The organism is Lysinibacillus cavernae, assembly GCF_009724685.1.
Lineage (GTDB): Bacteria > Bacillota > Bacilli > Bacillales_A > Planococcaceae > Lysinibacillus > Lysinibacillus cavernae.
Genome location: NZ_WMEF01000009.1, coordinates 1 through 56,664, shown reverse-complemented (window position 1 = coordinate 56,664; position 56,664 = coordinate 1). Strand labels below are relative to the sequence as shown.

The 56,664-nt window shown below is 38.7% G+C and carries 69 protein-coding genes, 2 pseudogenes and 2 other annotated features (1 of these 73 only partly in view); of the genes and pseudogenes, 67 read left to right on the top strand and 4 right to left on the bottom strand.

Features of this window, described 5'->3' with window-relative positions; translation table 11 throughout:
- From gltX to rpsI, 63 genes and pseudogenes are all read left to right on the top strand, one after another.
- On the top strand, positions 1–1,376 hold the 3' portion of the coding sequence (gene gltX, locus GJU32_RS16625; RefSeq protein ID WP_155593051.1) for a glutamate--tRNA ligase. The gene continues 85 nt to the left of window position 1, outside the view; 1,376 of the gene's 1,461 nt are visible here — the last part of the coding sequence; the start codon falls outside the window, past its left edge; the stop codon is at positions 1,374–1,376.
- 50 nt (positions 1,377–1,426) lie between these two features.
- Positions 1,427–1,645: a binding site (T-box leader), on the top strand.
- A gap of 224 nt (positions 1,646–1,869) precedes the next feature.
- Positions 1,870–2,520 carry a serine O-acetyltransferase EpsC gene (epsC, locus tag GJU32_RS16620; RefSeq protein WP_155593050.1) on the top strand — a complete coding sequence of 217 codons (651 nt, stop codon included), beginning with the start codon at positions 1,870–1,872 and terminating at the stop codon, positions 2,518–2,520.
- Positions 2,517–3,917 carry a cysteine--tRNA ligase gene (gene cysS, locus GJU32_RS16615; RefSeq protein WP_155593049.1) on the top strand — a complete coding sequence of 467 codons (1,401 nt, stop codon included), beginning with the start codon at positions 2,517–2,519 and terminating at the stop codon, positions 3,915–3,917. The genes epsC and cysS overlap by 4 nt, the downstream gene beginning before the upstream one ends.
- A complete protein-coding gene (locus tag GJU32_RS16610; protein WP_170829858.1) occupies positions 3,902–4,342 on the top strand; it encodes a Mini-ribonuclease 3 in 441 nt (146 codons plus the stop codon). Before cysS ends, GJU32_RS16610 begins: the two co-directional genes overlap by 16 nt.
- A complete protein-coding gene (rlmB, locus tag GJU32_RS16605; RefSeq protein ID WP_155593048.1) occupies positions 4,342–5,094 on the top strand; it encodes a 23S rRNA (guanosine(2251)-2'-O)-methyltransferase RlmB in 753 nt (250 codons plus the stop codon). The genes GJU32_RS16610 and rlmB overlap by 1 nt, the downstream gene beginning before the upstream one ends.
- A 2-nt stretch (positions 5,095–5,096) precedes the next feature.
- Positions 5,097–5,609, top strand: coding sequence for an NYN domain-containing protein (locus GJU32_RS16600; protein WP_155593047.1), 513 nt, complete (start codon positions 5,097–5,099; stop codon positions 5,607–5,609).
- 68 nt (positions 5,610–5,677) lie between these two features.
- Complete coding sequence (gene sigH, locus GJU32_RS16595) at positions 5,678–6,325, top strand: RNA polymerase sporulation sigma factor SigH (RefSeq protein ID WP_004233587.1); 648 nt, start codon at positions 5,678–5,680, stop codon at positions 6,323–6,325.
- Positions 6,326–6,401: 76 nt separating this feature from the next.
- The gene (gene rpmG / locus GJU32_RS16590; RefSeq protein WP_004233588.1) at positions 6,402–6,548 is read left to right on the top strand and encodes a 50S ribosomal protein L33; all 147 of its coding nucleotides are present in this window, start codon (positions 6,402–6,404) and stop codon (positions 6,546–6,548) included.
- 48 nt (positions 6,549–6,596) lie between these two features.
- Positions 6,597–6,782, top strand: coding sequence for a preprotein translocase subunit SecE (gene secE, locus GJU32_RS16585; protein WP_004233589.1), 186 nt, complete (start codon positions 6,597–6,599; stop codon positions 6,780–6,782).
- Positions 6,783–7,134: 352 nt separating this feature from the next.
- Positions 7,135–7,668 carry a transcription termination/antitermination protein NusG gene (gene nusG / locus GJU32_RS16580; RefSeq protein ID WP_155593046.1) on the top strand — a complete coding sequence of 178 codons (534 nt, stop codon included), beginning with the start codon at positions 7,135–7,137 and terminating at the stop codon, positions 7,666–7,668.
- A 230-nt stretch (positions 7,669–7,898) separates the two neighbouring features.
- Complete coding sequence (rplK, locus tag GJU32_RS16575) at positions 7,899–8,324, top strand: 50S ribosomal protein L11 (RefSeq protein WP_004233593.1); 426 nt, start codon at positions 7,899–7,901, stop codon at positions 8,322–8,324.
- A 116-nt stretch (positions 8,325–8,440) separates the two neighbouring features.
- Positions 8,441–9,139, top strand: coding sequence for a 50S ribosomal protein L1 (gene rplA, locus GJU32_RS16570; protein WP_155593045.1), 699 nt, complete (start codon positions 8,441–8,443; stop codon positions 9,137–9,139).
- 49 nt (positions 9,140–9,188) lie between these two features.
- Positions 9,189–9,336, top strand: a sequence feature (ribosomal protein L10 leader region).
- Positions 9,337–9,368: 32 nt separating this feature from the next.
- Complete coding sequence (rplJ, locus tag GJU32_RS16565) at positions 9,369–9,869, top strand: 50S ribosomal protein L10 (protein ID WP_155593044.1); 501 nt, start codon at positions 9,369–9,371, stop codon at positions 9,867–9,869.
- Between the two features lie 75 nt (positions 9,870–9,944).
- Positions 9,945–10,304: a 50S ribosomal protein L7/L12 gene (rplL, locus tag GJU32_RS16560; RefSeq protein WP_010860618.1), complete on the top strand. Its 360-nt coding sequence runs from the start codon at positions 9,945–9,947 to the stop codon at positions 10,302–10,304.
- 76 nt (positions 10,305–10,380) lie between these two features.
- Positions 10,381–10,983, top strand: coding sequence for a class I SAM-dependent methyltransferase (locus GJU32_RS16555; protein WP_155593043.1), 603 nt, complete (start codon positions 10,381–10,383; stop codon positions 10,981–10,983).
- 242 nt (positions 10,984–11,225) lie between these two features.
- A complete protein-coding gene (gene rpoB / locus GJU32_RS16550) occupies positions 11,226–14,801 on the top strand; it encodes a DNA-directed RNA polymerase subunit beta (protein ID WP_196426726.1) in 3,576 nt (1,191 codons plus the stop codon).
- Positions 14,802–15,004: 203 nt separating this feature from the next.
- A complete protein-coding gene (gene rpoC, locus GJU32_RS16545; protein WP_155593041.1) occupies positions 15,005–18,688 on the top strand; it encodes a DNA-directed RNA polymerase subunit beta' in 3,684 nt (1,227 codons plus the stop codon).
- A 137-nt stretch (positions 18,689–18,825) separates the two neighbouring features.
- Entirely contained in the window at positions 18,826–19,074 is a 249-nt protein-coding gene (locus GJU32_RS16540) for a ribosomal L7Ae/L30e/S12e/Gadd45 family protein (protein WP_155593040.1), read from the top strand.
- Positions 19,075–19,172: 98 nt separating this feature from the next.
- Positions 19,173–19,592: a 30S ribosomal protein S12 gene (gene rpsL / locus GJU32_RS16535; protein WP_010860613.1), complete on the top strand. Its 420-nt coding sequence runs from the start codon at positions 19,173–19,175 to the stop codon at positions 19,590–19,592.
- A gap of 149 nt (positions 19,593–19,741) precedes the next feature.
- The gene (rpsG, locus tag GJU32_RS16530) at positions 19,742–20,212 is read left to right on the top strand and encodes a 30S ribosomal protein S7 (RefSeq protein WP_155593039.1); all 471 of its coding nucleotides are present in this window, start codon (positions 19,742–19,744) and stop codon (positions 20,210–20,212) included.
- A gap of 80 nt (positions 20,213–20,292) precedes the next feature.
- Positions 20,293–22,371: an elongation factor G gene (gene fusA / locus GJU32_RS16525; RefSeq protein ID WP_155593038.1), complete on the top strand. Its 2,079-nt coding sequence runs from the start codon at positions 20,293–20,295 to the stop codon at positions 22,369–22,371.
- Positions 22,372–22,507: 136 nt separating this feature from the next.
- Positions 22,508–23,695, top strand: coding sequence for an elongation factor Tu (gene tuf / locus GJU32_RS16520; protein ID WP_155593037.1), 1,188 nt, complete (start codon positions 22,508–22,510; stop codon positions 23,693–23,695).
- Between the two features lie 159 nt (positions 23,696–23,854).
- On the top strand, positions 23,855–24,544 hold the full coding sequence (locus tag GJU32_RS16515) for a response regulator transcription factor (protein WP_155593036.1): 690 nt from the start codon (positions 23,855–23,857) through the stop codon (positions 24,542–24,544).
- Positions 24,545–25,567, top strand: coding sequence for a sensor histidine kinase (locus GJU32_RS16510; protein WP_230875071.1), 1,023 nt, complete (start codon positions 24,545–24,547; stop codon positions 25,565–25,567).
- A 96-nt stretch (positions 25,568–25,663) separates the two neighbouring features.
- Positions 25,664–26,425, top strand: coding sequence for an ABC transporter ATP-binding protein (locus tag GJU32_RS16505; RefSeq protein WP_155593181.1), 762 nt, complete (start codon positions 25,664–25,666; stop codon positions 26,423–26,425).
- Positions 26,415–28,394, top strand: a complete 1,980-nt coding sequence (locus GJU32_RS16500; protein ID WP_155593035.1) for an FtsX-like permease family protein — start codon at positions 26,415–26,417, stop codon at positions 28,392–28,394. Before GJU32_RS16505 ends, GJU32_RS16500 begins: the two co-directional genes overlap by 11 nt.
- Before the next feature lie 165 nt (positions 28,395–28,559).
- Complete coding sequence (locus tag GJU32_RS16495) at positions 28,560–29,870, top strand: Na+/H+ antiporter family protein (protein ID WP_155593034.1); 1,311 nt, start codon at positions 28,560–28,562, stop codon at positions 29,868–29,870.
- Positions 29,871–30,222: 352 nt separating this feature from the next.
- Positions 30,223–30,531, top strand: coding sequence for a 30S ribosomal protein S10 (gene rpsJ, locus GJU32_RS16490; RefSeq protein WP_004233624.1), 309 nt, complete (start codon positions 30,223–30,225; stop codon positions 30,529–30,531).
- A 46-nt stretch (positions 30,532–30,577) separates the two neighbouring features.
- Positions 30,578–31,207 (top strand): 50S ribosomal protein L3, encoded by a 630-nt coding sequence (rplC, locus tag GJU32_RS16485; RefSeq protein ID WP_155593033.1) that lies wholly within the window; start codon positions 30,578–30,580, stop codon positions 31,205–31,207.
- Positions 31,208–31,233: 26 nt separating this feature from the next.
- Complete coding sequence (gene rplD, locus GJU32_RS16480) at positions 31,234–31,857, top strand: 50S ribosomal protein L4 (protein ID WP_010860604.1); 624 nt, start codon at positions 31,234–31,236, stop codon at positions 31,855–31,857.
- Positions 31,857–32,141, top strand: a complete 285-nt coding sequence (gene rplW / locus GJU32_RS16475) for a 50S ribosomal protein L23 (protein WP_036124663.1) — start codon at positions 31,857–31,859, stop codon at positions 32,139–32,141. The genes rplD and rplW overlap by 1 nt, the downstream gene beginning before the upstream one ends.
- Before the next feature lie 47 nt (positions 32,142–32,188).
- Entirely contained in the window at positions 32,189–33,019 is an 831-nt protein-coding gene (rplB, locus tag GJU32_RS16470; RefSeq protein WP_155593032.1) for a 50S ribosomal protein L2, read from the top strand.
- Positions 33,020–33,079: 60 nt separating this feature from the next.
- Positions 33,080–33,358, top strand: a complete 279-nt coding sequence (gene rpsS / locus GJU32_RS16465; RefSeq protein ID WP_008181911.1) for a 30S ribosomal protein S19 — start codon at positions 33,080–33,082, stop codon at positions 33,356–33,358.
- Between the two features lie 22 nt (positions 33,359–33,380).
- Positions 33,381–33,725, top strand: a complete 345-nt coding sequence (rplV, locus tag GJU32_RS16460; protein ID WP_004233639.1) for a 50S ribosomal protein L22 — start codon at positions 33,381–33,383, stop codon at positions 33,723–33,725.
- A 3-nt stretch (positions 33,726–33,728) separates the two neighbouring features.
- Positions 33,729–34,382: a 30S ribosomal protein S3 gene (rpsC, locus tag GJU32_RS16455; protein ID WP_004233642.1), complete on the top strand. Its 654-nt coding sequence runs from the start codon at positions 33,729–33,731 to the stop codon at positions 34,380–34,382.
- A gap of 1 nt (position 34,383) precedes the next feature.
- Entirely contained in the window at positions 34,384–34,818 is a 435-nt protein-coding gene (gene rplP, locus GJU32_RS16450; RefSeq protein ID WP_025116437.1) for a 50S ribosomal protein L16, read from the top strand.
- Positions 34,808–35,008, top strand: a complete 201-nt coding sequence (rpmC, locus tag GJU32_RS16445; protein WP_004233646.1) for a 50S ribosomal protein L29 — start codon at positions 34,808–34,810, stop codon at positions 35,006–35,008. The genes rplP and rpmC overlap by 11 nt, the downstream gene beginning before the upstream one ends.
- Before the next feature lie 18 nt (positions 35,009–35,026).
- On the top strand, positions 35,027–35,290 hold the full coding sequence (gene rpsQ, locus GJU32_RS16440) for a 30S ribosomal protein S17 (protein ID WP_155593031.1): 264 nt from the start codon (positions 35,027–35,029) through the stop codon (positions 35,288–35,290).
- A 42-nt stretch (positions 35,291–35,332) separates the two neighbouring features.
- Positions 35,333–35,701, top strand: a complete 369-nt coding sequence (gene rplN / locus GJU32_RS16435; protein ID WP_004233650.1) for a 50S ribosomal protein L14 — start codon at positions 35,333–35,335, stop codon at positions 35,699–35,701.
- Between the two features lie 35 nt (positions 35,702–35,736).
- Positions 35,737–36,045, top strand: coding sequence for a 50S ribosomal protein L24 (rplX, locus tag GJU32_RS16430; protein ID WP_004233652.1), 309 nt, complete (start codon positions 35,737–35,739; stop codon positions 36,043–36,045).
- A 29-nt stretch (positions 36,046–36,074) separates the two neighbouring features.
- A complete protein-coding gene (gene rplE, locus GJU32_RS16425) occupies positions 36,075–36,614 on the top strand; it encodes a 50S ribosomal protein L5 (RefSeq protein WP_008181719.1) in 540 nt (179 codons plus the stop codon).
- A gap of 21 nt (positions 36,615–36,635) precedes the next feature.
- Complete coding sequence (locus tag GJU32_RS16420) at positions 36,636–36,821, top strand: type Z 30S ribosomal protein S14 (protein ID WP_004233656.1); 186 nt, start codon at positions 36,636–36,638, stop codon at positions 36,819–36,821.
- 29 nt (positions 36,822–36,850) lie between these two features.
- Positions 36,851–37,249 carry a 30S ribosomal protein S8 gene (rpsH, locus tag GJU32_RS16415; RefSeq protein ID WP_008181717.1) on the top strand — a complete coding sequence of 133 codons (399 nt, stop codon included), beginning with the start codon at positions 36,851–36,853 and terminating at the stop codon, positions 37,247–37,249.
- A 30-nt stretch (positions 37,250–37,279) separates the two neighbouring features.
- Entirely contained in the window at positions 37,280–37,819 is a 540-nt protein-coding gene (rplF, locus tag GJU32_RS16410; RefSeq protein ID WP_024364364.1) for a 50S ribosomal protein L6, read from the top strand.
- Positions 37,820–37,851: 32 nt separating this feature from the next.
- Entirely contained in the window at positions 37,852–38,211 is a 360-nt protein-coding gene (rplR, locus tag GJU32_RS16405) for a 50S ribosomal protein L18 (RefSeq protein WP_155593030.1), read from the top strand.
- Between the two features lie 21 nt (positions 38,212–38,232).
- A complete protein-coding gene (gene rpsE / locus GJU32_RS16400; protein ID WP_008181711.1) occupies positions 38,233–38,736 on the top strand; it encodes a 30S ribosomal protein S5 in 504 nt (167 codons plus the stop codon).
- Positions 38,737–38,749: 13 nt separating this feature from the next.
- Entirely contained in the window at positions 38,750–38,932 is a 183-nt protein-coding gene (rpmD, locus tag GJU32_RS16395) for a 50S ribosomal protein L30 (RefSeq protein WP_049662869.1), read from the top strand.
- Between the two features lie 34 nt (positions 38,933–38,966).
- Positions 38,967–39,407 (top strand): 50S ribosomal protein L15, encoded by a 441-nt coding sequence (gene rplO / locus GJU32_RS16390; protein WP_010860592.1) that lies wholly within the window; start codon positions 38,967–38,969, stop codon positions 39,405–39,407.
- Complete coding sequence (gene secY / locus GJU32_RS16385; RefSeq protein ID WP_155593029.1) at positions 39,407–40,702, top strand: preprotein translocase subunit SecY; 1,296 nt, start codon at positions 39,407–39,409, stop codon at positions 40,700–40,702. Before rplO ends, secY begins: the two co-directional genes overlap by 1 nt.
- A 70-nt stretch (positions 40,703–40,772) precedes the next feature.
- Positions 40,773–41,426, top strand: coding sequence for an adenylate kinase (locus tag GJU32_RS16380; protein WP_155593028.1), 654 nt, complete (start codon positions 40,773–40,775; stop codon positions 41,424–41,426).
- 248 nt (positions 41,427–41,674) lie between these two features.
- Positions 41,675–41,752, top strand: a pseudogene (locus GJU32_RS16375) (type I methionyl aminopeptidase); the annotation flags it as partial.
- Positions 41,753–41,838: 86 nt separating this feature from the next.
- On the top strand, positions 41,839–42,057 hold the full coding sequence (infA, locus tag GJU32_RS16370; RefSeq protein ID WP_004233690.1) for a translation initiation factor IF-1: 219 nt from the start codon (positions 41,839–41,841) through the stop codon (positions 42,055–42,057).
- Positions 42,058–42,094: 37 nt separating this feature from the next.
- On the top strand, positions 42,095–42,208 hold the full coding sequence (gene rpmJ / locus GJU32_RS16365) for a 50S ribosomal protein L36 (protein ID WP_000868344.1): 114 nt from the start codon (positions 42,095–42,097) through the stop codon (positions 42,206–42,208).
- A gap of 24 nt (positions 42,209–42,232) precedes the next feature.
- Entirely contained in the window at positions 42,233–42,598 is a 366-nt protein-coding gene (gene rpsM, locus GJU32_RS16360) for a 30S ribosomal protein S13 (protein WP_155593027.1), read from the top strand.
- A 25-nt stretch (positions 42,599–42,623) separates the two neighbouring features.
- Entirely contained in the window at positions 42,624–43,013 is a 390-nt protein-coding gene (gene rpsK / locus GJU32_RS16355) for a 30S ribosomal protein S11 (RefSeq protein WP_004233731.1), read from the top strand.
- Between the two features lie 139 nt (positions 43,014–43,152).
- The gene (locus GJU32_RS16350; RefSeq protein ID WP_004233733.1) at positions 43,153–44,097 is read left to right on the top strand and encodes a DNA-directed RNA polymerase subunit alpha; all 945 of its coding nucleotides are present in this window, start codon (positions 43,153–43,155) and stop codon (positions 44,095–44,097) included.
- 57 nt (positions 44,098–44,154) lie between these two features.
- Entirely contained in the window at positions 44,155–44,535 is a 381-nt protein-coding gene (gene rplQ / locus GJU32_RS16345) for a 50S ribosomal protein L17 (RefSeq protein WP_008181938.1), read from the top strand.
- Positions 44,536–44,962: 427 nt separating this feature from the next.
- A complete protein-coding gene (locus GJU32_RS16340) occupies positions 44,963–45,808 on the top strand; it encodes an energy-coupling factor ABC transporter ATP-binding protein (RefSeq protein ID WP_155593026.1) in 846 nt (281 codons plus the stop codon).
- Entirely contained in the window at positions 45,784–46,656 is an 873-nt protein-coding gene (locus GJU32_RS16335; RefSeq protein ID WP_155593025.1) for an energy-coupling factor ABC transporter ATP-binding protein, read from the top strand. Before GJU32_RS16340 ends, GJU32_RS16335 begins: the two co-directional genes overlap by 25 nt.
- The gene (locus tag GJU32_RS16330) at positions 46,653–47,450 is read left to right on the top strand and encodes an energy-coupling factor transporter transmembrane component T family protein (protein WP_155593024.1); all 798 of its coding nucleotides are present in this window, start codon (positions 46,653–46,655) and stop codon (positions 47,448–47,450) included. The genes GJU32_RS16335 and GJU32_RS16330 overlap by 4 nt, the downstream gene beginning before the upstream one ends.
- Positions 47,451–47,464: 14 nt before the next feature.
- Positions 47,465–48,205, top strand: a complete 741-nt coding sequence (gene truA, locus GJU32_RS16325) for a tRNA pseudouridine(38-40) synthase TruA (RefSeq protein WP_155593023.1) — start codon at positions 47,465–47,467, stop codon at positions 48,203–48,205.
- Between the two features lie 178 nt (positions 48,206–48,383).
- Entirely contained in the window at positions 48,384–48,821 is a 438-nt protein-coding gene (gene rplM, locus GJU32_RS16320) for a 50S ribosomal protein L13 (RefSeq protein WP_004233742.1), read from the top strand.
- A gap of 25 nt (positions 48,822–48,846) precedes the next feature.
- Positions 48,847–49,239 (top strand): 30S ribosomal protein S9, encoded by a 393-nt coding sequence (rpsI, locus tag GJU32_RS16315; RefSeq protein ID WP_004233744.1) that lies wholly within the window; start codon positions 48,847–48,849, stop codon positions 49,237–49,239.
- A 249-nt stretch (positions 49,240–49,488) separates the two neighbouring features.
- On the opposite strand, the gene GJU32_RS16310 is transcribed toward rpsI, so the two are convergent.
- Together GJU32_RS16310 and GJU32_RS16305 are read right to left on the bottom strand one after the other, a co-directional pair.
- The gene (locus GJU32_RS16310) at positions 49,489–49,824 is read right to left on the bottom strand and encodes a DUF4288 domain-containing protein (RefSeq protein ID WP_155593022.1); all 336 of its coding nucleotides are present in this window, start codon (positions 49,822–49,824) and stop codon (positions 49,489–49,491) included.
- 487 nt (positions 49,825–50,311) lie between these two features.
- Positions 50,312–50,920, bottom strand: coding sequence for an ankyrin repeat domain-containing protein (locus GJU32_RS16305; protein WP_155593021.1), 609 nt, complete (start codon positions 50,918–50,920; stop codon positions 50,312–50,314).
- 570 nt (positions 50,921–51,490) lie between these two features.
- On the opposite strand from GJU32_RS16305, the pseudogene GJU32_RS16300 reads away from it, so the two are divergent.
- The 3 genes and pseudogenes from GJU32_RS16300 to GJU32_RS16290 form a co-directional block, all read left to right on the top strand.
- Positions 51,491–52,318, top strand: a pseudogene (locus tag GJU32_RS16300) (DUF4822 domain-containing protein); the annotation flags it as partial.
- Positions 52,319–52,450: 132 nt separating this feature from the next.
- Positions 52,451–53,164, top strand: coding sequence for an N-acetylmuramoyl-L-alanine amidase (locus GJU32_RS16295; protein ID WP_155593019.1), 714 nt, complete (start codon positions 52,451–52,453; stop codon positions 53,162–53,164).
- Between the two features lie 72 nt (positions 53,165–53,236).
- The gene (locus tag GJU32_RS16290; protein WP_155593018.1) at positions 53,237–54,292 is read left to right on the top strand and encodes a P-loop NTPase; all 1,056 of its coding nucleotides are present in this window, start codon (positions 53,237–53,239) and stop codon (positions 54,290–54,292) included.
- A 54-nt stretch (positions 54,293–54,346) separates the two neighbouring features.
- Here GJU32_RS16290 and gerD read toward each other — a convergent pair whose 3' ends face one another.
- A complete protein-coding gene (gene gerD / locus GJU32_RS16285) occupies positions 54,347–54,955 on the bottom strand; it encodes a spore germination lipoprotein GerD (protein ID WP_155593017.1) in 609 nt (202 codons plus the stop codon).
- Positions 54,956–55,106: 151 nt separating this feature from the next.
- On the opposite strand from gerD, the gene GJU32_RS16280 reads away from it, so the two are divergent.
- Entirely contained in the window at positions 55,107–55,781 is a 675-nt protein-coding gene (locus GJU32_RS16280; RefSeq protein WP_155593016.1) for a KinB-signaling pathway activation protein, read from the top strand.
- Between the two features lie 36 nt (positions 55,782–55,817).
- Here the strand turns inward: GJU32_RS16280 and GJU32_RS16275 are convergent, their stop codons facing one another.
- Positions 55,818–56,474, bottom strand: coding sequence for a hypothetical protein (locus tag GJU32_RS16275; RefSeq protein ID WP_155593015.1), 657 nt, complete (start codon positions 56,472–56,474; stop codon positions 55,818–55,820).
- Positions 56,475–56,664: the final 190 nt, after the last annotated feature.

The window sequence follows — 56,664 nt, the reverse complement described above, 5'->3', positions numbered from 1 at the left end:
ATTTATATGCAAAACATCATAACGGTAAATTCATTGTGCGTATTGAAGATACGGATATTGAACGTAATGTAGAGGGCGGAGAAGCATCTCAGCTGGATAACCTAAAATGGTTAGGCATTGAATATGATGAGTCCATTGATATTGGTGGACCTTATGCGCCTTATCGTCAAATGGAACGTCTTGATATTTATAAAGAGCACGCAGAAAATCTATTAGAGCAAGGTGTGGCTTACAAGTGTTTTTGTTCATCGGAAAAACTTGAAGCATCTCGTGAAGAACAAAAAGCAAGAGGCGTAGCGGCTCCTACTTATGACGGTACTTGCCGTCACTTGTCTGCTGAGGAAATCGCTGCTAAAGAAGCAGCAGGTGAGCAATATACAATCCGTATGCGTGTGCCAGCCAATGTAACATACGAATTTGAAGATTTAGTTCGTGGACAAGTTACGTTTGAATCTAAAGACATTGGTGACTGGGTACTTGTAAAAGCAAATGGTATTCCAACATACAATTATGCTGTTGTTCTAGATGATCATTTTATGGAAATTTCTCATGTTTTCCGTGGCGAAGAGCATCTCTCTAATACACCAAAACAAATGATGATTTTTGACGCATTTGGCTGGGAATATCCACGCTTTGGTCATATGACATTAATTATTAATGAAAACCGTAAGAAGCTATCAAAACGGGATGAATCGATTATTCAATTTGTCACTCAATATAAAGATTTAGGCTATCTTCCTGAAGCAATGTTCAACTTCTTTGCACTACTTGGTTGGTCTCCAGAAGGGGAAGAAGAGATTTTCTCAAAAGAAGAGTTTATCAAAATCTTTGATGAAAAACGTCTTTCTAAATCACCATCTATGTTCGATAAGCAAAAACTTACTTGGATGAATAATCAATATATTAAAAAGCTCTCTTTAGAAGAAGTGGTAGCATTATCTTTACCGCACTTGCAAAAAGCGGGTCTTTTGCCTGAAGAACTTACTGCAGAACAACGTGCTTGGGCGACAGATTTAATCGCACTTTATCATGATCAAATGAGCTTTGGTGCAGAGATTGTGGAATTATCTAGCCTATTCTTTAACGATCATCTTGAATATGATGAAGAAGCAAAAGAGGTTTTAGCAGGAGAGCAAGTACCTGAAGTAATGGCTGCATTTAAAGCACAGCTTGAGGAATTAGTGGAGTTTACACCAGATACAGTAAAAGGTGCTATTAAAGCTGTGCAAAAAGCAACAGGTCATAAAGGTAAAAATCTATTTATGCCAATCCGCGTTGTAACAACAGGTGAAACACATGGACCAGAGTTACCAAATGCGATTTGTTTAATTGGTAAAGAAAAAACAATTGACCGCGTAGAAAAATTTGCACAATAAAGAGAAATTTATTGACAATTCACTCTTTCGTTGTAAAATATATTTACATTGAAAAAGCGTTGATAAGGAGAAGTAAGTGGCGCACGCTCCCAAGAGAGGACCATCACCGGCTGAAAGTGGTCTGAGCCAAGGCAAAACTGAAATGCACCTTTGAGCATAAAGCTGAACTATAGTAGGCTTTATCGAGTCGTTCCCGTTAAAGAACGTCCAAAGTGGAAGGCATTTTGCCTTCAATCAGAGTGGAACCACGCAATTTAAGCGTCTCTGTCATTCCTTTTAGGGGATGATAGGGGCGCTTTTTATTTTTTTATATGTGTTGCATTGAAACATAGTGGGAGCAGCAATTATGCCAAGGCTTAATTGACTAACAAGGAGGCGTCAATACCACATCATCTACGCAGGGAATCTGAAGGAAATTGACAATCGTTATCGTTTTTTGTGTGTAGGATTTCAAAGGATTTGAGCAAGATCAACATGAAAAGGGGGAGTTTTTGTGTTTAAAAGAATGAAAGAAGATGTGGAAACAATTTTTGAGAATGATCCAGCCGCGCGTAGTGTATTTGAAGTGGTGTTAACCTATTCAGGTCTGCATGCTACGTGGGCGCATCGAGTGGCGCATTGGTTCTTTAAAAGACGTTTTTATTTTATTGCCCGTGCCATTTCGCAAATTAGCCGCTTCTTTACTGGCATTGAAATTCATCCTGGTGCGAAAATTGGTCGTCGTTTCTTTATAGACCACGGTATGGGTGTTGTTATTGGTGAAACATGTGAGATTGGCGATAATGTTACCTTGTATCAAGGTGTAACTTTAGGTGGTACAGGGAAAGAAAAAGGAAAACGTCACCCTACTTTAGAGGACAATGTGCTTGTGGCAACAGGTGCTAAAGTATTAGGCTCTATCACAATTGGCGAGAATAGTAAAATTGGTGCAGGATCAGTTGTTTTAAAAGAAGTACCTCCAAACGCTACAGTTGTCGGTATTCCTGGTAAAATAGTGATTAAGGATGGAGTTCGTCTAGAGAAAAAACTAGATCACCAAAATATACCTGATCCTGTAGAAGAACGTTGTCAAGTTTTCGAGAAGCAGATCACCGAATTGCAACATGAAATCGAACGCTTACAAAAGGAGAGAGAAACACAATGAGTATTCAAATTTTCAACTCATTAACGCGACAAAAGGAACCCTTCGTACCGCTAGAAGAAGGCAAAGTAAAAATGTATGTCTGCGGTCCGACTGTTTATAATTACATCCATATTGGAAATTCACGCCCTGTCATTGTTTATGATACAGTACGCCGTTATTTTCAATACAAAGGCTATGATGTAAAGTTTGTATCAAATTTTACGGATGTAGACGATAAAATTATTAAGGCAGCAAATGAGCTGGGTGAAGAAGTACATGAATTAACAGAGCGCTTTATTGCTGCGTACTTTGAAGACGTTACAGCACTAGGATGCAAAAAAGCGGATGTTCATCCACGAGTGACAGAGCATATGAATGATATCATTCAATTTATTCAAGTGTTAATTGATAAAGGCTATGCTTATGAATCTGCTGGGGATGTGTATTACCGTACTCGTAAATTTGATGGCTATGGTAAATTATCGCATCAATCAGTAGATGATTTAAAAATCGGTGCTCGTATTGAAGCTGGTGAGAAAAAAGATGATGCATTAGATTTTGCCTTATGGAAAGCCGCTAAACCAGGTGAGATTTTCTGGGAGAGCCCATGGGGAGATGGACGACCAGGCTGGCACATTGAATGTTCTGTAATGGCTCGTGAACATTTAGGGGATACTATTGATATTCATGCTGGTGGGCAAGATTTAACTTTCCCACACCACGAAAATGAAATTGCTCAATCAGAAGCACATAATAATAAAACATTTGCACGTTATTGGATGCATAATGGGTACATTAATATTGATAATGAAAAGATGTCAAAATCTCTTGGGAATTTCATTCTTGTTAATGATATTCGTAAACAAATTGACCCACAGATACTACGCTTCTTTATGTTATCTGTCCATTATCGCCACCCAATTAACTTTGCGAAGGATTTAGTAGAAGCTGCTGCAACAGGCTTAGAGCGCATTCGTACAGCCTATAACAATGTGAAGCATCGACTTACTACTACGGCAAGCTTAGGCGATCAATCAGAAGAATGGTTTAGCAAAATTGCCGAACAGAAAGCAAATTTTGAAGAGGCAATGGATGATGACTTTAATACAGCTAACGCTATATCTGTATTATTTGAGGTAGCTCGTATTGCTAATATTTATTTAAATGAAGCCAATACTTGCAAGAAGGTATTAGAGACCTTTATTGAAACCTTTGAGGTATTCGGTGACGTCTTAGGTATTAAATTTGCAAAAGAAGAAGAATTATTAGACGAAGAAATTGAAACATTACTACAAGAACGCGTAGATGCACGTAAAAATCGTGATTTTGCTCGTTCTGACGAGATCCGTGACCATTTGCAAGCCCAAGGTATCATTTTAGAAGATACACGACAAGGAACTAGATGGAAACGAGGGTAATTAAGTTGGATAAACTTCGCAATGAAGATGTTAAGCAATTAAATGCGCTGGCGTTAGCCTATATGGGTGACGCAGTATTGGAACAAAAAATACGAGAGCATTTGCTGCGTTCTGGTCGTGTTAAACCAAATACACTACATCGTGAGGCAACTCGCTACGTTTCAGCAAAAGCGCAATCTATGATCGTCCATCGTATGATGGATGAAAACTATTTAACAGAGGAGGAGTTGGCTGTGTTCCGTCGTGGACGCAATGCCAAATCCGGCTCTGTACCTAAAAATACAGATGTCCAGACCTATCGTAATAGCTCAGGCTTTGAAGCAGTACTTGGTAGTTTATATTTATTAAATGAACTAGAACGCGTATATGAAATCATTGCATATGCTATTCAAATAATCGAGGAATCAAAAGGAGTGTCTAAATAATGGCAGAACAAAATGGTGAAATTATTGCCGGTAAAAACCCAGTGTTAGAAGCACTTCGTTCAGGCCGCGATATGAATAAAGTATGGATTGCAGAAGGTGTGAAAAAATCTGGTGTCAATGAATTACTAGATTTAGCACGAGAACGTGGTGTTATAGTTCAGTTTGTCCCAAAAAAGAAAATCGAACAATTATCGAGTGCAAATCACCAAGGAATTGTTGCTTCTGTTGCCGCATATAAGTATGCTGAACTTGAGGATTTATTTGCAGCAGCGGCAAATAAACAGGAAGATCCTTTTTTCTTAATCTTAGATGAGCTAGAGGATCCCCACAACCTAGGGTCTATAATGAGAACAGCTGATGCTATAGGAGTACATGGTATTATTATTCCAAAGCGTCGATCTGTGAGTTTAACGGCTGTAGTGGCAAAGGCATCCACAGGTGCTATTGAACATGTTCCAGTTGTACGTGTGAACAATCTTGCTCAAACAATTGATGAATTAAAAGAACGAGGCATATGGATTGCTGGTACAGATGCAAAGGGTTCTGTAGATTATCGAAAAATGGATGCAACATTACCATTGGCTATCATTATTGGTAGTGAGGGCAAGGGGATGGGCCGTTTATTAAAAGAAAAATGCGATTTTTTATATCATTTACCAATGATAGGGCACGTCACATCTTTAAATGCATCAGTAGCTGCAGCGCTATTAATGTACGAAGTGTATCGTAAACGTCAAGAAGCGAATGATTAACAATGAAAAACATTTTGCTTGTTGATGGCTATAATATGATTGGGTCTTGGAAAGAGTTGCGGCCATTGCGTGATACAAATTTTGAGGATGCGCGCAAAAGGTTGATAGAACTTATGGCTGAGTATAAAGCAGCTATGGGTTGGCGCGTAATTATTGTTTATGACGCACACCTTGTACCAGGAGTAGAGCAATCTTATATAGAAAATGATGTAGAAATCATTTACACTCGGAAAAATGAAACAGCAGATGAACGCATTGAAAAAATGACCCATGAACTTAAGGCTAGAAATGTACAAATACATGTAGCAACCTCTGATATGGCAGAGCAAAGTGTTATATTTGGTAATGGCGCTCTAAGGAAATCAGCTAGGGAGCTAGAAATTGATACAAGCATTATTCAACATAAAATTTCACATGATGTGAAGCGGAAACAAGAAAGCAAGCCGCCTTCTCGTATAGAATTAAAGCCAGATGTTGCACTTGCCTTTGAAAAATGGAGACGAGGCTTGAAATGATTGATTGACGCATATTTTCCAATTCCGTTATACTGTTCCTAATTATCTGTTGTGGCTGAGGTGATACCATGTTTAAAAATAGCATTGTACAAGTGACACAAGATTTTGAACGATTCAATGATGAAGAACTTATTGAAATGGTGCATCAAGGTAATACAGATGCGTTGGATTATTTAATTACGAAATACCGTTTGTTAGTAAGAGCGAAGGCAAGATCCTATTTCTTAATTGGAGCAGACAAGGAAGACATTGTGCAAGAGGGAATGATCGGTTTATATAAAGCAATCCGCGATTTTAAAGGTGATAAACTTGCATCTTTCAGAGCTTTTGCAGAGTTATGTATTACAAGGCAGATTATTACGGCTATTAAAACAGCAACTAGGCAAAAGCATATACCGCTAAATTCCTATATCTCTTTGGACAAGCCAATATTTGATGAAGAGTCCGACCGAACGCTCATGGATGTGCTAACAGGTGCTATTATGGATGATCCAGAAGAATTGATGATTCATAGAGAAGAGTTTGGCTATTTAGAAGAAAAGATGAGTGAGATTTTAAGTGAATTAGAGTTACAAGTTTTGGCCTTATATCTAGATGGCCAGTCTTATCATGAAATTTCTGCAAAATTAAACCGTCATGTGAAATCTATTGATAATGCATTGCAGCGGGTAAAGCGTAAATTAGAGCGACATTTAGTCCTTGAGGAAATGTCTTAGCCATATAGGCCTTTATTGACATTGACAAATATAGGTGTTAGTCTTAAAAAGACAAAGTGCCGAAAAAGGTGATTATATGGCAAAAAAAGTCGTGCTAAATTGCGAGAAATGTGGTTCGAGAAATTACACGTTCCCAGCTAAAGAAGGTTCCACTGTACGTCTGGAATTAAAGAAATTTTGCTCGCATTGCAATGAACATACAATGCATAAACAAACGCTATAGAATGATATGTAAATAGACAGATATGATTGATTCGGAGGTTAAGCTAGAATGGGCAAGATCAAAAGCTTTTTCAGCGACGTAATGTCGGAAATGCGCAAAACAAGCTGGCCAAAAAGTAAAGAACTGACGAAATATACAGTCGTTGTAATTTCAACTGTTGTCATTATGGCTTTATTTTTTGTGTTAGTTGATTTAGGTATTTCATCATTATTCCGCTGGTACTTAGATTTATAATTTAATAAATAGCATATTTTTGAAATAGCCCGTCCATTGCAATAACGGGTTTTTTCGTTTGTTTTATCTTCATTCAGCATGAAGTTCCATCTCAGAGGATGGATGAAATGGGTGAAGTGAATAGCAGTAAAATACTCTCATTATGGTAAGGATGCTACTAGGAGAGTATGATAGTAGTGATAGATGACTATGCTAGTTTCGGTATATATCATCGAGCTTTCGCTGGCTATTAGCGAAAGCTATGTTTTTCTAATGAGATGTTTGTGGAAAGAGTAAAGAGTGCGTATAGCATATCGCGATTCATTTTCACTTTTATTTGTAAGGGAGGGACGGACGAGGAGTCCTAGTAGTTATGGAGAAAAATTGGTATGTTGTTCATACGTATTCAGGGTATGAAAACCGTGTAAAAGCAAACCTAGAGAAACGTGTAGAAACGATGGGAATGCAAGATAAAATCTTCCGTGTAATTGTTCCTGAACATGAGGAGACAGAAATGAAAGATGGGAAAAAGCGCACAATGATGCGTAAAGTTTTCCCTGGTTATGTGTTAGTAGAATTAATTATGACTGATGATTCTTGGTATGTAGTACGAAATACGCCAGGTGTTACTGGCTTTATCGGCTCATCTGGCGGAGGTGCAAAACCAACGCCGTTACTACCAGAAGAAGCAGATCGTTTACTGCAACAAATGGGCATGACTGATAAGGTTGTGGAAGTTGATTTAACTGTTGGTGAAGCGGTGGAAGTACTAGAAGGACCGTTTGCTCATTTCCAAGGACGTGTTGAAGAAATTGACGCAGAAAAAGGAAAAATAAAAGTGAGCGTTGATATGTTTGGTCGCGAAACGATTATGGAACTAAATTTCGAACAAATTCAAAAATTATAGTTCCGGTAATAGAACTGTGACATGCCAATTGGTAGATGTTTCGCAGATTTTGCTAATTACTACTTGCTTAAAAAAATTAAAAGTGGTATCATTTCATAGGTCAGACTGTCATACTTTTGTTTGACGTCTGTAATGATAATTTTAATGTTATCGGCACTTAGCTGACAGACAGATATTGAGTGGGAGGGGCAACCCAATTACCACATCACGGACTTAAGGAGGTGTGTCTCGTGGCTAAAAAAGTTATTAAAGTTGTAAAACTTCAAATCCCTGCTGGTAAAGCTAACCCAGCTCCGCCGGTTGGTCCTGCATTAGGTCAAGCGGGTGTGAACATCATGGGATTCTGTAAAGAATTCAATGCGCGTACTGCTGATCAAGCTGGTCTTATTATTCCAGTTGAAATTTCAGTATTCGAAGATCGTTCTTTCACTTTCATTACAAAAACTCCACCTGCAGCAGTATTACTTAAAGTAGCAGCTGGTATCCAATCTGGATCAGGTGAACCAAACCGTAAAAAAGTGGCAACGGTTAAACGTGATAAAGTTCGCGAAATCGCTGAAACTAAAATGCCAGACCTTAACGCTGCTTCAGTTGAAGCTGCTATGTTAATGGTTGAAGGTACTGCACGAAGCATGGGTATTGTTATCGAAGACTAATCCCAGTTACTTGATGTATTGTTTTTTGGAAGGTTGCGAAGTTTCTTTGTGAACACGCAACCTTTATTCGTGGGAGGTAAAATCCGCTATAACCACAATCAAGGAGGAAATATATAATGGCTAAAAAAGGTAAAAAACTGCAAGATGCAGCAAAATTAATTGATCGTAACTCACTATACAACGCGCAAGAAGCAATCGAACTTGCTCAAAAAACTAGCACTGTAAACTTCGACGCTACTGTAGAAGTTGCTTTCCGTTTAGGTATTGATACTCGTAAAAACGACCAACAAATCCGTGGTGCAGTAGTGCTTCCAAACGGTACTGGTAAAACTCAACGCGTATTAGTATTCGCTAAAGGTGAGAAACTTAAAGAAGCTGAAGCAGCTGGTGCTGACTATGTAGGCGATGCAGAGTACATCCAAAAAATCCAACAAGGTTGGTTTGATTTCGATGTAATCGTAGCAACTCCTGACATGATGGGCGAAGTTGGTAAACTTGGTCGCGTATTAGGACCTAAAGGTTTAATGCCAAACCCTAAAACTGGTACAGTTACTTTTGATGTAACAAAAGCTATCGAAGAAATCAAAGCTGGTAAAGTTGAATACCGTGCTGATAAAGCTGGTATCATCCATGCTCCTATCGGTAAAGTTTCTTTCTCTGCAGAAAAACTAGTAGAGAACTTCTTAACTGTATTTGATGTAGTTCAAAAAGCAAAACCTGCTGCAGCTAAAGGTACTTACATGAAGTCTGTAAATGTTACAACTACAATGGGTCCGTCTATTAAAATTGACGCTTCAAACGTAGTAGTAAAATAATATATATATGTTGACAACAGTAATTATACATGATATCATGATTGCTGTTGTGAATTATCCATTTGTACCGTAGACAGTAGGAGTGACTTGTCACTTAATGTTCCTACCGAGGACATCGGAATTCAGATTCTTATTTAAAGATGATGACTTTCAGCCTCTGCGTCTATATTTGACCCAGAGGCTTTTCTTTTGTCGGTATAAATGACCCATTCTAATAGGAGGTGTCATCATGAGCAAAGCAATCGAAAACAAACAAGTACAAGTTCAAGAGATTACTGAAAAGTTCCAAAGCGCTTCTTCTGTAGTAGTTGTGGATTACCGTGGTCTTAATGTTGCACAAGTAACTGAACTTCGTAAACAACTTCGTGAGGCTGGCGTTGAGTTCAAAGTTTACAAAAACACTTTAACTCGTCGTGCTGCTGAAGCTGCTGGTCTTGAAGGAATCAACGACGTATTAGTTGGTCCTAACGCAATTGCGTTCTCAACTGAAGATGTTGTAGCGCCTGCTAAAATCATCAATGAGTTCGCTAAGAAAAACGAAGCTTTAGAAATTAAAGCCGGTATTATTGAAGGTACAATTTCTTCTGTTGAAGATGTTAAAGCACTTGCAGAACTTCCATCACGCGAAGGTCTACTTTCTATGCTTTTATCTGTACTTCAAGCTCCAGTGCGCAACTTCGCACTTGCAACAAAAGCTGTTGCAGAACAAAAAGAAGAACAAGGCGCGTAATTTCTTACGTTGCATAACTTCCGCGGCTTGACCGCAAAAAAAACTAAAACATTATCCAATTAGGAGGAAATTATAATGAACAAAGAGCAAATCTTAGAAGCTATCAAAGCTATGACAGTTCTTGAATTAAACGATTTAGTAAAAGCTATCGAAGAAGAATTCGGTGTAACAGCTGCTGCTCCTGTAGCAGTAGTTGCTGGTGGTGCTGCTGCAGCTGAAGAAAAAACAGAATTTGACGTAGTATTAGCATCTGCTGGTGCAGAAAAAATCAAAGTAATCAAAGTGGTTCGTGAAATCACTGGTTTAGGTCTTAAAGAAGCTAAAGAAGTAGTAGATAACGCTCCTAAAGCTCTTAAAGAAGGCGTTTCTAAAGATGAAGCTGAACAAATCAAAGCTAAACTTGAAGAAGTTGGCGCATCTGTAGAAGTTAAGTAATCTCGCGTTACTTTTTAACAAAAGGAAAGCTCGTCATTTTGGCGAGCTTTTTTCTTCATTCTGAGGAGGCGTGAAAATGTCTGATCATTATTATACAAGTAAGCCTCAAACTGAGAGTAAACCACGTCACTGGACATTCAAGTTACTAGGGCATTCGTTTTCTTTTGAAACGGATGCAGGTGTATTTAGTAAAAGCGAAGTAGATTTTGGATCCCGTGTTTTAATAGACGCTTTTCAAATGCCTGATATTGATGGTGCGATTTTTGATGTAGGTTGTGGATATGGACCGATAGGGTTATCGATTGCCAAAACGAATCCGGACCGTACCGTTTTTATGATGGATATAAATGAACGTGCAGTTGCGCTTTCGCAAAAAAATGCGCAAGTAAACGGTGTTCAAAATGTGCGAATATTTATGAGTGACGGCCTATCGATGGTTGATAAAGATATAGAAGCAGCAGCTATCTTAACGAATCCACCAATTCGTGCGGGGAAGGAAACGATTTTCCGCTTTTACGATGGAGCTTATGACCGACTAGTGCCTTCAGGTGAGCTTTGGGTAGTCATTCAGAAGAAACAAGGAGCACCATCGACAGTAAGTTACTTAGAAGAAAAATTTTCTGAAGTCGATATTGTGGAGAAGAAAAAAGGGTACTGGATTGTACGTGCAAAAAAATAAATGAAATATGTATAATTTATTGACTTGACAAATCGGCTATGATAATATGATACAATGCAAAAATATTATTTTGAGGTCGTATGCCCTTTTTGTATAGAAGTGTTTTCATATGGGTATACTTGCCAAGATAAGTTTAGTTAACCGAAAATGAGATCTTTTTGAAGACTCGTTTTCTTTTTGTCTTTCGAAATCATACACTATTTGTAGGATTTTGCAAAGACCTAATATCGCTTTATTGAGGGGTGAATGAGTTGACAGGTCAACTAGTTCAGTACGGACAACACCGCCAGCGTAGAAGCTTTGCGCGTATTAAAGAGGTGCTTGAGCTTCCAAATCTGATTGAGATTCAAACGGCGTCTTACGAGTGGTTCCTTGAAGAAGGTTTACGTGAAATGTTCCGTGACATTTCGCCGATCGAGGACTTTACAGGTAATCTTTCATTAGAATTCATCGATTATTCATTAGGTGATCCTAAATATGATGTTGATGAATGTAAAGAGCGAGATGTTACTTACGCAGCTCCATTACGTGTGAAAGTACGTCTTTACAACAAAGAAACAGACGAAGTGAAAGAACAAGATGTCTTCATGGGTGATTTCCCATTAATGACAGAAACAGGTACGTTCATTATCAACGGTGCTGAACGTGTTATCGTTTCACAATTAGTTCGTTCACCAAGTGTGTATTTCCATGATAAAACTGATAAAAACGGTAAAAAAGGTTTCGGCGCTACAGTTATACCGAACCGTGGTGCATGGTTAGAATATGAAACTGACGCAAAAGATGTAGTATATGTACGTATTGATCGTACACGTAAGCTACCTGTAACGGTGTTACTTCGTGCGTTAGGCTTCGGTTCAGACCAAGAGATTATCGATATTATCGGTGATAACGAGTATTTACGTAATACGCTAGAAAAAGATAACTCTGAAAGTACAGAAAAAGCACTTTTAGAAATCTATGAACGTTTACGTCCAGGTGAACCACCAACAGTTGAGAGCGCGAAGAGTTTATTATACTCTCGTTTCTTCGATGCAAAACGTTATGATTTAGCGAATGTTGGTCGCTACAAAATGAATAAAAAGCTTCATATTAAAAATCGTTTATTCAACCAAACGATTGCTGAAACGCTTGTGGATCCAGAAACAGGCGAAATCTTAGTTGAAAAAGGTACAGTACTTGATCGTCGTACTTTAGATAAAATTCTACCTTACCTAGAAGATTCATCGAAAGGTATCGGTTACCGCACTTTATCACAAGTTGGTGGAGTACTTGAGGATGATGTAACAATCCAATCTATTAAGATTTATGCACCAAAAGATGAAGCGCAAAAAGAAATTAATATCATTAGTAATGCGTACATTGATGAAGAAGTGAAGAATATTACACCTGCTGACGTTTTAGCTTCAGTAAGCTATTTCTTCAACTTGCTTTACCAAGTAGGAGCAACAGATGATATTGACCATTTAGGTAACCGTCGTCTGCGTTCTGTTGGTGAGTTACTACAAAACCAATTCCGCATCGGTTTATCTCGTATGGAACGTGTAGTACGTGAGCGTATGTCAATTAACGACACAGCTGCTATCGTACCACAGCAATTAATTAATATTCGTCCAGTAATTGCGTCTATTAAAGAGTTCTTCGGAAGCTCTCAATTATCACAATTCATGGACCAAACAAACCCACTAGCAGAGTTAACACACAAACGTCGTTTATCTGCATTAGGACCTGGTGGTTTAACACGTGAGCGTGCTGGCTTCGAAGTTCGTGACGTTCACTACTCTCACTATGGTCGTATGTGTCCAATCGAGACACCAGAGGGTCCAAACATTGGTTTAATCAACTCTTTATCTTCATTTGCCAAAGTAAACAAATTTGGTTTCATTGAAACACCTTATCGTCGTATTGATCACGAAACAGGTCAAGTAACGGATCAAATTGATTATTTAACAGCTGATGAAGAAGATAACTACTACGTAGCACAAGCGAACTCACTGTTAAATCCAGATGGTACTTTTGTCAAAGAAGAAGTAGTAGGTCGTTTCCGTGGAGATAACACAGTATTCAATAAAGCTCAAATGGACTACATGGACGTATCTCCTAAACAAGTAGTTTCAGCAGCGACTGCATGTATCCCATTCTTAGAAAACGATGACTCTAACCGTGCACTTATGGGTGCCAACATGCAACGTCAAGCAGTTCCTCTTCTTAACCCAGAAGCACCGTTTGTTGGTACTGGTATGGAACATGTTGATGCGCGTGATTCAGGTGCAGCTGTAGTAGCGAAATATGATGGTATTGTTGAGCACGTTGAAGCTCGCTCTATTCATGTTCGCCGTATTGAAGTTGTAGACGGTAAAGAGGTTAAAGGTGATTTAACTAAATATAAATTACAAAAGTTCATTCGTTCAAACCAAGGTACTTCATATAACCAACGTCCACTTGTGAAAGTTGGGGAACGTGTGAAGCCTCGTGACATTTTAGCAGATGGTCCATCAATGGAAAGAGGCGAACTAGCTCTTGGACGTAACGTACTAGTTGCATTCATGACTTGGAACGGCTTTAACTATGAGGATGCTGTTATTATGAGTGAGCGCCTTGTAAAAGACGATGTCTATACATCTGTTCATATTGAAGAATATGAATCAGAGTCTCGTGATACAAAGCTTGGACCTGAAGAGATCACTCGCGATATTCCTAACGTTGGGGAAGATGCACTTCGTAACCTAGACGAACGTGGTATCATCCGTATCGGTGCAGAAGTACGTGACGGTGATATTCTTGTAGGGAAAGTAACGCCTAAAGGGGTTACAGAATTAACTGCTGAAGAGCGCTTATTACATGCAATCTTCGGTGAAAAGGCTCGTGAGGTTCGTGATACTTCATTACGTGTACCACATGGTGCTGGCGGTATCATTCTTGACGTTAAAGTATTTAACCGTGAAGATGGTGATGAATTACCACCAGGTGTTAACCAATTAGTTCGTGCTTACATTGTACAAAAACGTAAAATCCGCGTTGGGGACAAAATGGCCGGACGCCACGGTAACAAAGGGGTTATCTCGCGTATCTTACCAGAAGAAGATATGCCATTCATGCCAGATGGCACGCCTGTTGATATCATGTTAAATCCACTTGGTGTACCTTCTCGTATGAATATCGGACAAGTTTTAGAGTTACACTTAGGTATGGCTTCTCGTTATCTAGGCGTTCATATGGCAACACCAGTATTTGATGGTGCTAATGAAGAAGACGTTTGGGAAACGATGGAAGAAGCAGGTATGAACCGTGACGGTAAAACAATCCTGTATGATGGACGTTCTGGTGAACCATTCGATAACCGTGTATCAGTTGGTATCATGTATATGATCAAACTTGCCCACATGGTTGACGATAAACTTCATGCACGTTCAACTGGTCCTTACTCACTAGTTACGCAACAACCACTTGGTGGTAAAGCGCAATTTGGTGGACAACGTTTTGGTGAGATGGAGGTATGGGCACTTGAAGCATACGGTGCTGCATATACACTTCAAGAAATCTTAACAGTTAAATCTGATGACGTTGTTGGTCGTGTGAAAACATATGAAGCCATCGTTAAGGGTGAAAGTGTACCAGAGCCAGGTGTTCCTGAGTCATTCAAAGTATTGATTAAAGAACTTCAATCTCTTGGTATGGATGTTAAGATGTTAACAGTTAATGATGAAGAAGTAGAACTTCGCGATTTAGACGAAGAAGAAGATCTTCAACCAGCTGATGCACTTAACATTGCACCACAGCCAGATACAGAAGAAGAGCCAGTAGAGTCTTTTGAATAATGGAAAACCAAATTCACAGTTGTGAATAAGGTCAAACTTATTTTTCAAATTAGCCGGGCAGGATTTAACGCCCTGCCTGGCTTTTTCTTTTAATAAATCATTCTATTTCTAATCCTTTGCCAAAGAGGCAATTCTTTGCAAACGATTATCGAGCTGCGTAAAAGAGTCTTTATAAAGACCTATACTAGAGGGAGGTAGGCTCCTTGATAGACGTTAATGAATTTGAATATATGAAAATCGGTTTAGCATCCCCTGACAAGATTCGTTCTTGGTCATATGGTGAGGTTAAAAAGCCTGAAACAATTAACTACCGTACATTAAAACCAGAAAAAGATGGTTTATTCTGTGAGCGTATTTTTGGTCCAACTAAGGATTGGGAATGTCATTGTGGTAAGTATAAACGTGTACGTTATAAAGGTGTAGTTTGTGACCGTTGTGGTGTTGAAGTAACACGTGCAAAAGTTCGACGTGAACGTATGGGACACATCGAATTAGCAGCACCAGTTTCTCATATCTGGTACTTCAAAGGTATTCCTAGCCGTATGGGTCTAATTCTAGATATGTCACCACGTGCCTTAGAAGAAGTGATTTATTTTGCTTCATACGTTGTGATTGATTCAGGTGCTACTAATTTAGAAAGCAAACAATTACTTTCTGAAAAAGAGTACCGTGCATACCGCGAAAAATTCGGAAATACATTCGAAGCTTCAATGGGTGCGGAAGCAATTAAGAAATTATTGGCTAAAATTGACCTAGAAGATGAAACACATTCTCTAAAAGAAGAGTTAAAATCTGCACAAGGTCAAAGACGTACTCGTGCCATCAAACGTCTAGAAGTTGTTGAATCTTTCCGTAACTCAGGTAACTCACCTGAATGGATGATTCTAGATGTACTACCTGTTATTCCACCAGAGCTTCGTCCGATGGTGCAATTAGATGGTGGTCGTTTTGCAACTTCAGATTTAAACGATTTATACCGTCGTGTAATCAACCGTAACAACCGTTTAAAACGTTTATTAGATTTAGGTGCTCCAAGCATCATCGTACAAAACGAAAAACGTATGTTACAAGAAGCCGTTGACGCGTTAATCGATAATGGTCGTCGCGGACGTCCGGTAACAGGTCCTGGTAACCGTCCACTAAAATCACTTTCACATATGCTGAAAGGTAAACAAGGTCGTTTCCGTCAAAATCTACTTGGTAAACGTGTTGACTATTCAGGTCGTTCCGTTATCGTAGTAGGTCCAAACTTAAAAATGTACCAATGTGGCTTACCGAAAGAAATGGCTATCGAATTATTCAAGCCATTCGTAATGAAAGAGTTAGTAGAACGTGGTCTTGCTCATAACATTAAATCGGCTAAGCGTAAAATAGAACGTTTAAACAACGACGTATGGGACGTTTTAGAAGATGTTATTCGTGAGCACCCAGTATTACTAAACCGTGCACCAACGCTTCACCGTCTTGGTATTCAAGCATTTGAACCAACACTAGTTGAAGGTCGTGCTATTCGCCTTCACCCATTAGTATGTACAGCGTATAATGCTGACTTCGATGGTGACCAAATGGCGGTTCACGTACCATTATCAGCGGAAGCCCAAGCAGAAGCTCGTCTTCTAATGCTTGCTGCACAAAACATCCTGAACCCAAAAGACGGTAAACCTGTTGTAACACCTTCTCAAGACATGGTATTAGGAAACTACTACTTAACACTTGAACGTGAAGGCGCTCGTGGTGAAGGCACTGTTTTCTATGGTCCTAATGAAGTTTTAATTGCATATGATACAGGCCATGTTCATTTGCATACACGTATTGCTATCAAAGCAAGTTCGTTAAATAATCCAACATTCACAGAAGAACAAAATAATATGTTCCTATTAACAACTGTTGGTAAAGTAATTTTCAACGAAATCTTGCCAAAATCATTCCCGTACATTAATGAGCCATCTGATTTCAACTTAGAGCAAGTAACACCAGAAAAATACTTCGCTAAATTAACAATTGATGAAGAAACGCTGAAAGAGCTTGAGTCAGATAATGCTTATAGCACTTTAGATGAAAAAGGGAAAATTGATGCACAACGTACAGCTGTATTGCGCAAATATTTTGCATCAGTACCAGTTGTAAATCCATTCCGTAAAAAATTCTTAGGAAATATCATTGCTGAAGTATTCAAACGTTTCCACATTACTGAAACATCTAAGATGCTTGATCGTATGAAAAACCTAGGATTTAAATATTCTACTAAAGCTGGTATTACGGTTGGTGTATCTGACATTGTGGTTTTACCGGATAAAGGTGATATTTTAGCAATAGCACAAGATAAAGTAGATAAAGTGCAAGCACAATTCCGTCGTGGTTTCATCACAGAGGAAGAGCGTTATGACCGTGTTATCTCTAGTTGGAGTGCTGCTAAAGATGAAATTCAAGCGAAACTGATGAAGTCACTTGAGAAAACAAACCCAATCTTCATGATGTCTGACTCAGGTGCCCGTGGTAACGCATCTAACTTTACACAGTTAGCTGGTATGCGTGGTCTGATGGCCAACCCGGCTGGTCGTATCATCGAACTTCCAATCAAATCTTCATTCCGTGAAGGTTTAACAGTATTGGAATACTTCATCTCTACGCATGGTGCTCGTAAAGGTCTAGCCGATACAGCCCTAAAAACTGCCGATTCAGGTTACTTAACTCGTCGTCTAGTAGACGTAGCACAAGATGTTATCGTTCGTGAAGATGATTGTGGAACTGACCGTGGTTTAACAATTGGTGCGTTAATGGAAGGTACAGAGTTAATTGAAGCGTTAGACGAACGTATTGTTGGCCGTCATACGAAGAAAACAATCTATCATCCGGAAACAGGTGAAGTGATTTTAGCAAAAGATGGATTAATCGACCAAGATATCGCTCGTATCATTACTGAGTTAGGTCTTGAAGAAGTAACAATTCGTTCTGCATTTACATGTAATACAAAACATGGCGTATGTAAAAAATGTTACGGCATGAACTTAGCAACAGGTGAAGAGGTTGAAGTTGGGGAAGCAGTAGGTATTATTGCAGCTCAATCAATCGGTGAACCAGGTACACAGTTAACAATGCGTACCTTCCATACAGGTGGGGTTGCCGGAGATGATATTACACAAGGTCTTCCACGTATTCAAGAGATTTTTGAAGCACGTAATCCTAAAGGTCAATCAGTTATTTCTGATATCGCAGGTACAGTTTCAGACATCACTGAAATCCGTGAAGGTCTAAAAGAAATTACAATTGAAGGTGATGTAGAAACACGTAAATACGCAGCACCTTACAATGCTCGTCTGAAAGTACAAGAAGGCGACTTTGTAGAACGCGGTCAAGTATTGACAGAAGGTTCTATTGATCCAAAACAATTATTAAAAGTAAAAGACGTTTCAACAGTGCAAGAATATCTGTTAAAAGAAGTACAAAAAGTATACCGTATGCAAGGGGTAGAAATTGGAGATAAACATATCGAGGTAATGGTTCGCCAAATGCTTCGTAAAGTACGTGTAATTGAAGCTGGGGATACAGACTTATTACCAGGTTCATTACTAGATATCCACCAATTTGCAGAGGCAAACGTAGATGCTGTTATGAATGGCAAAAATCCTGCAACTTGTCGTCCTGTTATCCTGGGTATTACAAAAGCTTCTCTTGAAACAGAATCATTCTTATCTGCAGCATCATTCCAAGAAACAACACGTGTGTTAACAGATGCAGCAATTAAGGGTAAACGTGACGAGCTTCTTGGATTAAAAGAGAACGTAATTATCGGTAAACTTGTTCCTGCAGGTACTGGTATGCAACGTTACCGTCAAATCCGCATCGAAAAAGATGAGCTTGACACAGAAGTCGTTTCTGCTGAATAGATATTAAAATAAGACCGGAGAGATGGAATTTTACCGTCTCTTCGGACTTTTTAAAGATATTAGTTGACAGTGTAAATTGGTAATGATAATATATTGAAGGTTGATAGTTAACTGTCTGTACTTCGGAGGATATGAAAATGTCTTATGATAAAGTAAGGGCTAGTCAAACAATCATAGGTACAAAGCAAGCAGTAAAAGCAATGCAAGCCGGTTCAGTGAAAGAACTCTTTGTGGCACTTGATGCAGACAAATGGGTAACCGATTTGGCCATATCTTTCGCGAGAGAAATCGGAATACCAGTTATTCTTGTTGAGTCCAAAAAGGAACTGGGCAAGGCCTGTGGAATCCACGTTGGAGCTGCGGTAGTTGCGATTACTGTAGAGTAGTTTTTGTGTATTAAACACAAAGACTTTGTTTTTACCCAAAAAATGAACCACCTGGATGTGTGGTATTAACAAGGAATAAATGAAGGGAGGAAATACCGATGCCTACAATTAACCAATTAGTACGTAAGCCTCGTCAATCTAAAATCACGAAATCAAAATCACCAGCGTTAAACAAAGGATATAACTCATTTAAAAAATCTTTAACTGATGTTAAATCTCCACAAAAACGCGGTGTTTGTACTCGTGTTGGTACAATGACACCTCGTAAACCAAACTCAGCGTTACGTAAATACGCTCGTGTACGTTTAACTAACCAAATTGAGGTTACAGCTTATATCCCAGGTGAAGGCCACAACTTACAAGAGCACAGTGTTGTTCTTATCCGTGGCGGACGCGTAAAAGACTTAGCGGGTGTTCGTTACCATATCGTACGTGGAGCTCTTGATACAGCTGGTGTAAACGGTCGTTTACAATCACGTTCTAAATACGGAACAAAACGCCCTAAAGAAAAAAAATAATTTAACGTTAGATAACGTTATTTAATAGTGAGCCTCATACTATTGTCAAAAAGATTGAATCTTGCTAGCAGATTTGTTATTTGATTGACAGATATGATAAGGCCAACTTAATAAAATAAATCGATAACTATTCGAAAGGAGGAAAACACATGCCTCGTAAAGGTCCTGTTTCCAAACGTGACGTGTTACCAGATCCAATTTATAGTTCAAAACTAGTAACTCGTTTAATCAATAAAATGATGGTTGATGGTAAAAGAGGTACTTCTCAAAAGATTTTATACGGTGCGTTCGAACTTGTTAAAGAACGTTCTGGTGAAAATCCAATTGAAGTATTCGAAGCCGCTCTAAATAACGTAATGCCAGTTCTTGAAGTTCGCGCTCGCCGTGTTGGTGGTTCTAACTACCAAGTACCGGTTGAAGTACGTCCAGAACGTCGTACAACTTTAGGTCTTCGTTACCTAGTTAACTATTCTCGTCTTCGTGGTGAAAAAACTATGGAAGAACGTTTAGCTAACGAAATTCTTGATGCTTCTAACAACACTGGTGCATCAGTTAAGAAACGTGAAGATATGCACAAAATGGCAGAAGCGAACAAAGCATTCGCTCACTACCGCTGGTAATTTAACCTATGTGTTAGCTAATTGGCTAGCACAAGGTCTCTTATACAGTCTTTACCCCAATATGGAAGGAGAAATTTCCTATGAAACGCGAATTCTCACTTGAGAATACTCGTAATATTGGGATCATGGCTCACATTGATGCTGGTAAAACAACAACAACTGAGCGTATCCTTTATTACACTGGTAAGATCCACAAAATCGGTGAAACTCATGAAGGCGCTTCTCAAATGGACTGGATGGAGCAAGAGCAAGAACGTGGTATTACAATCACTTCTGCTGCAACAACAGCCCAATGGGCAGGCCACCGTGTTAACATCATCGATACTCCTGGACACGTAGACTTCACTGTAGAAGTAGAGCGTTCATTACGCGTACTTGACGGTGCTGTAACAGTACTAGATGCTCAATCTGGTGTTGAGCCTCAAACTGAAACTGTATGGCGTCAAGCTACAACTTATGGTGTTCCACGTATTGTATTCATTAATAAAATGGATAAAACAGGAGCAGATTTCTTATATTCTGTAGGAACTCTACATGATCGTTTACAAGCAAACGCTCACCCTGTGCAATTACCTATCGGAGCTGAAGATGAGTTCTCTGCAATCATCGACTTAGTTGAAATGAAAGCTACTTTCTACGGCGACGAAAAAGGTACAGCAGTAACTGAAGGTGAAATCCCTGAAGAAAACCGCGCACAAGCTGAAGAATACCGTGAAAAATTAATCGATGCTGTTGCAAGTGTTGATGAAGAAATCATGGAAAAATATTTAGAAGGCGAAGAAATTTCTGTTGCAGAACTTAAAGCGGCTATTCGTCGTGCTACGATCGCAGTAGAATTCTACCCAGTAATCTGTGGTACAGCATTTAAACACAAAGGCGTACGCCCAATGTTAAATGCAGTTATCGATTACTTACCAGCTCCAGTTGATGTACCAGCAATCAAAGGTACTTCAGTTGATGGTGACGAAGAGTTAGAACGTAAATCTTCTGATGAAGAGCCATTCTCAGCTCTTGCATTCAAAGTTATGACTGACCCATTCGTAGGTAAATTAACTTTCTTCCGTGTGTATTCTGGAACATTAGATTCAGGTTCATACGTACAAAACTCTTCTAAAGGTAAACGTGAGCGTGTAGGTCGTATCCTACAAATGCACGCTAACTCTCGTGAAGAGATTTCTAAAGTATTCGCTGGGGACATCGCAGCAGCAGTAGGTCTTAAAGATACTACTACTGGTGATACTCTATGTGACGAGAAAAACTTAGTTATTCTTGAATCAATGGAATTCCCTGAGCCAGTAATTTCTCTTTCTGTAGAACCAAAATCAAAAGCTGACCAAGATAAAATGGGTCAAGCTTTACAAAAACTTCAAGAAGAGGATCCAACTTTCCGTGCTCATACTGACACAGAAACTGGACAAACAATCATCTCAGGTATGGGTGAACTTCACCTTGATATCTTAGTTGACCGTATGCGCCGTGAATTTAAAGTAGAAGCTAACGTAGGTGCTCCAATGGTATCTTACCGTGAAACATTCCGTGGCTCTGCAAAAGTTCAAGGTAAATTCACTCGCCAATCTGGTGGTCGTGGACAATACGGAGACGTAACGATTGAGTTCTCTCCAAATGAAGAAGGTAAAGGCTTTGAATTCGAAAACGCTATCGTTGGTGGTGTAATCCCTCGTGAATATATCCCTGCAGTTGAAGCTGGTCTTCGTGACTCTCTTGACCGCGGTGTAGTTGCTGGATACCCTCTAATCGACATTAAAGCGAAATTAGTATTCGGTTCTTACCATGACGTTGACTCGAATGAGATGGCGTTCAAAATTGCTGCATCTATGGCTCTTAAAGAAGCTTCGAAACAATGTGACGCTGTTATCTTAGAACCAATGATGAAAGTAGAAGTTGTAATTCCAGAAGAATACCTTGGTGATATCATGGGTAACATTACTTCTCGTCGTGGACGCGTTGAGGGTATGGATGCTCGCGGTAACTCACAAGTTGTTCGTTCAATGGTTCCTTTAGCAGAAATGTTTGGTTATGCAACGACTCTTCGTTCTGCAACGCAAGGTCGTGGTGTATTCTCAATGACATTTGATCATTATGAAGAAGTACCAAAATCAATTGCTGCTGAAATCATCAAAAAAAATAAAGGTGAATAATTGAATTTTCATCTTGCATAAAGTATAACTAATTTGTAAGCTATGAATGCAGGATAGAGGATGGGCCCGTTCTCTCTCGGCATTCATTCTATAAATTTCAAAAATAAAACATATAATTTTGAGGAGGCAATCTCTAATGGCTAAAGAAAAATTTGACCGTTCTAAAACGCATGCTAACATTGGTACAATCGGACACGTTGACCATGGTAAAACTACTTTAACTGCTGCAATCGCTACAGTTCTTTCTAAAAAAATGGGTGGTACAGCTAAATCTTACGCTGACATCGACAACGCTCCAGAAGAAAAAGAGCGTGGTATCACAATCAATACATCTCACGTAGAATATGAAACAGAATCTCGTCACTATGCACACGTTGACTGCCCAGGACACGCTGACTATGTTAAAAACATGATCACTGGTGCTGCACAAATGGACGGCGGTATCTTAGTAGTATCTGCTGCTGATGGCCCAATGCCACAAACTCGTGAACACATCCTTTTATCTCGTCAAGTAGGTGTTCCATACTTAGTAGTATTCATGAACAAATGTGATATGGTTGATGACGAAGAATTATTAGAATTAGTAGAAATGGAAATCCGTGATCTACTATCTGAATATGACTTCCCAGGTGACGATATTCCTGTAATCAAAGGTTCTGCTCTTAAAGCTCTTGAAGGTGAAGCAGAATGGGAAGAAAAAATCGTTGAATTAATGGACGCTGTAGATTCTTACATCCCAACTCCAGAACGTCAAACTGACAAACCATTCATGATGCCAGTAGAGGACGTATTCTCTATCACTGGTCGTGGTACAGTTGCAACTGGCCGTGTTGAACGTGGTCAAGTTAAAGTTGGTGACGTAATTGAAATCATCGGTATTGCTGAAGAAGCTAAATCTACTACTGTAACAGGTGTAGAAATGTTCCGTAAATTATTAGACTATGCTGAAGCTGGTGACAACATCGGTGCTTTACTTCGTGGTGTAGCTCGTGAAGAAATCCAACGTGGTCAAGTATTAGCTAAACCAGGTTCAATTACTCCACACACTAACTTCAAAGCTGAAGTTTACGTTTTATCAAAAGAAGAGGGTGGCCGTCATACTCCATTCTTCTCTAACTACCGTCCTCAGTTCTACTTCCGTACAACTGACGTAACAGGTATCTGTAACTTACCAGAAGGCGTTGAAATGGTAATGCCTGGTGATAACATCGAAATGACAGTTGAACTTATCGCTCCAATCGCTCTTGAAGAAGGTACTAAATTCTCTATCCGTGAGGGTGGCCGTACTGTAGGCGCTGGCGTAGTTGCTTCTATCCAAAAATAATTTTAGCTTATGCTAATTTTTCAAACCAATCTGTAGGGACGCTTACAGATTGGTTTTTTGTGTTAAAATAAAGGTAATTTTAGGTTTTAATTAGTGTATGTATACATAACCGCTAGCATGCCATCTAGGTAAATTATTTAATAAGAAAGGGATTTGAATATGGAGTTAAAAATTTTACTGATTGAAGATGATCTATCAATTTTTAGTATGATTCAAGAACGATTTGCACAGTGGTCCTTACAAGTTGTTGGACCTAAAGATTTTCAAAAAGTGATGGATGATTTTATAGAAGAAAAGCCACACCTCGTACTAATCGATATTCAATTGCCTGCCTATGATGGCTTTCATTGGTGTCGAGAAATTCGCCATCTATCCAAAGTACCAATCCTTTTTCTATCCTCCCGAGACCATCCAATGGATATGGTGATGGCCATGCAAATGGGGGCAGATGATTTTGTACAAAAGCCCTTTCATATGGAGGTGTTACTCGCTAAAGTACAGGCTATTTTACGAAGAACATATGATTATGTTGAAGCTAAGATGGATGTTACACGTTTTAATGAAGCCGTTATTGATTATGCAAGGAGTGAAATAATGTATGATGGCGCAATCGCTTCCTTAACAAAAAATGAACTCTTCATATTACGCATCTTAGTGGAGAAGGCTAACCATATTGTATCTAGAGATGAGTTAATGAGAAAACTGTGGGATGATGAACGTTTTGTAAACGATAATACTTTGTCGGTAAATGTCAATCGATTACGCACAAAGCTAGAGGATATTGGTCTCCATGAAGTGATTCTTACGAAAAAGGGACTTGGATATATGGCTGTAACTCAAGGGATGTGAATGAAATTGCTATTATTATTTATAAGAGAGCGTTTTGCATGGGTAGGGTTTTTCATCTTTATTATGGTACTGCTAAACATGCTATTTTCTTTAGATGTTGGGTTAAATGATATTTCAATTTGGTATGTAAACGTTAGCTTGCTTGTTAGTTTTGTGCTCTTTTTAGCGTGGCGTTATGTTATTGAAGTTGGGAAATTAAAAGATTTCCTGGGAAATATGGATAGTCGTCTTGACGATGCACATAAAAGCAGCTTATCTCTATCACCTTTTCAGGAAGTGTATTTTCGGAAAATAGAGGATGTCTTTCATGAGAAGAATATGGATTTAAATCAGGCTAAAGTGCAACTACAAGAGTATTCAGATGAGTTACTAGCATGGGTTCATGAAGTAAAAGCGCCTTTAACGGCCATTAATTTAATGGTAGAACATGTTGAAGATTTACCAACGCGTCGAAAATTAGAAAATGAATGGCTGAGACTACATCTTTTGGTCGATCAACAATTGCATCAAACGAGACTTGCTTCTATTGAAAAGGACAATTATTTAACTGAGATTGAGCTGAAATCAGTAGTATATAAAGAGATCAGAGGCATGCAAGCATGGTGTATTGAAAAAGGTATTGGTTTTGAAGTTAATGATCTCACAGAAACGGTTATGACAGATGGTAAGTGGTTGGCGTTTATTGTACGACAAATCCTCTCGAATGCCATAAAGTATAGTCCAGCAAATTCTGAAGTAACGATCTTTACTGAACTTGACCCAACTAATGCGATTTTATTACATATAAAAGATGTAGGTATTGGTATACCTTTGGAGGACTTACCTAGAATTTTTCAAAAATCGTATACAGGAACGGCGGGAAGAGAGTCCTCCCAATCTACGGGTATGGGTCTTTATTTGGCATATAATGTTGCTCGAAAAATCGGTATTAGAATTTATGTTCAATCGACTGTTGGGGAGGGCTCATTATTTACACTACGTTTCCCTTTACAAAATGAATATGTCAAGCTAACAGGTAGATGACGAAATTGTCACCTACCTTTTTATATTGTCATGTAAAACGCACGAACTGATAGGAGCGACAGGGTACACTTGGAATATAGAAAGGGGCGTTATCAAGTGACAGTCTTAATTGGTCGTAAAATAAAAAAAGTGTATGGGAAAAAATCAACAGCTCAAGAGGTGTTAAAGGGTATTGATTTGGAAGTGAATAAAGGTGAATTTGTAGGAATTATGGGACCTTCTGGCTCAGGTAAAACAACACTTTTAAATGTCTTATGCTCAATTGACTTTGCGACAGAAGGTGTTATTGAAATAAATGGTCATAATTTACGTGGTATGAAAGAAAAGGCTTTAGCGAACTTCCGTCGAGAGCAGCTCGGATTCATATTTCAAGATTATAATTTACTAGATACGCTAACAGTAAAAGAGAATATACTTTTACCATTAGCCATCAGCAAATTACCGAAAGCTGTTGCGGAAAGTCGTGTGAAGGAGCTAACAACCTTACTTGGTATCACTGAAATTTTAAATAAATATCCTAACGAAATATCCGGTGGGCAAAAACAGCGTACATCTGCTGCTCGTGCACTTATTACAAATCCGTCATTGGTCTTCGCAGATGAGCCTACTGGTGCATTAGACTCTAAATCAGCTACTGCCTTGCTCCACAATCTACAAAACATTAATGAGACAAAAGAAGCAACAATCATGATGGTTACGCATGATGCTGTAGCTGCAAGCTTCTGTACACGAGTATTATTTTTAAAGGACGGTCTTATTTATAGTGAGCTTTATAAGGGTAACAAAACAAGACAGGCGTTTTTCCAAGAGATCATGCATACACAGAGTGTGCTAGGCGGTGACGGTTATGAGTCTTAGTAAGTTAGTGCTGAGAAGTATGAAGAAAAATATGAAGCACTACTATTTATATTTCTTTGCACTTATTTTTAGTGTTACTTTATATTTTTCCTTTGTCACATTGCAAAATAATGCTGAAGTATGGGATGCAGTTCAAATGAGTGGAACGGCTACTGCAGGATTTAAAGCAGCAACTTATATTTTGTATTTTATCGTTTTATTCTTCGTCCTCTATGCAAATCATTTATTTATGAAGCGCCGTAGTAAAGAAATAGGTTTGTATCAATTGATTGGTATGACAAAGGGACTGATTGTACGCTTATTAGCAATCGAAAACATTTTATTATTTGTTGGAGCTGTTATTTTAGGTATGCTGGCTGGCTTTTTTAGCTCACGTGTATTTGCCATGATTTTATTACGTGTACTTGAAAAAGAAGCTCTTGTGACCATGACATTTAGTACCCAGGCATTACAGCAGTCGATGATTGTATTTGCTATTCTATTGATCATCGTTCTTGTACAAATGGCTTGGATGATCCATCATGTTTCATTGTTATCTTTATTTAGCGCTGCCAAACAAGCAGACGAGCGTGTGAGACGTTTTAGTGCAATACAAATGGCGATTGGCTTTATGGGGCTAGTGCTGATTGTTTATGGCTACTATGCGTCAACAAAGCTGTTTGATATTGAATCAGCTGGTAACTTATTTATTAATATGATTATCATTTTAGCTACTACAATAGGTGGGACATTTCTAGTCTTTCGTTTTTCTGTAGCATTTATTATGAATACTATTCGTTTAAAGAAAAAAGGGCATCTATCTATCCAGGATGTATTAGCATTAACACCTATTATGCATCGCATGAAAAGCAACGCAAAGTCATTAACACTTATTACCGTGTTAACTGGCGTATCTCTCGGGGTAACAACACTATCCTATATCGCCTACTATTCCTCAGAGGCATCTGCATATAGTCAAGTACCTGGTGATTTCATATTGCTAGAAGAGCAGGGGCAGACATTCCTAGAGGAGTTAGGGAAAAATAACATTGGGTTTGATAAAGTAGATTATCGTTTGCAAGGAGTAACAGCTTCTGTAGGTCAATTGATGTCTAAAAAACAACAAGATAACCCTTTATATACGATGGAGGGAACAATCTATACCATTCCACTTTCTGATTACCAGCAGCGTGTTCCTGAAGCCTCATTATCGGGCAATGAAGTTATTTTAACTAACTATGGCGGGTACATGGCTGAGATGTTCCCATTAGAGAAAGATCATGATGTTGTCGTATCAGCAGGTGAGCTTGAAGAAACTTTTCATGTAGTAGATGTTCACGATAAAAGTATTATAAGTGGTATTGTAACGGCTGGGGGAGGAGGCCCTATCTTTGTTGTAACAGATGATATGTTTAAAAGTCTAACTACGCAATCAGAGCTGTATCCTTGGCATCAACAAACAACCATTACACTAAAATCAAAAGAAAATCTAGAAACAGCCGAGAAATTATATAATCAAACAAATGCTGGTGATATTACAGCTAAAGATGATAAAGGTAAAACACAGCAATATACACAATCCTCCTATGAAGGAAAACGTAAAGACAATATAGAATCTTTAGGTCTTACAATTTTTACAACAGCATTTTTAGGTTTAGCATTCTTAATGACAACGGGTAGTATACTGTACTTTAAACAAATGTCTGAGGCAGAGGAAGAGCGTGGTTCCTATACAATCCTCAGAAAGATTGGTTTTGCAGAAAGGGATATCATGAAGGGCATTTATATGAAGCAAGCTTTTAACTTCGGTGTTCCATTAGTTATTGGATTATTGCATAGCTATTTTGCTGTTAAGTCAGGATGGTTTTTATTTGGCACAGAGTTAACGGCGCCCTTGTGGATTGCGATGTGCTGTTATATAGCGTTGTATACGATCTTTGCTATTCTTTCGGTAGGGTATTATAAAAAAGTGGTTCGAGAATCTTTGTAAATTATATAGATAGAAACTCAAAAACAGTGTGATGAACTATAAATCCTCACACTGTTTTTTTAATCTGTATAAAAGCTTTGATAGGGCAAAAACTCTTGACTTTCAATTATCAGAATAATAAAGTTTAACATGTTAGTAATTTAGCGTATGAAAGTGAGTGTAACAATGAATGCAGTAATTTTGGCGGTTGCCGTTATGTTAATATTAAGCTTGCTACGCATCAATGTTGTTCTTTCCTTAGTGTTAGGTGCCTTTGTAGGTGGTCTAACAAGTGGAATGGGCATTGAGGCAACAGTTGAATCATTTACAGATGGGTTAGGGGCAGGTGCAACTATTGCATTAAGTTATGGCCTACTTGGTGGCTTTGCCATCGCCATTGCCAAAACCGGAATACCTGAGTTGATGATTGCAGGAATGTTAAAAATTTTAAATGGTAAAAGTAACCGAAAAGGTTTAGTGAAGATCTTAATTTTTTTCCTTATTTTCTTGATGTCTATTTTATCTCAAAATATCATTCCTATTCATATTGCCTTCATTCCATTATTGATTCCTCCCATTTTAAAAATATTAAATATGTTGAATGTTGATCGACGTATAGTAGCAACCTTAATTGCAGTAGGTTTAATTGGTACTTATAGCTTTGTGCCTGCTGGATTTGGAGCAATCTTTCAAGATATCGTCGCTACACAAGTGTCAGAGGCTGGTATGGAAGTATCTTCACGTGATGTACCGAAAGCAATGGCAATTCCAGTGCTCGGTATGTTGATTGGTTTGATGATCGCCTTTGCTGTTTATCGCAAGCCACGGCATTATAAGCATAATGAAATAGAGATTGAATCTTTACATGTTAACATCAGCAAATTTGTTATGTTTTCCACAGTTCTCGCATTAGTTGTATCATTATGTGCTCAAGTGTTAACAGATTCGATGATTGTAGGTTCTTTTGCAGGTATCATGATTATGTATTTTACAGGTGCACTTAAATGGAAAGAGGCTGATGACATTCTTTCTGAAGGAATGAAAATGATGGCCTTTATTGGCTTTGTCATGATTGCCGCAAATGGTTTTGCATCAGTCATTAATGCTACAGGTCATGTTGATAGCTTAATTACAAGTTCTACAACCATTCTAAAAGGAAACAGAAGTTTAGCTGTCTTCATCATGTTAGTCATAGGGTTAGTTGTGACAATGGGGATTGGTTCTTCCTTTGCAACAGTACCTATTATTGCGACACTATTTGTTCCTCTTGCGCAAGGGTTGGGTATGAGTCCTTTAGCAATCGTTTGTTTAATTGGTACAGCAGGTGCTTTAGGTGATGCAGGTTCACCAGCCTCAGATTCTACACTAGGACCAACTGCAGGTTTAAATGTCGACGGACAACATCATCATATTTGGGATACCTGTGTGCCTACATTTATTTTCATTAACATTCCATTGATTGTATTTGGTTGGATTGCATGTGTGTTCTTTCTATAAAGTAAGAAGTAGTTTCTTTATCTATAGAAACTACTTTCTTTTAAAGTTGTTTGAAAAGTTCGGAAATGTTGATGTGACAGCCTTAAGTGTTGCAATATGTATTGAAATTTTATATACTAATAAACGGCTTAATAAAGCGAAGAAATAGTAGTACTAAGAATATCTGCAACATTTAAAAGAATTTAGCGAAAAGACTTGCTTATTCTTTTTTTATTGTATATAATGTTGAATGTTGGTCTTTGACTGCGATGAAACGAGAGGTTGCCGACACACCCGGCCGCTTTGCCATGGCGGTGTGTGGGAAAATTTTCGTGGAGAATGTCTAGAAAATAGGCGAGAAGGAGGGAAAATAATGGCAAAACAAAAGATTCGTATTCGTTTAAAAGCGTATGATCACCGTATTTTAGATCAGTCTGCTGAAAAAATTGTGGAAACTGCAAAACGTTCAGGTGCAAGTGTATCAGGTCCGATTCCACTTCCAACTGAGAAGTCTGTGTACACAATTCTTCGTGCGGTTCACAAGTACAAAGATTCTCGTGAACAATTCGAAATGCGTACGCATAAACGTCTGATCGATATCGTTAACCCAACACCACAAACTGTTGATGCGTTAATGAAACTTGATTTACCATCTGGCGTTGATATTGAAATCAAACTTTAATGGTAAAAACAATATAACTTTTCAAAACTTACAGGAGGTGTGACAAATGGCTAAAGGAATCTTAGGTAGAAAAATTGGTATGACTCAAGTTTTCGCTGAAAACGGCGATTTAATCCCGGTAACAGTTATCGAAGCTACTCCAAACGTAGTTCTTCAAAAGAAAACTGTTGAAACAGACGGCTACGAAGCAATTCAAGTTGGTTTCGAAGACAAGCGCGTTAAGCTTTCTAACAAACCTGCACAAGGTCACGTAGCAAAAGCGAACACTGCTCCTAAGCGCTTCATTCGTGAATTCCGTAACGTAAACGTTGGAGAATACGAAGTTGGTCAAGAAGTCAAAGTAGAAATTTTCGCAGAAGGCGATGTAATTGATGTAACTGGTGTTACTAAAGGTAAAGGTTTCCAAGGTGTAATTAAACGCCACGGACAATCTCGTGGTCCTATGGCCCACGGTTCTCGTTACCACCGTCGTCCTGGTTCAATGGGTCCAGTTGCTCCGAACCGCGTATTCAAACAAAAGAAATTACCTGGTCAAATGGGTGGCACTGTAGTTACAATCCAAAACTTAGAAATCGTGAAAGTTGATGCGGAACGTAACTTACTACTTGTTAAAGGTAATGTTCCTGGTTCTAAAAAAGCTCTAGTTACAGTTAAAACTGCAATTAAAGCTAAGTAATCACTTCAAGAAAGGAGGAAACAGGAATGACAAAGGTATCTGTACTTAGTCAAACAGGTGCTTCAGTTGGTGAAATCGAGTTAAACGAAGCGATCTTCGGAATCGAGCCAAATGAAGCAGTATTATTCGACGCTGTAGTAGCACAACGCGCTTCTCTTCGTCAAGGTAATCATAAGGTTAAAAACCGTTCTGAAGTTGCTGGTGGTGGTCGTAAACCATGGCGTCAAAAAGGAACTGGTCGTGCTCGTCAAGGTTCTATCCGTTCTCCACAATGGCGCGGCGGTGGTATCGTATTCGGTCCAACTCCACGTAGCTATTCTTATAAGTTACCTAAAAAAGTTCGTCGCTTAGCTCTTAAATCTGCTTTATCAGCTAAAGTTGTAGAACAAAACTTCTTAGTTCTTGATGCTCTAACTCTAGCAGCACCAAAAACAAAAGAATTCACAAAAATTCTTAAAGATCTTTCTCTAGAGAAAAAATCTTTATTCGTAACTGCTGACCTAGATGAAAACGTAGCATTATCTGCTCGTAACATCCCTGGTGTAACAGTTTTAACTGCAAACGGAATCAACGTTCTTGATCTTTTAGGCCATGAAAAAGTTGTATTCACAAAAGCTGCAGTAGAAAAAGTTGAGGAGGTGCTTGGATAATGGAAGCACGTGATATTTTAAAACGTCCGGTCATTACTGAGCGTTCTTCAGAACTTATGGCAGAGAAAAAGTATACTTTTGAAGTAGACACTCGCGCTAACAAAACTCAAGTAAAAGACGCTGTAGAAGAAATCTTTGGCGTAAAAGTTGAGAAAGTAAACGTTCTTAACTACAAAGGTAAATTCAAGCGCGTTGGCCGTTACGGTGGATACACTAACAAACGTCGTAAAGCGATTGTTAAATTAACTGCTGATAGTAAAGAAATTGAATTATTCGAAGTGTAATCCTTTAAGGATTTATGATTTGAACACTCAAGAAGGAGGGAAACACAATGGCGATTAAAAAGTATAAACCTACCTCTAATGGTCGTCGTAATATGACGTCTTTAGACTTTGCGGAAATTACAACTAACAAGCCTGAGAAATCATTGCTTGAACCAACTAAACGCAAAGCTGGTCGTAACAACCAAGGTAAAATCACTGTTCGTCATCATGGTGGTGGTCATAAGAAGCAATACCGTGTCATCGATTTCAAACGTGTTAAAGATGGCATTCCGGCAAAAGTTGCTACTATTGAATATGATCCAAACCGTTCTGCGAATATCGCATTAATCAACTATGCTGATGGAGCAAAAGCTTACATCTTAGCACCTAAAGGTCTAGAGGTTGGTCAAACAATCGTTTCTGGTCCAGATGCTGATATTAAAGTAGGTAATGCATTACCATTAGCAAACATTCCAATGGGTACTACAATCCATAACATCGAGTTAAAACCTGGTAAAGGTGGACAATTAGTACGTTCTGCTGGTACTTCTGCGCAAGTACTTGGCCGTGAAGATAAATACGTAATTGTTCGTCTGCAATCTGGTGAAGTACGTTTAGTTCTTGCTACTTGCCGTGCTACAATTGGTCAAGTAGGTAATGAACAACACGAACTTGTACACATCGGTAAAGCAGGTCGTAGCCGTTGGTTAGGTAAACGCCCAACTGTTCGTGGTTCTGTAATGAACCCTAACGATCACCCACACGGTGGTGGTGAAGGACGTTCACCAATCGGACGTAAATCACCAATGACTCCTTGGGGTAAACCAGCACTTGGTTACAAAACTCGCAAGAAGAAAAACAAATCGGATAAATTTATCATCCGTAGTCGTAAAAAATAAAGTGGTTAAACTACGGTTCTATGTGAGAGCCGTGGTGGAATCACGGAGGGAGGTTCCTACATGGGTCGCAGCTTGAAAAAAGGACCTTTTGTCGATGACCACTTAATGAAAAAAGTGGAAGTACAAGAGGCTTCTGAGAAAAAACAAGTTATCAAAACTTGGTCACGCCGTTCTACAATCTTCCCGAACTTCATCGGTTTAACGATTGCTGTATATGATGGACGTAAACATGTTCCTGTATACGTAACAGAAGATATGGTAGGCCATAAACTTGGTGAGTTCGCACCGACACGTACTTACAAAGGTCACGGTGCAGACGACAAGAAAACAAGACGCTAATTTTGAGAGGAGGTAAATCCTAATGACACAAGCTAAAGCTATCGCTCGTACAGTACGCATTGCTCCTCGCAAAGTACGTCTAGTTGTAGACTTAATCCGAGGCAAGCAAGTTGGTGAAGCAGTTGCAATTTTACGTCATACTCCAAAAGCGGCGTCTCCAGTCGTTGAGAAAGTATTAAAATCTGCAGTTGCAAACGCTGAGCACAACTACGATCTTGACATCAACTCTTTAGTAGTTTCTGAAGTGTTCGTTGATGAAGGTCCAACTTTAAAACGTTTCCGTCCACGTGCGCAAGGACGTGCAAGCGCAATTAACAAACGCACAAGCCACATCACTCTAGTGGTATCTGAGAAGAAGGAGGGTTAATCCGTGGGTCAAAAAGTACATCCAATAGGACTACGCGTTGGTATTATTCGTGACTGGGAGTCAAAATGGTACGCTGAAAAAGACTATGCAACTCTACTTCACGAAGACATCAAAGTGCGTAAATATATTGAAACGGCTCTTAAAGACGCTTCTGTTTCTAAAGTAGAAATCGAACGTGCTGCAAACCGTGTAAACATTACAATTCACACTGCGAAACCAGGTATGGTAATCGGTAAAGGTGGTACTGAAGTTGAAAATCTTCGTAAATACCTTAGCGATTTAACTGGTAAACGTGTACACATCAACATTATTGAAATTAAACGTGCAGATCTTGACGCTCGTCTAGTAGCTGAAAACATCGCTCGTCAATTAGAAAACCGTGTATCATTCCGTCGTGCGCAAAAGCAAGCGATCCAACGCACAATTCGTGCTGGTGCAAAAGGAATTAAAACACAAGTATCTGGTCGTTTAGGTGGCGCTGATATCGCGCGTGCTGAACACTATAGTGAAGGAACTGTTCCACTTCATACTCTACGTGCTGACATTGATTATGCACACGCAGAAGCTGACACTACTTACGGTAAATTAGGCGTTAAAGTATGGATCTACCGTGGTGAAGTTCTTCCTACGAAGAAATCTGTGGAAGGAGGCAAATAATATGTTATTGCCTAAACGCGTAAAATACCGTCGTGAACACCGCGGCAACATGCGTGGCGAAGCGAAAGGCGGTAAAGAAGTATCATTCGGCGAGTGGGGCTTACAAGCTCAAACAGCTAGCTGGATTACTAACCGTCAAATCGAATCTGCACGTATCGCGATGACTCGTTACATGAAACGTGGCGGTAAAGTTTGGATTAAAATCTTCCCACACAAACCTTACACTAAAAAACCTCTAGAAGTCCGCATGGGTTCTGGTAAAGGTTCTCCTGAAGGTTGGGTAGCAGTAGTAAAACCGGGAAAAATTATGTTCGAAATTGCTGGTGTATCTGAAGAGATCGCACGTGAAGCACTTCGTTTAGCATCACATAAGCTTCCTGTTAAATGTAAGATCGTAAAACGTCAAGAAACTGGTGGTGAATCTAATGAAAGCTAATGAAATCCGTGACCTTGCCACTTCTGAAATTGAATTAAAAGTGAAATCACTGAAAGAAGAGCTTTTCAACCTTCGCTTCCAATTGGCGACTGGTCAATTAGAAAACACAGCTCGTATTCGTGAAGTGCGTAAAGCAATCGCGCGTATGAAAACTGTTATTCGTGAAAGAGAAATCAGTGCAAATAACTGATAAAGGAGGTTTTCAAGTATGACTGAGCGTAATCAACGCAAAGTTTACACGGGCCGCGTTGTTTCAGATAAAATGGATAAAACTATTACTGTTTTAGTTGAAACTCACAAAAAGCACAAGCTTTACGGTAAACGTGTAAAATACTCTAAAAAGTTTAAAACTCATGATGAGCAAAACCAAGCGAAAATCGGTGATATCGTACGTATCATGGAGACTCGCCCGCTATCAGCTACTAAACGTTTCCGTCTAGTTGAAGTTGTAGAAAAAGCGGTTATTATTTAATAACTATTTCGGAACAACCATTTCCGAAGGGAGGTAACCTAAGTGATCCAACAAGAAAGTCGTATGAAAGTTGCTGACAACTCAGGTGCACGTGAAGTTCTTACAATTAAAGTGCTTGGTGGCTCTGGCCGTAAAACTGCTAACATCGGTGATATCGTTGTTTGTACAGTTAAGAAAGCAACACCAGGTGGCGTTGTCAAGAAGGGTGACGTTGTTAAAGCTGTTATCGTTCGTACTAAGTCAGGCGTTCGTCGTAAAGACGGCACGTACATCAAATTTGATGAAAATGCTTGTGTAATTATTCGTGATGATAAATCACCACGCGGAACTCGTATTTTCGGACCTGTTGCACGTGAATTACGTGACAGCAACTTCATGAAAATCGTTTCTCTAGCTCCAGAAGTTCTTTAATTTCATGATAGTGCCAATCAAGGAGGTGCGACAGCATGCATGTAAAAAAAGGTGACAAGGTTAAGGTTATCACTGGTAAGGACAAAGGCAAAGAAGGAGTAATCCTAGCTGCTTTCCCTAAACAAGATCGCGTTCTTGTTGAAGGTGTAAATATCGTGAAAAAACACGTTAAACCTAACCAATTGAATCCACAAGGTGGGATTGTAAGCCAAGAGGCTGCAATTCACGTTTCGAACGTAATGCTAATCGATCCTAAATCTGGCGAGCCGACTCGTGTAGGTTATAAAATCGAAAACGGTAAAAAAGTTCGTGTTGCAAAAAAATCAGGTGCAGTAATCGACTAATTAGTAAATAAAAGAAGGGAGGTACACACATGAGCCGCCTAAAAGAAAAGTATTTAAATGAAGTTTCTCCTGCTCTTATGAGCAAATTTGGATATAAATCAGTTATGCAATTGCCGAAAGTTGACAAAATCGTTATCAACATGGGTGTTGGTGATGCTGTTCAAAACTCAAAAGCATTAGATGCAGCTGTAGAAGAATTAACAATTATCACTGGTCAAAAACCAGTAGTAACTAAAGCGAAAAAATCGATCGCAGGTTTCCGTTTACGTGAAGGTATGCCTATCGGTGCTAAAGTTACATTACGCGGTGAGCGTATGTATGAATTCTTGGACAAATTAATTTCAATCTCACTTCCTCGTGTACGTGACTTCCGTGGTGTTTCTAAAAAAGCATTCGATGGTCGCGGTAACTACACTTTAGGTGTTAAAGAGCAATTAATTTTCCCAGAAATTGATTACGATAAAGTTTCAAAAGTACGCGGTATGGACATCGTGATCGTAACGACAGCGAACTCTGACGAAGAAGCTCGCGAGTTATTGACACAATTCGGTATGCCGTTCCAAAAGTAGTCAAACAAGGAGGGCGAAAACGTGGCTAAAAAATCTATGATCGTTAAACAACAACGTAAGCAAAAGTTTAAAGTGCAAGAATATACACGTTGTGAACGCTGTGGTCGTCCACACTCTGTATATCGCAAATTCAAACTTTGCCGTATTTGTTTCCGAGAACTTGCATATAAGGGACAAATTCCTGGCGTGAAAAAAGCCAGCTGGTAATCCCCTAATTTGGGAAGGAGGTAAATGTAATGACAATGACTGATCCGATTGCAGATATGCTTACTCGCATTCGTAATGCGAACATGGTTCGTCACGAGAAGTTAGAAGTACCAGCTTCCAACGTGAAAAAAGAAATCGCTGAAATTTTAAAGCGCGAAGGTTTCGTACGTGACGTAGAATATGTTGAAGACAACAAGCAAGGTATTATCCGTATCTTCTTAAAATACGGTAAAGATAACGAGCGTGTTATCACTGGCTTAAAACGTATTTCTAAACCTGGTCTACGTGTATATGCTAAAACAAATGAAGTGCCTAAAGTACTGAACGGTCTTGGTATCGCTTTAGTGTCAACTTCACAAGGTTTATTAACAGATAAAGAAGCTCGCGCTAAACAAGTTGGCGGCGAAGTTCTAGCATACGTTTGGTAATTAGCAATAAATGAATGGAGGTGCAACTAAATGTCTCGTGTAGGTAAAAAAATTATCGAGGTACCAGCTAACGTAACTGTTACTGTTGCAGCTGACAACACTGTTACTGTTAAAGGTCCTAAAGGCGAACTTGTTCGTTCTTTCCACCAAGATATGAAAATTGAGCAAGAGGGTAACGTAATCTCTGTATCACGTCCTTCTGATTCAAAAGAACACCGCACAAACCACGGTACCACTCGTGCGCTTCTAGCGAACATGGTTACTGGTGTTTCTGCAGGTTTCGAAAAATCTTTAGAACTAATCGGTGTAGGTTACCGTGCGCAATTACAAGGAAAAAAACTTGTTCTTAACGTAGGTTACTCTCACCCGGTTGAGTTCACACCTGAAGATGGTCTAGAAGTAGAAGTTCCTACTAATACTAAGATCATCGTTAAAGGTATTAGCAAAGAACGCGTTGGCGCTCTTGCATCTAACATCCGTGACGTTCGTCCACCAGAGCCGTATAAAGGTAAAGGTATCCGTTACGAAGGCGAATACGTTCGTCGTAAAGAAGGTAAAACAGGTAAATAATGCTGCCTAAGCATTAGAAAGGAGTGACCCTTGTGATTACGAAACAGGATAAAAATCAAGTTCGTAAAAAACGTCATGCGCGAGTTCGTTCTAAAATTTCGGGTACTGCTGAGCGTCCACGCTTAAACGTATTCCGTTCTAACAAGAACATCTACGCTCAACTTATCGATGACGTAGCAGGCGTAACAATTGTTAGCGCATCTTCTCAAGAGAATGGTTTTGAAGGTGCTGGTTGCAATGTTGAAGCTGCATCAAAAATCGGTGAAACAATCGCGAAACGCGCTACGGAAAAAAATATTACTGCTGTAGTATTTGACCGTGGTGGTTACTTATATCATGGACGCGTAAAAGCTTTAGCTGAAGCTGCACGTGAGAATGGTTTAGAATTTTAATAAGAAGGAGGGACACATTTCATGAGTCGAATTGACGCAAACAAACTTGGAGAACTTGAAGAACGCGTAGTTACTATTAACCGTGTTGCTAAAGTTGTTAAAGGTGGACGTCGCTTCCGCTTCACAGCACTAGTTGTTGTTGGCGATAGAAACGGTCATGTAGGTTTCGGTACTGGTAAAGCTCAAGAGGTTCCAGATGCTATCCGTAAAGCTGTTGAAGATGCGAAGAAAAACTTAGTAGAAGTGCCACGTGTTGGTGGAACAACTCCACACTTAGTGCTTGGTCGCTTCGGTGCAGGAGAAATCTTAATTAAACCTGCTGCTCCTGGTACAGGGGTTATCGCTGGTGGTCCAGTACGTGCCGTACTAGAACTAGCTGGTATTACTGATATTCTTTCTAAATCACTTGGATCAAATACACCAATCAATATGGTTCGTGCAACTGTTCAAGGTTTAACTGAATTAAAACGCGTAGAGGACGTAGCAAAATTACGTGGTAAATCAGTGGAAGAAATATTAGGATAAGGGGGGAATAATAATGGCTAACAAATTAGAAATCACCCTTACAAAATCTGTGATTGGTTCTAAACCAGCACAACGCAAAACTATTGAAGCATTAGGTTTACGTAAATTAAACCAAACTGTAGAGAAAGCTGATAATGCAGCAACTCGCGGTATGATTGATGTAGTAGCACACTTAGTTACTGTAAAAGAAAACTAATTTTTAATTAACGAACAAGGAGGTGCCATCCAATATGAAACTTCATGAGTTAAAACCAGCAGAAGGTTCCCGTAAAGTACGTAACCGCGTAGGTCGCGGTATCGGTTCTGGTAACGGTAAAACTGCAGGTAGAGGTCATAAAGGTCAAAACTCTCGTTCTGGCGGCGGTGTACGCCCAGGATTCGAAGGTGGTCAAAACCCTTTATTCCGTCGTTTACCGAAACGCGGCTTTACTAACATTAACCGTAAAGAATACGCGATCGTTAATCTTGACACATTAAATCGTTTCGAAGATGGTGCAGAAGTAACAACTGCATTATTACTTGAAACAGGTTTAGTGAGCAATGAAAAAGCTGGAATTAAAGTTCTTGGAAACGGAACTCTTAACAAAAAGCTTACAGTAAAAGCTCATAAATTCTCAGCTTCGGCTAAAGAAGCAATTGAAAATGCCGGCGGAACTACTGAGGTGATTTAATGTTTCAGACAATCTCTAACTTTATGCGTGTTCGAGATATAAGAAATAAGATCATTTTCACTCTTTTAATGTTAATCGTTTTTCGTATTGGAACATTCATTCCAGTGCCAAACGTTGACGCTAATGTATTAAAGGCAACTGATGAGTTTAACCTCGTTGGTTTCCTCAATACTTTCGGCGGTGGTGCTTTAAAGAATTTCTCTATCTTTGCGATGGGGATTATGCCTTACATCACAGCCTCAATTATTGTTCAGTTATTGCAAATGGACGTAGTACCTAAATTTGCTGAATGGGCAAAGCAAGGTGAAGTCGGAAGACGTAAGCTTGCACAATTTACTCGCTACTTTACTATTATTCTTGCTTTTATTCAATCATTCGCTATGTCATTTGGTTTCAATAGAATGTATGGCGGGTCTTTGATTAAAGACGAATCGATTCTATCATATGTTACAATCGCTATTGTATTGACAGCGGGTACAGCTTTCCTTGTATGGCTTGCAGATCAAATTACTGCAACTGGTGTTGGTAATGGTATTTCTGTTGTCATTTTCGCAGGTATCGTTGCAGCATTGCCTACAGGAGTTAACCAAATCTTTGCACAGCAAATTGAGGGTGCTGGAGATAAATTATTTATCAACATCATCATCCTTGCATTGCTTGTATTAGTATTACTTGCAGTTGTTGTTGGAGTAATTTACGTGCAACAAGCACTTCGTAAAATTCCAATTCAATATGCAAAACGAGTTACTGGACGTAATCAACAAACTGGTGGTCAACAAACACATTTACCGTTAAAAGTAAATGCTGCAGGGGTTATTCCGGTAATCTTTTCAGTAGCGTTTATTGTTACACCACGTACGTTAGCTACGTTCTTTGGTCAAAATGACGTAACGTCTTTCATTGAAAACACGTTTGATTATACAAAACCTGTTGGAATGATTATTTACGTTGCATTGATCGTCGCGTTCACATATTTCTACGCATTCATTCAAGTGAATCCAGAAAATGTGGCAGATAACTTGAAAAAACAAGGTGCTTACATCCCGGGTATTCGCCCTGGTGAAAACACTCAAGCGTATTTAACAAGCGTGTTATATCGTCTGACATTTGTTGGTGCGATATTCTTAACTGTTATTGCTGTAATGCCGATTGTGTTCATTAACTTTATGAATTTACCTGCCTCAGTGCAGATCGGTGGTACTAGTATTATTATCGTAGTCGGCGTAGCGCTCGAAACGATGAAACAGCTAGAATCTCAACTTGTTAAACGTCACTACAAAGGCTTTATGAAGTAATGTTGGTTTTTAGGGAACGTTTCATCGTTTCCTTAAATCAGCAAACCTTTTGTGGGAGGAATATTTCCTAATGAATATCGTTTTAATGGGTCTGCCAGGTGCTGGTAAAGGTACTCAGGCAGATAAAATTGTTGAGAAGTACGCGATTCCTCATATTTCTACAGGCGATATGTTCCGTGCTGCTATTAAAGAAGGTACTGAACTAGGCTTACAAGCTAAATCGTTTATTGATCAAGGTGCACTTGTACCTGATGAAGTAACGATTGGTATTGTTCGTGAGCGACTGGCTAAACCTGATTGTGAAAAGGGCTTCTTACTAGATGGATTCCCACGTACTGTTCCTCAAGCTGAAGCATTAGATAGCATTCTTGCTGATCTAGATAAAGCTATTGAGCATACATTAAACATTCAAGTTGAAAAAGATGAGTTAATTGCTCGTCTATCAGGTCGACGTATTTGTAAAACTTGTGGTACATCTTATCATTTAATTTTCAACCCTCCTACTGTGGAAGGAAAGTGTGATAAAGATGGTGGCGAGCTTTATACACGTGCAGATGACAATCCTGAAACGGTTGCGAACCGTCTGGAAGTAAATATGAAACAAGCACAACCTCTACTTGATTTCTATGAAGCTAAAGGTGTGTTAACTAATATAGATGGACAGCAAGATATTAACAAAGTGTTTGCTGATCTTGATGCTCTATTACAGGGCAGCCGCAGCTGATACCCGGCTCCGGGCGCAGAGTACTGCTTCCGCGGGAGGCATGCGGGAGCAACAACGAAACATAATTTTTTGAGAGTTGCAAAAGCATATTGTGCCCGGTATATATTTCTTTTAAAAAGTGCAACATACTTTTTGGAGGAGTATAATGGGTTTCGTGGAAGCATCTGTGTAACGGGTATGAATATCTCATCAAAGACATTCCGGTATTCGTGTAAACATGGGAGATTCAGTGCCCTTGCTGGTTCTGTATATTCCGTGGATTGTGTGAAGCGAAACCAGACGAGCGTCTTTCAAACATCTCTCATACAATCCAAACATATGTTGAAACGAGGTTGCTTCTATAGTTGCAGCAGATATCCGTTTGATGTAACGATGAGAACTTGAATTTGCATATAGAGAGGAGACAGAGTAGATGGCGAAAGATGATGTAATTGAAGTCGAAGGGACAGTTGTTGAGACTTTGCCAAACGCGATGTTTAAGGTAGAATTAGAAAATGGACATGTGATTCTAGCACACGTATCTGGTAAGATTCGTATGCACTTTATCCGTATTCTACCTGGAGATAAGGTTACTATCGAGTTATCTCCTTATGATTTAACTCGCGGTCGTATCACATACCGTTTTAAATAATCTTTTGCGCTCCGGACTACTAAGGAGGTTAGGTTAGATGAAAGTGAGACCATCTGTGAAACCGATCTGCGAAAAATGTAAAGTAATTCGCCGACGCGGTAAAGTAATGGTAATCTGTGAAAATCCTAAACATAAACAAAAACAAGGTTAATTCTAAAGGAGGTGCACAACGTACATGGCACGTATTGCTGGTGTTGATATTCCTCGCGACAAACGCGTGGTAATTTCATTAACGTACATTTTCGGTATTGGTAAAACTACAGCTCAGAAAGTACTAGTTGATGCAGGTATCTCAGAAGATACACGCGTACGCGACTTAACTGAAGATGAGTTAAACAAAATCCGTGAACAATTAGATTCTTACAAACTTGAAGGTGACTTACGTCGCGAAACTTCATTAAATATTAAACGTCTGATGGAAATCGGTTCATTCCGTGGTATCCGTCACCGTCGTGGCTTACCTGTTCGTGGTCAAAATACGAAGAACAATGCGCGTACGCGTAAAGGTCCTCGTAAAACAGTTGCGAACAAGAAAAAATAATTGGTAAAGGAGGTTCCTTCTTAACATGGCTCGTAAACAACAAACTCGTAAACGTCGTGTGAAAAAGAATATCGAATCTGGTATTGCACACATTCGTTCTACATTTAACAATACAATTGTAACGATTACAGATATGCAAGGTAATGCTGTATCTTGGTCAAGTGCTGGTGCTCTTGGTTTCCGTGGTTCACGTAAATCTACACCATTCGCTGCTCAAATGGCTGCAGAAACTGCTGCTAAAACATCCCTTGAACATGGTCTGAAAACGTTGGAAGTAACTGTTAAAGGTCCTGGTGCTGGTCGTGAAGCTGCTATTCGTGCACTTCAAGCTGCTGGTTTAGAAGTAACTGCTATTAAAGACGTTACTCCAGTTCCTCATAATGGTTGCCGTCCGCCAAAACGTCGTCGCGTGTAATGGGTGCGTCTCATATTGTATGAGAACATCATTTTTTGTACAGACTGTCTTGTGCAGATAATAAACGATACGTCATTGACGATCGAATCTATGATGGAAAGAACCTATACATTCGATGTTTTGAAGGAGGGTAAATAAAATGATCGAAATTGAAAAACCAAAGATTGAAACGGTGGAGATCAGCGAAGATTCCAAATATGGAAAGTTTGTTGTAGAACCGCTTGAACGCGGATATGGGAACACTTTGGGTAATTCTTTACGTCGTATCCTTCTGTCTTCATTACCAGGAGCTGCTGTCACTTCAATTCAAATTGATGGTGTTCTTCACGAATTCTCAACTGTAGAAGGCGTAGTAGAAGATGTAGCTTCAATCATTTTGAACGTGAAAAAACTAGCTCTTAAAATCTACTCTGACGAAGAAAAAGTTATTGAGATTGATGTTAAAGGCGATGGTACAGTTACGGCTGCTGACATTACACATGACAGTGACGTAGAAATTTTAAACCCAGATCTATATATTGCAACAATCGCTAAAAACGGTCATTTACGTATGCGTATGTATGCACAACGCGGCCGTGGTTACACTCCTGCTGATCAAAACAAACGTGAGGATCTTCCTATCGGCGTGATCCCGATCGACTCTATTTACACTCCAGTATCACGCGTCAATTTCCAAGTGGAAAATACTCGTGTAGGTCAGTCTTCTGACTACGATAAACTTTCTCTTGATGTGTGGACAGATGGCAGCATCGGTCCGAAAGAGGCGATTTCGCTCGGAGCAAAAATTTTAACCGAGCATCTTAACATCTTCGTTGGCATGACGGATGAGGCACAAACTGCTGAAATCATGGTCGAAAAAGAAGAAGACCAAAAAGAAAAAGTTTTAGAGATGACTATCGAAGAACTTGATCTTTCTGTTCGTTCTTATAACTGTTTAAAACGCGCTGGTATTAATACAGTACTAGAACTTGCGAATAAATCAGAAGACGATATGATGAAAGTTCGTAACCTTGGACGTAAGTCATTAGAAGAAGTAAAAGCGAAGTTAGAAGAGCTTGGTTTAGGATTACGCAAAGAAGACTAAGCGATTTAAACACAACTAACAAGATCAGATTTTTTTCTATAAAGGAGGGAAACATCCATGGGTTACAGAAAACTTGGTCGTACAAGTTCTCAACGTAAAGCGATGTTACGTGACTTAGCTACTGATTTAATCATCAACGAGCGTATCGAAACTACTGAGGCTCGCGCTAAAGAAGTACGTAAAGCTGTTGAAAAAATGATTACTTTAGGTAAACGCGGAGATTTACATGCACGCCGTCAAGCTGCTGCATTCATCCGTCGTGAACTAGTAACAACGACTGATGCAGAAGGTAACGAATCAACATCATTTGCACTTCAAAAGTTATTTGATGATGTTGCACCACGTTATGCAGAGCGTCAAGGTGGTTACACTCGTATTCTTAAAGTAGGTCCTCGTCGTGGTGACGGTGCACCTGTTGTTGTGATTGAACTAGTTTAATCATAAGAGAAGACTTGTGGTGAAGAGGGTGGGAATCACCACCCTCTTTCTTTTATAAATGATTTATACGACAAATAATTAAGCTGAGCGTTATGATGAGCGGACACTCAATGGTGTGGCGTCTCGTTTAGCTCTCCGCACCTCATTCAGGAGAAATAAGGGCTTGAGCACCCGTATTTCTTGTAAATGTATCAACTAGCGCATTTCTATTGAATGAGGTGCGCGCTTTTTTATTAGGTAGGATAGCGCCAATTTGTGGTGCTTTTTTTAATATATGGATTTTCTTTAGCTGCTTGAAAGCCCATCACCAAATTAAGTTGTTATTGTAGTATTTTTCTTTTATCGACATACGTATTGTAGTAGAATTCATACATAAAAAAGTGTAAGTTAGTTAGTAGAGCTGAGCATGTAGAGAGGAGTTCTAGAAATGCCTGAAATTTTATCTTTAAATAATGTGACTTTTTCATATACACCAGAAGATCAAAACAGTCGAAATGCTGTCGATAACGTTAGCTTTGCTGTTGAAGAAGGAGAATGGATTGCCATAGTTGGACATAACGGTTCAGGTAAATCCACTATTGCCAAGCTGATGAATGGCTTGCTATTTCCTCAACAGGGGGATGTAAGAGTATTACGTGAACCATTATGTGAGGAGAATCTTTGGGAATCTCGTTCTCTAATGGGAATGGTTTTTCAAAACCCTGACAATCAATTCGTCGGTGCAACCGTTCAGGATGACGTTGCATTTGCATTAGAGAACAACGGTATACCTTTTGAGGATATGGTGAAACGTGTACATGATGCACTGGAGCAAGTAAAAATGAACCAGTTTTTAGACCATGAGCCGCATCATTTATCAGGAGGGCAGAAACAGCGTGTTGCTATTGCTGGAGCACTTGCATTGAAACCTAAACTTCTTATTTTAGATGAGGCTACGTCTATGTTAGATCCTCAAGGGCGTGCAGAGGTGTTACAAACTGTTCAAACATTACGTGCTGAAACAGGATTAACCGTATTATCGATAACTCATGATTTAGAAGAGGCAATGCTAGCAGATCGTGTTCTTTTTATGAATGATGGTAAGAAGTTTGCAGAAGGTACACCTGCTGAAATTTTTGCACTTGGGGACAAGCTAGTTGAGTTTGGACTAGATTTACCATTTGCCTTGAAGTTATCAAAGCTATTGCAAAAGGAAGGTGTTCCGTTAATGGGACAACATATGTCAGAAGAAGAGTTGGTGAATGATTTATGGACATCAAACTTCAACAAGTAAGCTATGCCTATGCTCAAGGTACCCCATTTGAGAAACGGGCATTATTCGATGTGGATTTTGACATCCCTTCACATACCTATCAAGCGATTATTGGCCATACCGGTTCAGGTAAATCGACAATTCTTCAGCATTTTAACGCACTTCTAAGACCTACTTCAGGAGAAGTACATATTGGGGATCGCCTTATTGTAGCTGGGAAAAAAGCAAAGGATTTAAAAGCAGTACGGCAAAAGGTCGGTATTGTCTTTCAATTCCCTGAGCATCAATTATTTGAGGAAACAGTTTTAAAAGATATTATGTTTGGGCCAATGAACTTTGGCGTATCAGAGGAAGAGGCTAAAGCGCGTGCAAGACAACTTGTCAGTTTAGTTGGTTTACCTGATAACGTTCTTGAGAAGTCACCGTTCGATTTATCAGGTGGTCAAATGCGTCGAGTGGCGATTGCAGGTGTTTTAGCAATGGACCCTGAGGTTATTGTTCTGGATGAGCCAACAGCTGGTCTCGATCCACGAGGTCAAAAAGAAATTATGGATATGTTTTATCAGCTCCATCAAGAACGTCATCTCACAACCATTCTAGTGACACATAGTATGGAAGACGCTGCTCGATATGCAGATAATATTGTTATCATGCATGAAGGAAAAAATGTCTTAAGTGGGACACCACGGGTTATTTTTAAGGATGTTGCAACTTTAAAGAATTTCCGCTTAGAGCCACCACGTATTGTCCGTTTCCAGCATAAGATTGAGCACATGATGGGTCATCCCTTATCAAAGGTTTGCTTGACTGAGGAGGAACTTGCGGCTGAAATCGCGCAAGTGCTGAGAGAGGAGCGTGCAGAGTCATGATGGAAAAAATGATTTTTGGACGCTTCCTCCCAGGAGATTCACCCGTTCATAAGCTCGATCCACGTTCAAAGCTGATCTTTGTATTTGCCTTTATTATTATTGTATTTTTGGCCAACAATACTTTGACGTATGCCATGCTATTGGCATTCACACTACTGATTGTATTAATATCACGCATTCGTCTGTATTTTTTGATTAATGGTCTAAAGCCCGTTCTCTTTTTAATGGCTTTCACATTCCTTCTCCATATATTTATGACGAAGGAAGGGGTTCCTATTTTTGAATCAAAGTTCATTACGATTTACGATGAAGGAATCAGACGAGGAATATATATTTCAATACGTTTTCTAGTATTAGTATTTATGACATCGATCTTAACCTTAACAACATCACCGATATCCATTACAGATGGTATTGAGGTTCTTTTAAATCCATTAAAAGCAATTAAAGTGCCAGTACATGAATTGGCTTTAATGATGTCCATTTCTTTGCGCTTCATCCCAACCTTAATGGATGAGACAGATAAGATTATGAAGGCTCAAATGGCACGAGGCTCGGATTTATCCTCTGGTCCGATAAAAGACCGTATAAAAGCCGTGGTTCCTTTACTAGTACCTCTCTTTGTCAGCGCCTTTAAGAGAGCTGAGGATTTAGCAACAGCGATGGAGGTAAGAGGCTACCGTGGTGGTGAAGGTCGTACTAGATACCGCAGATTAAAATGGGATATGGGTGACACATTTGCGCTTGTGTTATTAGTAGCAATAGGTGTATTGCTGTTCTTCTATAGAAGTTAAAAGGAGTATGCTTTATGCGACGTTTAAAGATAATTATTAGTTATGATGGCACGCATTTCTCAGGTTATCAAGTACAGCCTGGTGAACGTACAGTACAGGCTGAGCTTGAGCGTGTACTAGCCATTATGCATAAGGGTGAAAAAATCAAAGTAACTGCAAGTGGGCGTACGGATGCGAGAGTTCATGCAACAGGGCAAACATTGCATTTCGATACACCACTCGCCATTCCAGTAGATAAGTATTGCAAGGCTCTGAATGTGCAACTGCCAAAAGATATTCGCGTATTGTCGGTAGAGGAAGTGGCACATGACTTTCATGCACGCTACAGTGTGACGGGGAAGCGGTACCGCTATATCTGGTCTTGTGAGACTGTACAAAGTCCATTTCGTAGGCATTATACAGTTGAGACAAATGGTGTCAAACCCGATGTAGAGGCGATGCAAGAGGCAGCTAAGGCTATCATCGGTACACATGACTTTTCATGCTTTTGTGCAGCGAATACAAGTGTGAAGGATAAAATACGTACAGTAACGACATTGCAATTTGAATGGCATGGAGAAGAACTCCACATGATTATCGAAGGAAATGGTTTCCTATATAATATGGTGCGTATTATAGCAGGTACGCTTTGGGAGGTTGGGGTAGGTCGCCGTACGATTGATAACGTGGCTCTTGTAGTCGCCTCTGAAGATCGAAATAAGGCGGGTAAAACCGCACCACCACAAGGGTTATATTTAGAAAAAGTGTGCTATTAGTGGCATTCTAAAATTCTGAACAACTTCACCAGGTGTTTAATGAAATTGCTTGACTTTAAAAGTCATTCATTATATGATAACAGATGGTATTTTCATTACCACCACAAATAAGCCCCGAAACTTATAGTGTAGTTTAATGAAAAATAACGGTAATCGAATTGATTAGGAGGATATATACATGCGTACAACATTCATGGCTAAAGGTCACGAAGTAGACCGTAAATGGTTAGTAGTTGATGCAGAAGGCCAAACTCTTGGACGTTTAGCTTCTGAAGTAGCTGCAATCTTACGTGGTAAACATAAACCAACATTCACACCAAACGTTGACACAGGTGATCACGTAATCATCATCAACGCTGACAAAATCCATTTAACTGGTAACAAATTAGAGGGTAAACTTTACCGTCACCATACTCAATTTGCGGGTGGTTTAAAAACTCGTACTGCTGGTGAAATGCTAGATAAGTACCCAACAAGAATGATCGAATTAGCAGTTAAAGGAATGCTTCCTAAAAACTCTTTAGGTCGCAAAATGTTCACTAAACTTAACGTTTATACTGGAACAGAGCACCCACATGCTGCACAAAAACCAGAAGCTTACGAGCTTCGCGGATAATATAAATTAAGAGGAGGATATTACTTTGGCACAAGTTCAATATATCGGCACTGGTCGCCGTAAAAGCTCTGTAGCTCGCGTACGTTTAGTACCAGGTACAGGTAAAATTGTTATCAACAAACGTGAAATTGAAGAATACGTACCATTCGCTGCATTACGCGAAGTAATTAAACAACCATTAGTAGCTACTGAAACTACAGGAAGCTATGATATCCACGTAAACGTTAACGGTGGTGGATACACTGGTCAAGCTGGTGCTGTTCGTCACGGTATCGCTCGTGCTCTACTTCAAGTAGACCCAGATTTCCGTGCTGCATTAAAATCAGCAGGATTACTTACTCGTGATTCACGCATGAAAGAACGTAAAAAACCAGGTCTACGCGGCGCTCGTCGTGCACCTCAGTTCTCAAAACGTTAATTTCAGCGTTATACAAAGACTCTTTCTACTTTTGTGGAAAGAGTTTTTTTGTTTCATCTAATAAATAGGTACTCATTATAAAAAAGCAATCTCTAGAGTTACCCCAAAGATTGCTTCACACTATTTCTTATGGAATTGACGATGAAGCGGGTGCACCTGTTCAGCCAGTTCTGGAAAATGGCCTTCTACTTCTCAATATGAATTCTGAGTAATTAAATGCTTTATATAAAATAGTAAGGAATTAAAACTTTATTTATCTAATTGGAAAAGTTTAATCAGTTCTTCCGTTTCAATGTCTTCCTCAAATAGCAAATAACGACTATATACCTCTACAAAATTCGCAGAAATATATATGTTATCAACTACCTCAAAAATATCGAGAATCCTGACCAATTTAATAGTAGTCTTCCCACCAGTAGCATTCGTAAATTGTTCGACTAGATAATAGGCAAATATCATTTGTTCAATTTCATCTTCGTTCGGTACTTTGATTAATATGATAGATTCTTCAAATGTTTTTCCTGTTGCTGGCTTTGGTGTTACTATAGACTCAAATAACAGTTTCACTGAAAAAAGTTTGTTCATGCTAATCGCCTCACATTATTTATTCATGCTTTTAAACATAAAGTGCCTCTTCCATATTTAAATTGGGATATTTATATCTAAATATATAAAAGATTATAGTTTTTAACAGAAGTGTTGTGATGTCAATATTGCGCGGCCAAGTGTTAATATAGACATATCATAAGAATGATTTGTTTATAAAATAGAAATGTGGAAACCTTTCAAAAGTACATCGTATACAAATCCAATAAGATGTACGAAGCAATAAGTTACTGCGAAAAAGCCTGTTTCTCTCGAATGAGGAGCAGGCTTTTTTATGAGGATATTTCTATAGGTTGCAAGGGATAATGAAGAGGAAGTACAAAAATACTTCATACTTGAAGCTTAGGTCGAGTAATCATTCTTTCTTGAGCACAGAGCTTTATAATGCATAAAATTGTATTTGATCAACCCAACGATGGGCAACAGCACAAATCGGTGTTTCGAATCATGATGAAACCACCTTATGTTAACTGTTACAAGAGCGTTCGAATTCTGCTTCTTTTAAAATCTGTTCTATTTCATAAAAACCTAATTTTTTTGCATGCTGCAACGGTGTGACACCATCTCTATCGCCTATATTCAAATCAGCACCATAATCAACTAATAGCTGCACGATTTCTTGATGCTTCTCACCACCATTACCTAAGATGACTGCTTCTAATAGAGCTGTCCAATGCAGATTATTAATGTGATTGACATTAATGTCTGAATGAAGAAGAAGCTCACGAACTACTTCTACATGACCACGTTCTGAAGCGGGTATGATAGCTATTCCTCCAAAGCGATTAGTCAGCTTGGTATCAGCACCGGCTGCTATGGCAAGCTTTACTATTTCAAAATAGCCTGACGCACCTGCATGTAAAAGTACATTCTCTAGGTTGTTATCTCTAATATTAATGTCAGCACCATGCTGAATAAGCGTCTTCACAGTATCCACCTGATTATTATAAGTTGCAGCTAAGACAGCTGTTCTCCCAAATTGATCGGTGGTATTGATAGGGACTCCATCTTGTAGGAGTGTTAATACTTTATCTGTATTTCCTTTCGCTGCGGTAATAATCAATTGATGATTCATATCATCCACCTTCTCTTCCTTAGATTGCATTAATAAAACGTCAAGGCGAGCAGAACTGATAGTCAGTTTCTAAAATGATGGTAACATGTAGAGAATTGCACGAATACTATTTAAAAAATATGCTTTGCATAGCTTTTTCGTATAGTAAAAAATTTACAGTAAGCGCAAGGAAGAGAAGTTTTAAGTATATCTATAAAATGATATTTAGACTTCCACCCATGATAATCACTAATTCTGAACAGATTTAAAATTTATTAAAAATATTTTCGCATAAGTTTATGTTTTTTTAAGAAATTATTTAGAGGGAATTTAACATTCCGTTTTAATATAGTTTTTGAAGGTACAACAAACCTTTCATTTTCGTTGGGACTGTTCATTAATGGGTTTGACGTAACTCAAAAATATATTAAATAATGGAGGTAAGTGGATATGAAAAAATTATTGATAGTATCCGTTGCGGCAATGGCACTACTTGTAGCATGTCAAGATAAGGAGCCTGCAAAAGGCAACTCTACAAATAGTGGGGAAGTAAAGACAGAAAATACTACAACAGAGAATGCAGCAAAGGACCAATTGACAAAAGGTCAAGAAATGGCCAACATTCTTAGTAGTACGAACTGGCAAGGTACAAAAGTATATGATAAAGATAACAATGATTTAACTGCAGAGAATGCCAACTTCATCGGCTTAGCAAAATACGATGTTGCAACAGGTCATTATGAATTCTTTGACGCTGCTACTGGTGAAAGTCGTGACGATAAGGGAACATTCTTCATTACAAATGACGGGAAACAGAGAATTTTAATTTCTGAGTCAAAGAACTACCAAGCTGTTGTAGAAATCACAGAATTAACTGATGACATTTTCACTTATAAAAGAATGGGTAAAGATGCTGCTGGTAATGAGGTAGAAGTATTTGTAGAACATATTCCTTATCAAGAAAATGAACTAGCATTTACTGATCCAGATAAGACGCTAGATGCAACTACTGGAGATATTGTTACAGACATTGATGGTGATAATATTCTAGCTAATACGCTATGGCATGGAACAGTTGCTTTAGATGAAGAAGGAAATGATGTAACAGAGTTTAATTCGAATTTTATTAGCATAGCAAAATTTGAAGCAGCAACTAATAAATATGAGTTCTTCAACCCTGAAACTGGTGAAAGTCGTGGTGATTATGGCTACTTTGATGTTATTCATGGCAATAAAATAAGAGCACATGTTTCACTTGGTGATAATAAATATGGTGCTGCTCTTGAAATCACTGAAATAAATGATAAGAAGTTTACGTATAAAAGAACAGGTAAAGACAAAGATGGTAATGCTATAACGGTGTTTGTTGAACATGAACCATACGAAGGTGAATTTAATCCTAAATTCACAATGCAATAAAATTGTTCTTCCTCCCTTAATATAGAAGAAATTAAAAACTCTCAAGTTCAAATACTTGAGAGTTTTTTTTACTTTCTGGCATAGTTCATCCACTAATTTCGTACACTAAATGTAAAAGGGTGGTGGATATGGGTGAAGCGCTGGCTTGCACTAGGAGTAATTATGCTTATGAGTATAGTGGTCGTGGCATATGAAACAAATGCTTCGGACCGTAACTTCTTCTTACCAGACCCACTAGGTGGCATAAAGATTGTCATTGATGCAGGGCATGGTGGTGAGGATGGAGGAGCTTCAAAGGGCGAAGTGATTGAAAAGGACATTACACTTGCAATTGCTCAGCATGTGGAGAAGCAATTAAAGAAAAAGGGCGCAACAGTCGTAATGACACGGACAAAAAATGGTGATGTTATTGATGAACACGCGCCGTCAGAAAAATATGGGACATTAAGAGAACGAAAAAAGCAGGATATCTTCTTAAGAAAGGATATCGTGGAAAAAGAACAGCCTGATGTATTTATTACTATTCATGCAAATGCCATTCCCGAATCAAAATGGCGTGGTGCACAGGTATTTTATCATAAGGAAGGACATGCTGATGGTGAAATACTAGCAAAGAGTATTCAACAATCTATTCGTACTAATTTGAAAAATACAGATCGAGAAGCATTATCTATTAAGCAAATATATTTGCTTAAAAAAGCGGAAGTACCTGCTGCTTTGGTGGAAACAGGATTTATTAGTAATGATGAGGAACGTGCGCTATTAATAGATAAGAATTATCAGGAAAAGATGGCAAATGCCATAGTTGAAGGTATAGAAGAGTATTTATTAGCTAAAATTGAGTAGAGCAACATCTACAACTTAAATCAAATCATTATGATATACTAACATTGAGACAATATAAGGGGAGTGTTCGTCGTGATTACTGAACAACAAATTCGAGAAATACTAGGACAACTACAAGATCCATTTTTACATAAATCGCTTGCAGAAACAGATGGAATTATAAACGTATCAATAAAAGAAGAAAAAAATCATGTCAGTGTAAAAATTGCGATTGCTAAACTGAATACACCTGAACAACTACAGCTACAAATGAAGATTGTTGAGGTGTTGAAAGAAGCGGGTGCAAACACTGTTGGTATTCGTTTTGAAGAGCTATCAACAGAAAAACTACAAAGTTTCCGTGGAACAGCTACAGAGTCAGAAGCACAAGATATTTTATCTCCACTAAGCACAGTTCAAGTTATTTCTATTGCCTCTGGTAAAGGCGGAGTAGGTAAATCTACAGTATCAGTTAACTTAGCAGTTGCTTTAGCTCGTTTAGGGAAGAAAGTAGGCTTAATTGACGCAGATATTTATGGATTTAGTGTGCCGGATATGATGGGTGTTACGGATATGCCTAAAGTAGTCGACAATCGTATCTTCCCAGTAGATCGCTTGGGTGTAAAAATGATTTCAATGGGCTTTTTTGTGGAAAACAACGCACCGATTGTATGGCGTGGTCCAATGTTAGGTAAAGTATTAGATCAATTCTTCCGTGATGTAGAGTGGGGAGAGCTTGATTATTTACTATTAGATTTACCACCAGGAACTGGCGACGTTGCATTAGATATTCATCAAATGTTACCATCTTCAAAAGAAATCGTAGTCACAACACCGCATCCAACCGCAGCATTCGTTGCTGCACGTGCAGGGGCAATGGCTCTACAAACAGACCATGAGATTCTAGGTGTTATTGAAAATATGGCTTGGTTTGAATCTAAATCAGGTGAACGAGAATTTGTTTTTGGTCAAGGTGGCGGTCCTAAGCTAGCAGAAGAACTACGAACTGAACTACTTGGACAAATCCCACTTGGGCAACCAGATTGGACAGAAGAGGATTTTGCTCCGTCAGTGTATGCTGAAAAACATACGACAGGACAAATTTATTTAGACATCGCGACGAATATCATTAATAAATTAACTAAATAATAAAAAACGGATTTCCACCAATTTTTGGGGAAATCCGTTTTTAAATTGCTATCGTTATTCAGTACTTTTTTGCTCTTTATCCGTTCCTCCACTACCTTCGCCACTCGCTTCTTTCTTATCGCCACTTTCTGATGAACCTGTTTCGCCACTCTTTTTAATCAATTCTTGCCATTTAGATTGCATTAATGGGCTTTCAATCGTTTCCTTTACGACTTCCTCCATTTGCTTTCGCATATTGGCTGATTTTAGGATCGTCTCTAACTGCTTCTGCATATCGGGTTGACCGAAAAAAGCCTCCATATCCTTTTGGAAAGTTGGATCTTTTATTAAGTCCTTCATAATATCCTGTTGCTGTTTTTGCATGCTTTTCGCAACAGTTTCTTTAAACTTTGGATCCTCAAAGGTTTTCTTCCAAAAGTCTTCTGCTTCCTTGGAAAGTAATGTTTCCTCGGTAGCTTTTTTCACTTCATCATGCTCTAAAATCAAAAGCTCACGGAAACTCGGCTCTTCCAAAAGCTGTCGCAACGCCTTTTTACCATCCTCTGTTTGTAAAGAGTCGATCATGATTTTTTTTATTTCATCATAGGACATGGTAGAGGTTTTATCTTGTGCACAGGCAGAAAGAAAAAGCATTAGAATCAGTAATAAGGTGAATTTTCGCATCGACAATCAGTCCTTTCTCTAGATAGACTCTTTCAATTATTGTTCACATTTCTCAGGACTTTATGTATTGGTTAGGATGAGAAATAGCTTTTTTAACAATGCATTGATAAAATAAGGACAGATATATTGAGAAATTGGGGGACTTTTAGTTGTGACGATACGAAATTGGGCAAAGTTTTTCTTCTTTGCAATGCTCGTTGGTGGTGCAGTCAACGGTGTTTTTAGTTTATTTATTCGCTGGGAATTCTTCCAACCATACATAGCAAATGGTCAATGGGGTGAGTTTTTCGCAGGACTTTTATGGATGGTTTTCTTAGGATTTACTATGAGTGTTATTGCACAAGCTGGCTTTTTTGCTTATCTAACACTTCATCAAGTAGGTGTAAATATTTTTAGAACACTTACATTATGGAATTGGGTACAGTTACTATTAATTGCAATTACTATTTTTGATATTATTTTCTTCCGTTTTATTCCAGGTATAAAAGATGGACAAAGCTGGTTATTTTACGTTGGATTATTAATTGTTCTAATCTTTGGAGCAATAGCGACAGCTGTTCAAAAAGTAAAATTAACAGGAAAGAAACATGTGTTAGTATCAGCACTATTTTTTATGATTGTCATTACAACATTGGAATGGACAATTGCGTTAATGGGACGTGATGAAAATATTAATGAATATGTTGCGTTACTATTGTTCCCATTATTAGCTGTTAATGCGTATCAATTATTAGTATTACCTAAATATAATGCAAAATCCGATGAAGATCGTCAAAAATTAGAAGCACGCCGCAAAGCTCGTCGTGAACAGACTAAAAATGCATAAGAAAAAAATTGCCTCATACATAGGAGGCAATTTTTTTTATGGGGATTTTTTAGTTTGAACTTTGTATCCAAATATATTTTCCTCAATTGACATAAACTTATTTTGTTGTATTAGCGTATTAAGCTCTTTAAATGAAATTTGATTGTTTTGGTGGAGTGGAAAAAATACAAAATCACCTTTTTGTAATTTAGGTTTTTTCTCACCTTGCCAAATTAGAGAAGGCGATAACAAATTCATTTGTTGCTGAAACAAAGATTTCTGTAAGTCCTGTGAGTATTGGTGATTGCTAGTAGCAAACCAAAGTGGTTTTTCCTTTAAATATTTTTCATACGTATCAATATCATTTTGTACGAGAGCCATGTCAATGGGTTTATCTATTGAATCTTCTGGGCCAAGTAACCCTGTAGGCAATTTTCGTTCTTGTATAATTTTTATATGTTCTGGTGAACGTTTAATCCAGTCAGTATCTAAAAGTAGAAGCGGATAAGGTTCTTTCACCGTTTGTAGCCATTCTAATAGAGATTCATCGGAGAAAGAAATCTCTACAATAAGAGACGTACCGTAATGTCCTTTCGTGACTACTACTGGTGCATTGGCAATATTAAATACAGAAATCATCGTTGAATTTATAGGCTTTAGAAAAACAAAGAGAGTTACGATTAAAAGCAGTGAAATCAACGTTTTGCGGACCATAATAATAACCTCGTTTCTAAGATTTTAAATAAAAAATAAATCTCTTTAAAAAAACTTATGATTTAGTGTTGACTTTCATGAATAATCGATGTTATTATGTATAAGTCGCCAAGAGGTGACAGCGAAACAAACAACATGAACCTTGAAAACTGAACAAGCAAAACGTAATCAATAAAGTTTTTAGTAACTA

Bases quoted from the DNA above. Each gene is read 5' to 3' on its own strand.
- rpmD (WP_049662869.1), top strand. From the start codon at position 38,750: ATGGCTAACAAATTAGAAATCACCCTTACAAAATCTGTGATTGGTTCT.
- GJU32_RS16495 (WP_155593034.1), top strand. From the start codon at position 28,560: ATGAATGCAGTAATTTTGGCGGTTGCCGTTATGTTAATATTAAGCTTG.
- GJU32_RS16500 (WP_155593035.1), top strand. From the start codon at position 26,415: ATGAGTCTTAGTAAGTTAGTGCTGAGAAGTATGAAGAAAAATATGAAG.
- rplB (WP_155593032.1), top strand. From the start codon at position 32,189: ATGGCGATTAAAAAGTATAAACCTACCTCTAATGGTCGTCGTAATATG.
- GJU32_RS16340 (WP_155593026.1), top strand. From the start codon at position 44,963: ATGCCTGAAATTTTATCTTTAAATAATGTGACTTTTTCATATACACCA.
- rpmG (WP_004233588.1), top strand. From the start codon at position 6,402: ATGGCAAAAAAAGTCGTGCTAAATTGCGAGAAATGTGGTTCGAGAAAT.
- rpsM (WP_155593027.1), top strand. From the start codon at position 42,233: ATGGCACGTATTGCTGGTGTTGATATTCCTCGCGACAAACGCGTGGTA.
- rplA (WP_155593045.1), top strand. From the start codon at position 8,441: ATGGCTAAAAAAGGTAAAAAACTGCAAGATGCAGCAAAATTAATTGAT.
- rpsE (WP_008181711.1), top strand. From the start codon at position 38,233: ATGAGTCGAATTGACGCAAACAAACTTGGAGAACTTGAAGAACGCGTA.
- secE (WP_004233589.1), top strand. From the start codon at position 6,597: ATGGGCAAGATCAAAAGCTTTTTCAGCGACGTAATGTCGGAAATGCGC.
- rplW (WP_036124663.1), top strand. From the start codon at position 31,857: ATGGAAGCACGTGATATTTTAAAACGTCCGGTCATTACTGAGCGTTCT.
- rplP (WP_025116437.1), top strand. From the start codon at position 34,384: ATGTTATTGCCTAAACGCGTAAAATACCGTCGTGAACACCGCGGCAAC.
- GJU32_RS16350 (WP_004233733.1), top strand. From the start codon at position 43,153: ATGATCGAAATTGAAAAACCAAAGATTGAAACGGTGGAGATCAGCGAA.
- GJU32_RS16275 (WP_155593015.1), bottom strand. From the start codon at position 56,474: ATGGTCCGCAAAACGTTGATTTCACTGCTTTTAATCGTAACTCTCTTT.
- rpsJ (WP_004233624.1), top strand. From the start codon at position 30,223: ATGGCAAAACAAAAGATTCGTATTCGTTTAAAAGCGTATGATCACCGT.
- nusG (WP_155593046.1), top strand. From the start codon at position 7,135: ATGGAGAAAAATTGGTATGTTGTTCATACGTATTCAGGGTATGAAAAC.
- GJU32_RS16555 (WP_155593043.1), top strand. From the start codon at position 10,381: ATGTCTGATCATTATTATACAAGTAAGCCTCAAACTGAGAGTAAACCA.
- rplX (WP_004233652.1), top strand. From the start codon at position 35,737: ATGCATGTAAAAAAAGGTGACAAGGTTAAGGTTATCACTGGTAAGGAC.
- fusA (WP_155593038.1), top strand. From the start codon at position 20,293: ATGAAACGCGAATTCTCACTTGAGAATACTCGTAATATTGGGATCATG.
- secY (WP_155593029.1), top strand. From the start codon at position 39,407: ATGTTTCAGACAATCTCTAACTTTATGCGTGTTCGAGATATAAGAAAT.
- truA (WP_155593023.1), top strand. From the start codon at position 47,465: ATGCGACGTTTAAAGATAATTATTAGTTATGATGGCACGCATTTCTCA.
- rpsK (WP_004233731.1), top strand. From the start codon at position 42,624: ATGGCTCGTAAACAACAAACTCGTAAACGTCGTGTGAAAAAGAATATC.
- rpsL (WP_010860613.1), top strand. From the start codon at position 19,173: ATGCCTACAATTAACCAATTAGTACGTAAGCCTCGTCAATCTAAAATC.
- rpsS (WP_008181911.1), top strand. From the start codon at position 33,080: ATGGGTCGCAGCTTGAAAAAAGGACCTTTTGTCGATGACCACTTAATG.
- GJU32_RS16510 (WP_230875071.1), top strand. From the start codon at position 24,545: ATGAAATTGCTATTATTATTTATAAGAGAGCGTTTTGCATGGGTAGGG.
- GJU32_RS16540 (WP_155593040.1), top strand. From the start codon at position 18,826: ATGTCTTATGATAAAGTAAGGGCTAGTCAAACAATCATAGGTACAAAG.
- rplV (WP_004233639.1), top strand. From the start codon at position 33,381: ATGACACAAGCTAAAGCTATCGCTCGTACAGTACGCATTGCTCCTCGC.
- rpsQ (WP_155593031.1), top strand. From the start codon at position 35,027: ATGACTGAGCGTAATCAACGCAAAGTTTACACGGGCCGCGTTGTTTCA.
- infA (WP_004233690.1), top strand. From the start codon at position 41,839: ATGGCGAAAGATGATGTAATTGAAGTCGAAGGGACAGTTGTTGAGACT.
- rpmJ (WP_000868344.1), top strand. From the start codon at position 42,095: ATGAAAGTGAGACCATCTGTGAAACCGATCTGCGAAAAATGTAAAGTA.
- rpsH (WP_008181717.1), top strand. From the start codon at position 36,851: ATGACAATGACTGATCCGATTGCAGATATGCTTACTCGCATTCGTAAT.
- GJU32_RS16380 (WP_155593028.1), top strand. From the start codon at position 40,773: ATGAATATCGTTTTAATGGGTCTGCCAGGTGCTGGTAAAGGTACTCAG.
- gerD (WP_155593017.1), bottom strand. From the start codon at position 54,955: ATGCGAAAATTCACCTTATTACTGATTCTAATGCTTTTTCTTTCTGCC.
- rplD (WP_010860604.1), top strand. From the start codon at position 31,234: ATGACAAAGGTATCTGTACTTAGTCAAACAGGTGCTTCAGTTGGTGAA.
- cysS (WP_155593049.1), top strand. From the start codon at position 2,517: ATGAGTATTCAAATTTTCAACTCATTAACGCGACAAAAGGAACCCTTC.
- rplM (WP_004233742.1), top strand. From the start codon at position 48,384: ATGCGTACAACATTCATGGCTAAAGGTCACGAAGTAGACCGTAAATGG.
- GJU32_RS16515 (WP_155593036.1), top strand. From the start codon at position 23,855: ATGGAGTTAAAAATTTTACTGATTGAAGATGATCTATCAATTTTTAGT.
- GJU32_RS16310 (WP_155593022.1), bottom strand. From the start codon at position 49,824: ATGAACAAACTTTTTTCAGTGAAACTGTTATTTGAGTCTATAGTAACA.
- rplC (WP_155593033.1), top strand. From the start codon at position 30,578: ATGGCTAAAGGAATCTTAGGTAGAAAAATTGGTATGACTCAAGTTTTC.
- rplQ (WP_008181938.1), top strand. From the start codon at position 44,155: ATGGGTTACAGAAAACTTGGTCGTACAAGTTCTCAACGTAAAGCGATG.
- rplO (WP_010860592.1), top strand. From the start codon at position 38,967: ATGAAACTTCATGAGTTAAAACCAGCAGAAGGTTCCCGTAAAGTACGT.
- rplL (WP_010860618.1), top strand. From the start codon at position 9,945: ATGAACAAAGAGCAAATCTTAGAAGCTATCAAAGCTATGACAGTTCTT.
- tuf (WP_155593037.1), top strand. From the start codon at position 22,508: ATGGCTAAAGAAAAATTTGACCGTTCTAAAACGCATGCTAACATTGGT.
- sigH (WP_004233587.1), top strand. From the start codon at position 5,678: ATGTTTAAAAATAGCATTGTACAAGTGACACAAGATTTTGAACGATTC.
- rpmC (WP_004233646.1), top strand. From the start codon at position 34,808: ATGAAAGCTAATGAAATCCGTGACCTTGCCACTTCTGAAATTGAATTA.
- GJU32_RS16305 (WP_155593021.1), bottom strand. From the start codon at position 50,920: ATGAATCATCAATTGATTATTACCGCAGCGAAAGGAAATACAGATAAA.
- GJU32_RS16610 (WP_170829858.1), top strand. From the start codon at position 3,902: ATGGAAACGAGGGTAATTAAGTTGGATAAACTTCGCAATGAAGATGTT.
- rplF (WP_024364364.1), top strand. From the start codon at position 37,280: ATGTCTCGTGTAGGTAAAAAAATTATCGAGGTACCAGCTAACGTAACT.
- rplJ (WP_155593044.1), top strand. From the start codon at position 9,369: ATGAGCAAAGCAATCGAAAACAAACAAGTACAAGTTCAAGAGATTACT.
- GJU32_RS16600 (WP_155593047.1), top strand. From the start codon at position 5,097: ATGAAAAACATTTTGCTTGTTGATGGCTATAATATGATTGGGTCTTGG.
- GJU32_RS16335 (WP_155593025.1), top strand. From the start codon at position 45,784: ATGGACATCAAACTTCAACAAGTAAGCTATGCCTATGCTCAAGGTACC.
- rplE (WP_008181719.1), top strand. From the start codon at position 36,075: ATGAGCCGCCTAAAAGAAAAGTATTTAAATGAAGTTTCTCCTGCTCTT.
- GJU32_RS16330 (WP_155593024.1), top strand. From the start codon at position 46,653: ATGATGGAAAAAATGATTTTTGGACGCTTCCTCCCAGGAGATTCACCC.
- rlmB (WP_155593048.1), top strand. From the start codon at position 4,342: ATGGCAGAACAAAATGGTGAAATTATTGCCGGTAAAAACCCAGTGTTA.
- rpsG (WP_155593039.1), top strand. From the start codon at position 19,742: ATGCCTCGTAAAGGTCCTGTTTCCAAACGTGACGTGTTACCAGATCCA.